This is a genomic window from Asaia bogorensis NBRC 16594, from assembly GCF_001547995.1.
Taxonomy (GTDB): Bacteria; Pseudomonadota; Alphaproteobacteria; order Acetobacterales; family Acetobacteraceae; genus Asaia; species Asaia bogorensis.
This window is the reverse complement of sequence record NZ_AP014690.1, coordinates 3,072,501-3,128,680: the sequence shown is the minus strand read 5'-3', so window position 1 is coordinate 3,128,680 and position 56,180 is coordinate 3,072,501. Positions and strand designations below refer to the sequence as shown.

Below are 56,180 nucleotides of genomic sequence, written 5' to 3'. Positions count from 1 at the left end.
CGCAGGGTTGTGTAACCGGCAGGCCATGAAGGCGCGATGGGGCAGCGTGCATCGCGTGAGGGTGAACGCCATAGCGTAAGGCGTTTTTGCGGGACGTTGAACTCGACATCCATCCCGCGCAGCAGATCGACGCCCATGAGACCGGCAATCGGGGGTGTCAGGACCGGAAGCTCCGGCAGGGCGCCGAGTGGTATCGAGCGCGAGCCCAGAGGAAGCAGCCCGATGGACAGGGCACGTATCATCATGTTGGGGGCGAGCTGACCACGCCCGTTTGGCCCCTGTATGACGGTCAGATGCGCCGGATCGGCTGCGAGCTTGAGAGCCGAGGCGGCCTCTGGCGTGATCAGGCTGCCTTCAGAACCCGTATCGACAATGAATCGCGCCTGACGTCCATCAAGCACGACAGGGGCATTCAGGAACAGCCCGTCATTATGGAGCGGAATGTCGGCAATACGTTCGGGCGTACAGGGGCCGGCATGGGCACGAGACAGGCCTGAGCCCGCCAGCATGATGGCGAGGAGAAAGGCAACAGGGCGCATCATTCTTGTTATTTCCTTGCGCGTGGATGGGCCTGCCAGACGGCAAGGAGGTGGCGTTCATCGGCCAGCGTATAGGCCTGCGTCGTAGAAAGGCTGGCATGACCCAGGAGTTCCTGGATGGCGCGCAGATCCGCACCGCCCTCCAGCAGATGGGTGGCGAAGGAGTGACGCAGTGCATGAGGGGTGGCGCTGTTGTCCAGTCCGCTCTGCTCGCGCCAGACCTGCATGACACGGCGCGCCACGGCGGGTTGCAGACGCTTGCCGCGTAACCCCACGAAGAGCGGCGCCTCCGGGGCCGGGCAGGGGTGCTGGCTGCGCCATAGGGTCAGTGCCTTGAGGACGTTTGGCAGAAGCGGCACAAGTCGCTCCCGCCCGCCCTTGCCGGTAACGCGCAACCCGGACTCCGCAGCACGGTCGCAGTCACGCAGATCGAGCGCCAATGCTTCGCCAATACGCAGGCCCGCGCCATAAAGCAGGGTGAACAGGGCTTCGTCGCGCGCGGCGCAAAGCGGGTGCTGCTCAAGGGCCGCAATATCGGAGGCCGCACTGCGTGCCATGTCGCGTGAGAGCGGGCGCGGCAGACGCTTGCGTGTCTTTGGTGCCTTGAGCTGGCGCAGGGCGCTGGCGCTGACCCCGTGCCTGATATGGAGATAGTGATAGAATGACCGTAATGCCGAGACCCTTCTGGCGCGCGAGCGGGCACGACCATCGGGCGTGCCTTTACCGCTTTCGGCTCGGTTCGTGTCATAGGCAAGCCACGCCCTGAAATCGCTTGTGCGCAAGGACGTAAAGGCGGAGAGATCGGGCTCCTGCCCCAGATGCTCGCCCAGAAATGCCAGGGCGGTCGCGACATCGTTGCGATAGGCCAGAACAGTGTTGGGGCGCGCCCGCTTTTCATGGGTCAGCCAGTCGAGCCATGAATCGAGACATTCATGCATCAGCATGACGGCGGACCTCGTCTCGGCTAAGAGGGCAGGGCAGAAGGGGGCGCTTGGGCAGCATGACAGAACCGAGCTTAGTGAAGCTGAAGGCAGATGGCGAGAGAGCTGTGCGCATCAGCGTTCTGCTGCCGCTGCCTTTTCCCACAGCCTTTGATTATCTCGCGCCTGAAGGCACAGTTGCGCCGGGTGACCTGGTCAGTGTGCCGCTCGGGCGACGTCAGGAGACCGGCTGCGTGTGGGACACGCAAAGCGACGTTCCCGCTGATTTTGCACCCGCCGCTGCACGCCCCATTGCGCTCACACGCCTCAAGCCGGTGCTGGGGCGCCTCGATATGCCTGCCATACCGGGTGATCTCAGGCGGTTTATCGACTGGCTGGCCGCTTATACCCTGACGCCGCCCGGCCTTGTGCTTGCCATGGCCATTCGCGCCCGTCACACCATGCCCACAAAGGTTCAACTCGGTTGGGTCAGGGGGCAGGCCGACCCGGCAGGGCTGCGCATGACGCAGGCGCGCCAGTCGGTGCTGGAGGCCGTCAGTGAGGTTCCCCTCTCTACCGCAAGCCTGACGGAAAAGACCGGCGTCTCGTCATCTGTCCTGCGGGGGCTGGCGGCAGCTGGATTGCTGCAGGAGGTCCCTCTGGTTTCGGCACCGCTATTTGCCACGCCGGACCCTGCTTTTCATCCTCCCCATCTTTCAGATGAACAGCAGGCGGCCGCGCATGTACTGGCCAGTGCGGTGCAGGGGCACAGCTTTGGCGTCACCCTGCTTGAGGGGGTGACCGGCTCGGGCAAGACCGAAGTCTATTTCGAGGCCATCGGCGCCTGTCTTGCGGCCAACCGGCAATGTCTCGTGCTGCTGCCCGAAATTGCGCTTTCCACGCAGTGGACAGATCGCTTTGCCAGACGCTTTGGTGTGCAGCCTGCGCTCTGGCATTCCGAACTGGGCGGCAAGAAACGTCGCGAGACATGGCATGCCATTGTCAAAGGTCAGGCCCCGGTTGTGGTGGGCGCACGATCGGCCCTGTTTCTGCCCTTCCCCGATCTCGGCCTGATCGTGGTGGATGAGGAACACGAGACAGCCTTCAAGCAGGAAGAGGGTGTAACCTATCACGGGCGCGATATGGCCATTGTCCGGGCGCGCCTGTCAGATGTGCCGGCCATTCTTGTTTCTGCCACGCCCAGCCTTGAGACGCTCACCAATGTGGAGCACGGGCGCTACCAGCACGTGGTGCTGCATAGCCGCCACGGCAACGCCACGTTGCCCGATGTGCGCCTTGTCGATATGCGCCGGGCGCCGCCCGAGCGCGGCCAGTTTCTGTCGCCTGCCCTGACAGACGCCATCAGCGCGACCTTTGCGCGTGAGGAACAGGCCATGCTGTTCCTCAACCGTCGTGGCTATGCGCCCCTCACCCTGTGCCGTGCCTGCGGTCATCGTATGGAGTGCCCCAATTGCTCGGCCTGGCTGGTCGAGCATCGGGCCCGGCAGATCCTGACCTGCCATCATTGCGGGCATCATGAGCCCTTGCCCGATACCTGCCCGTCCTGCGCTGCCGAATCCAGCCTCGTGGCCGTCGGGCCGGGTATCGAGCGCGTGCATGAGGAAGCGCGGCTGCATTTTCCCGATGCGCGTATTCTGGTCATGGCCTCCGATACGCTGGGCTCGCCCTCAGCGACGGCCGACGCAGTCAGGCGCATCAGCGATCGCGAGATCGACCTTGTGATCGGTACCCAGATTGTTGCCAAGGGCTGGCATTTCCCTGACCTCACTCTTGTGGGTGTGGTTGATGCCGATCTCGGTCTTGGCGGTGGCGACCTGCGTGCCGCCGAGCGCACGGTCCAGCTTCTTCATCAGGTGGCGGGTCGCGCTGGCCGTGCGGAAAAGCCCGGGACGGTTCTGCTTCAGAGCTATCTGGGGGATCATCCTGTCATGAAGGCGCTCGTCTCGAACGATTATCTGGCGTTCATGGAGCAGGAATCGGCGCAGCGAAAGCCCGGTTTCTGGCCGCCCTACGGGCGTCTGGCTGCGGTCATAGTCAGTGCGGATTCAGCCGAGGCCGCTGATAAGGTTGCCAATCTTCTGGGCGCACGTGCCCCGGAAGGCGCCGGTATCCAGGTGCTTGGCCCTGCACCGGCCCCTCTCGCTATTCTGCGGGGTCGCCATCGGCGTCGCCTCCTGCTGCGTACCCGACGCAATGTGGCGGTTCAGCCCATCCTGCGGGCATGGCTCGATGGCGTGAAACTGACGAGCCATGAGCGCATCGATATCGATATCGACCCGATTTCGTTTCTCTAGAAAGGAAGCGTTTCGACGGACTTATCGGCATTGGGGCGCTGCCCCAAACCCCGCCAAAGGACAATTGTCCTTTGGAAACCTGCTTACTTTGACGCGGGGGTTGAAGGGGTGTGCCCCTTCGCGGGCGCAGGGGAGCGCCCTGCTGAGGCCGGGCACCCCCGGCATCGCCCTCGCCCGGTGAGAAGACTTGTCACCCCCGGGCGAGGGCGAGGGAAGGAGTAAAAATCAGGCGGACTTGTCTTCGCGCTTGGGCTTGATGGCCTTGACGACAAAGGTCACGATGGCGATCACGGCGAGGAGGTGCTGCAGATGGGGACGCAGCTTCTTGGGGCCGAACATGCTGAGAAAGGTCAGGCCACCCAGGATGGCTTCCTTGGTCTGCGGCTTGGCCGAGCCGCACATCTTGCTGATGCAGCAGCCCTTTTTCTGGGCCTCGGGGGCCGTCAGTTCGGTAACCTGAGCCTTGTTCTTCTTGAACATGATGTTCTCCTTTGACTTCGACATCTCATCAAACTGCATAATCAAGGCAGAGTTGAGATCGTGACGCGCTTTAAATGGCGCGTCCATCCAGTTGGGCCTGCAGCGCCTTCACACGTTTGGCACCACCGCTGGCCAGCGGATCGACCACAAGAAGCTGTCGGGCCGCCTGCAGGGCCGCCTTGAGATCGTGGCGTTCCTCCTCGACCTGCGAGAGCAACTGCCACGAAAGCGGGTCGTCAGGGTCTTTCTGCAAGGCAACGCCCAGATCGCTGATCGCCCCTTCGAAATCGCCCGCCGCATAGCGCACCCGCGCCCGGCCGCGACGGATGAATGGCTTGTCAGGCTGAAGCACAAGGGCGTTGTCGAGTGCCGCCTCGGCCTTGCGATAATCATGGGCCTTGAGGCTCGAATCCGCATTTTCCAGCAACAGGCGCGTGCTTGCAGAGAGGTTCTTCTGGCGCAGCGTCTCGGCGCGTCGTTCCAGAGCGCGGGCTTCCGTGGGCGTATGCGCCATACGCAGGGCCTTGTTCGTCTCCTGAAGGGGGTCAGGCTTTGGCGCGCTGGGGGGCTTGGCACCGGGAGAGGCCTTGGCGGAATCCGACTTGTCGTTATCTCGCATCGCGGGCGGCGTGCCTACAGACGCGTTTGGCTCTTTGTCTGCGCCGCTCGTGCTCGTCTTGTCGGGGATTGCCGGAGAGGTGGCAGCACTGTGCAGGCCGGGTTTATGGCCGGGCGCCGGGTGGCCGTCAGGCGATCCCCTGGCCGGGGAGAGGGCCAGAACGACAAAAGCCGCGCTGCCCAAGAGCAGACACGGCCTGACGACGGCCCCGCGAAGGGCCGTGTAACGCGTCAAAACGGGGCGAAAGCTCCGTTTCGGCATCAGCGGGGAATTAGCCCTGGCGAGCCTTCATGCGCGGGTTCTTCTTGTTGATGACATAGACGCGGCCACGACGGCGAACGACGCGGCAGTCCTTGTCGCGGAGCTTGGCAGATTTGAGGCTGTTACGAATCTTCATGATAATTTGCTTCCCGGGCCATGCAAGACGAACGGGCGTCGCGCCCGCGAGAGGTGGTCGGAATACTCATGGCTCCGGTCAGAGTCAACTCCCGACTGAGCCTCCACCCCATGAAACCCTTTATTTTGGGCGTTTTCAAAGGATGAAAACCCAATTATCCTGATTCCATGAAGAAAGCTCTGCCTGTTCTAGCCGCCCTCATGGTGGGTCTGCCCCTCTCGGCGCAGGCTGCGCCCAAGCCCAAGAACGATCCTGCCTCCGTGCTCAACCGGATTCTGGCCGTTCTCCAGACCGACCCGGACTCGGCCAGCGACAGCTGTGTGGAGGCGCTCAAGGAGCTGCACAAGACGCAGAAGATCGTGGCGAACCAGGACTCGGACAGCAACAATCAGGATGCGGCTGTAGCGCGCGATGTGCTCGAATCCGATTTTGAGGAGACGATCGAGGTTTGTGGCACGGATGCCCGGACGTTGTGCCGCACCAAGGGTGAGGCCGATCCCAAGCTCCCGGCCATGTGTGCCGCCATAAGGCCACGCCCCCAGGCCGATAGCGACGACTGATTATCGTCCCGGCCCCGTATGAAAGGGGCCGGGTTCCGGATCAGGGAGTCTGATCCGGCAGCGGGCGACGCGCCATGGCCCAGAGTGCGAAGCCATAGACATAGGCCACTTCTTCCAGCCGCTTGAACCGGCCCGATGAGCCCCCGTGCCCGGCATCCATATTGATACGGCACAGGAAGGGCCCGCCCGTGGCAACTTCACGGAGTTTCGCGATCCATTTTGCCGGTTCCCAGTAGGTAACGCGCGGGTCTGACAAACCACCCATCGCCAGAACCGGGGGATAGGCCACAGGTCGGATATTGTCATAGGGCGAATAGCTGGCAATCAGATCATACGCGTCACGGTCTTCCAGCGGGTTCCCCCATTCGGGCCATTCCGGCGGGGTGAGCGGCAGGGTGTCATCTGACATCGTGTTCAGCACATCGACAAACGGTACCTGGGCGGCAATGCCGGCGAACAGCTCCGGGGCAAGATTGGCGACCGCCCCCATGAGCAACCCGCCTGCAGAACCGCCATGCGCCACGATACGCCCGGCCTGTCCGTAGCCCTGCCCGACCAGATGATGGGCGCAGGCCACGAAATCGGTAAAGCTGTTGGGTTTGTGTTTGCCGCGACCCTCAAGAAACCAGTTCCAGCCCTTTTCCGAGCCGCCACGGATATGCGCTACGGCATAGACCCAGCCGCGATCGACAAGGCTGAACACCGAAGTGCTGAACCCGGACTCCATCGAGATACCGTAAGACCCGTACCCGTAGAGCAGGAGGGGAGCTGTTCCATCGCATGGGGTGTCCCGGCGCTTGAGAACGGTGACGGGCACCTCTGCGCCGTCAGAGGCGATGGCGAACAGGCGATGGGTCTCGTAAAGGGACGGGTCATGACCCGAGGGGATTTCACGAATTTTCTTCAGGCTCTGCTCGCCTGTGCGCATATCGAGATCGTACCAGTGTGCGGGCGTGGTCGGTGATTCGTAGATATAGCGCAGGATGCTGTCGTCATATTCGAGAAAGCCCAGCAGGGTGAGGTCGAAAGCGGGTTCCTTCATGCCGATCGTGCGGACCTTCGTGCGGATATCGCCCTGATCGGTATCGTTCCCGGCACGGTCCCCCGCAGCGCTCTCTGACACGACATGAATCTCGATATTGCCGTTCACCCGTTCCGCCCAGGCGAGATAGCCCCGACACGCTGCGGCACCCAGCAGGAAGCGCCCTGGCTCATGCGCGAGGAAAGGCGTCCAGTTTTCTCTCGATGGCGACTGGTCCGGCGCCTGCATGAACTGGAAATCGACTGCCCCTTCCGCATTGGTGAGAATGATGAAACGGTCATTCCAGTGCGTGAGGGTATAACGCTCGCCCCGCTTGAGGGGCGAGGCGATGCGGGGGGGCTGTGTCGGGTCGCTGGCAGGGATCAGCAGCGTCTCGTTCGTGTCATGATCGCCACGTTCGATCAGGATCCATTGGCGTGACGCTGTGACCGACAGGCTCAGGAAAAAGCCTGAATCGGGCTCATCGAACACAAGAACATCCTCGCCGCCTGCAAGCGGACGACGATAGACGCGCGAGGGCCGTCCGTGGTCATCACGGTAGATCCAGAACAGCCAGGCACTGTCGGGCGAGATCACGAAGCTGCCCGCGGCACTCTCGACAGGAGGAGCAAAGGTATCACCGGTGGTCGTATCGATGCTGTGCAGGCGATAGACCTCTGACCCCTGCGTATCGGCGGCATAGACAAAGACCCGGTGGTCATCGGAATGACGGACACCAGCCAGGGCGAAATAGGCGTGGCTTTTGGCCAGCGCCTCGACATCGAGCAGGACCTGATCCTCACCGCCGGACCGGGGGCGGCGCAGATAGACCGGATGCTGTGCATCTTTGGCGAAGCGGGAAAAATAGAGCCATGTCCCATCGGGCCAGGGAACGGAATCTTCTGCTGGAGGGATACGGCCGATCAACTCCTGAAGCAGCGCGGCGCGCTCTGGCGCCACATTGGCCAGGCAGTGCTCGGTATAGCTGTTTTCCTCGCGCAGGGCTTCGGCGATATCCGTGCGGAGCAGGGACGGATCACGCAGGACTTTCTGCCAGTTCTCGTCCTTCATCCAGGCGTAGTCATCCTGCCTGACCCGTTCGAGCTGGGTAATGGTGTGCGGTACGCGCCGTGGCGAGGGAGGAATCATGGCAGGACCTCAGTCTGGAAAAACAAAACCTGTACCAGAGTGCGGCAGAATGGAGCGCACCTCAACGTCCCCATGATGAAGCGCCGAAGTTTCGATAGGGGAATAAACCACTTAGCGCCTCACATGTTAGGAAAGCACACGTCCTTCATCCCGATATACTTTCGGGAAAGCGCGTTTTAACAGGCTCCGCTTGCAAGAGACGGGTCTGAAAAAGAGCAGAAAAAAAGGATCGCTTTCATGTTGTCTCGTCTTTGTCTCGGTCTGACCGCCGTTGCTGGCCTTACTTTCGCTGGCGCCTCTGCGCATGCGCAGCAGGCTCCCGTGCCGTCCGTCGCACCAGGAACGCAGTCCACCGTGATGCCTGCCGGGTCCATTCCTGTTCATCGTGATGGCGCTCCGGATGCAGCCAGTCACGTCATGCAGGCCGTTGGTGGCAGCGGCGTGAGCAACACGGTAGCGACCGCCAGCACGCCGGGTGTTCTCGATAATTACGGTCTGCCCTCGCTCGATGCGGCCAAGGCCGGGAATCTCGCTGGCCTCGCCAGCTATTGTGTGCGTAACCACCTGGTGCACGGCAACACCCTGCGCGTTGTAGGCCGCAAGTTGGCTAAGCGCCCCGATGTGCAGAACGACCAGTACTACTCGCTGGGTGGTCAGGGCCTGCTGCAGAGCAACACCAACGTTCCCTTTGATGTCTCGACCCTCGATCTGAGCCATCGTACGCAGCTTTGCGCCCAGGTCCGTCAGCGCGGGCAGGATTTCAAGTAAGCGCCTGCTACGATCGAACGACAAAAGGGGTCAGCCGCAAGGCTGGCCTTTTTTTGTGGCCTGCCGTTATGGAGCGCTACCCGAGACCATGCCTGAAGGCAGGGATCTTTCGGGACTTTGGCAAATGTGGTGTGGGGATTGGAGGGGTTCATCCCTACATGGGTGCGGGGTAGAGCCCCGTGGGAATAACACCGGAACAGGCATTATTCCCATCAACCGTGTTCAGGCAGGAAGGCCGAGAATGAGGTCCAGGCCTTCTGCGCTGCACAGGACAGAGGCCTTTTCCTGCCGGGACAATGTAGCGAGAGCACTGTCCACGGAAGCTGCTTCGCGCAGTTTCAACAGGCCGACCAGCAGATTGGCGTCGATAGCGGCACCGGGCTGGCGGGCGACCGGCAGGGCGCGACGATGCTCGGCGGCGAGGGCCGGATTGCTGCGCAGGGCCGCGAAGGCCTCGGCCGGGGGACGATCAGGCATGGCTTCGGCCTGGGTGCGACGCAGATCGTTCTCGGCGGCGAGCTTCAGGATGGGCGGCAGGTTGGTCTCTTCGGGAATGAGCAGGAGTCCCCAGCTTCTGAGCCACAGACCGACATCACGGCTTGCGGTCATGGCGGCCAGAGGAATGGCCAGCGCCAGACCAAGCAGAACCGGCGTCATCCACAGGAAGAGCGAGAATGAGACCGACCAGGCCGCAGCGGCCATGACCAGACCATAGGCGGTATAGATCCAGTAGCCATGCGCCACTTCCTTGAGGGAAACGCGCCCGTCATCACGGTTCTGAGCATTCCAGCCGGAGTCGCGGCCGCGCAGGATCGAAATGACGCCTGAGGTGTGGATCAGCATCGCAATCGGCGCGATGAGACCGCCAATGAGCGTTTCCAGCAGGATGGAGGCTACCAGGCGGAGAACGCCACCACAGCTGCGCAGCATGGCGCGATCAAAGAGCGCTGCGATCAGGGCGAGCGCCTTGGGGGCGAGCAGAACGGCCATCGTGCCGATGAACACGTATTTGGCCTGTACCGGATCGACCTGCGGCCAGTGCGGATAGAGCGTCTTGGTATCACCGAAATATTCGGGCCGGTCGAAATGGGCCTGAAGCGAGATCAGGATACCGAACATGAGGAACAGCAGCCACAGCGGCGAGGTGATATAGGCACCGATGCCGACCATCATGTGCATGCGGCTCATCCAGTGCAGACCGCGTGACAGAACGATCTTGCCATGCTGGAGATTGCCCTGACACCAGCGGCGGTCACGGATGGCGACATCGGTGAGCGAGGGCGGGCTTTCCTCATAGGAACCGAACAGACCCGGCACCATGTGAATGGCCCAGCCGCCACGACGCATCAGGGCTGCTTCGACAAAGTCATGGCTGAGGATACCGCCACCGAAAGGCTTGCGGCCCGGCAGGTGAGGCAATCCGGCCTGTTCGGCAAAGGCACGGGTACGAATGACGGCGTTATGCCCCCAGTAATTGCCTTCCGAGCCATGCCACCAGGCAATGCCGTGAGCGATCAGCGGCCCGTAAACACGCCCGGCAAATTGCTGCATGCGGGCAAAGAGTGTCTTGCCACCGATGATGACCGGCAGGGTCTGGATGAGCGCCACATTCTCGTGACGCTCCATGGCCGAGACCGTACGCACGATCAGGCCGCCATCCATCACTGAATCGGCGTCGAGGGTGAGCATCTGCTGATAGGCACCGCCGAAGCGTTTGACCCATTCTTCCAGATTGCCGGATTTACGATCGATGTTCTTGGGGCGGCGACGATAGAAAATGCGCCCCTGCCCGTTCACCGCCTGCACAAAGGCAAGATAGGCGCGCTCCTCGCGAACCCAGACATCAGGGTCTGTCGTGTCGGAGAGGATGAAGAAATCGAAGGCGTCGATACGGCCTGTCGCCACCAGACTGTCATGGATCGCACGCAGGCCTACGAGGACACGGTCCGGGTCCTCGTTATAGGTGGGCATGAGCACTGCGGTCCGGGTCATCAGCGCGGGCAGAGGGGTATCACGCGAGATACCAAGACCCAGACCCCCGTGACGCAGCACCGAGACAAAGCCGGCAAGCGAGGAGGTGAAGGAAAGCGAGATCCAGGCGCCGAGCACCACGAACAGCGCCAGAACGATGATGCCCAGCGTCGAGACGCCCATGCTGTTGAGCACGCGGTTCATCTCGAACGCCCCCCAGCCTGTCAGGGCAATGGCACCGCCAATGACCAGCAGGCGGCGCAACCACAGCAGGGAGGGCGTGGTGGGGGGATGACGGTCACGCCCGAAAGTCTCGGGACGCTGACGCATGTTCTGCGTCGGCATCTCGAGGGGCGATTCCGCCGGAAGCACGTCGAAGGGGGTGAAAGAGGTGGGAAGGGTGCTCACGGCGTCCAACGATACATCCATTTTTCGGAAATCGGCCCCTGCTCATTGGCAAGCTGGCACGTCAGTTCGGCCAGCTTGGCGCTGCCCGGATAGAATTCGAACGTCGTACGCCATCCCTTGATGTTCGGATTGGGTTCGACCACCACGTTCTTGATGGTCCCGGTCGAGGCCTGCGGTACGAGGTGGAAGGCTGCATTGGCGGGCAGGTTCTCGAACGGCTTGCCGGTGAAATCGATCACGAACATGCGGCCATCGGCATGATCGGTCACGGCGCCGACGCGTGTTGCGCCAATGCGGGCCAGATCGGTTGGCCAGGGCGTGTCCCAGCCCCAGTACATGCGATAGGTGTAGCCGTATTCGTGTCCGGCCTGCATGGGCTGCTTGGGGCGCCAGAACGACACGATATTGTCGTTCACCTCGTTGGGTGTCGGAATCTCGACCAGATCGACAGCCCCTTCGCCCCAGTCACCGATGGGTTCGATCCAGAGCGAGGGGCGCTTTTCGTAGTTCAGCGCGAGATCTTCGAAATCATGGAATGCGCGGCGGCGCTGCATAAGGCCAAAGCCATGCGGGCTCGCATCCTGGAAGGCCGAGAACTGGAGATCGACGGGGTTGTTCAGCGGGCGATAGAGCTGCCCTCCCGTGCCGGTCCACATCTGGAGTGCTTCGCTGTCATGGGCGCCGGGGCGCCAGTCATCGACATGATTGCGGTTATTGGCATCGAAATAGAACATGCCGGTCAGGGCTGCCACGCCGCCTTCGGTGATGTCGGTGCGCGGATAGAAGCTCGACTGCACATCAAAGACCGTTGTGGCGCCCGGACGAATGGTGAAGCGAAACGCGCCAACAACTGAAGGGCTGTCCATCAGGGCATGGATGACGACCGAGTCGACGCCGGGCTTGGGCTTTTCGAGCCAGAATTCACGGAAGAGGGCGAATTCCTCGCCCTTCGGGTCGCCCGTGCCATTGGCAAAACCGCGGGCGGACAGGCCGTAATTTTGTCCCTTCGCCACAGCGCGGAAATAGGATGCGCCGAGAAACACGGCACATTCTTCCATCACGTTGGGGGTGTTGATGGCATTGCGCAGACGCAGGCCGGAAAAGCCGAGATCATCGGTCACGCGCAGCATCGGGTCGGGATAGCTGAACATGTCAGGGTCGTAGACGATCGGGCTCGACTGTCCGTCCACAACCTCATTCATGTTGATACGCGGGCGGTACAGGAAGCCACGCGGGAAGAACTCGACGTCAAAGGCAAGGTTCTGGCCGTGCCAGAGCGCACGCTCTTCCTTGTAGGTGATGCCGCGGAACTGATCGAAGTTCAGATTGTCGATGGCGCTGGGGAGAGTCTGCTGCGGCGCCTTGTAGGCGGATTTCGACAGGTTCTGCGCGATCTGCCGTACCGTGTTGTTGTCGAACGGGGTCGGCTTCGGAGCAGCAGCAGGCGCTGCCCGGGCAATTTTGCTGGCCCCCAGTATCGAGAGGCCAGCACCGATTTTAACAAGATCGCGACGCAGCACTATGACTATCTCCGGCAGACCCGGCTAAATGCCGGGTGATGTCTGATTTTCCTAACGCCCATAAGTTACTTTGGGACACAGGAAAACTCGCCTGCCTTAGAAATCTGTCATGAGTGCGGCTTTCGCGCATCCTTTTCAGATGGAGAGAGCGGCCTTTACGCCTTTTTCCCTGATAACCTTGCGTAGTTCGGTCACTTTTTCGTCAAGTGCGGCATGGTCAAGCTTGCGCCAGCCATCGAAGGCCGGGAGGGCAAACCCGGCTTCGTAATCGTCGCTCCTGGCGATTTTCCATGTGTCATCGGTGAAAGTCGGTTCGATCGGCTCGAATGTGCCGCCCTTCTCGTTCTTGCCGCGAAGCATTTCAAGATAGGCAGCCAGACCATAGGCAACACGATCGAGCTCGCGCTTGTCCTTCAGGAGGTTCTGGATGGTGGCGGTCCAGAACACCTGCACTTTCGATGCGCCATCACTGCCGATACGCAGGTTCTGGTCTGCCATGGCCGGGTTGGAGAAGCGCGAGATGACCGATTCCTTATACTTCTCAAGGTCTTCACCCGGTGCGGCCTTCAGGGTCGGGATGACATCCGTGTCGAGGTAGGTCTCGACCAGCTTGCGCAGATCGGGGTCATTGATCGACTCGTCGATATGATCATAGCCAAGGAGCAGGCCCGAGAAGGCCAGGAAGATATGCGATGCGTTGAGCATACGGATCTTCATGAACTCATAATCGGTCACGTCATCGACCATCTGCACGCCGACCTTTTCAAGGGCGGGACGTCCATCGGCAAATTCATCTTCGATCACCCACTGGGTGAAGTCTTCCGCCACCAGCGGCAGAAGATCATCCAGACCGCTCTCCTTGTTCAGGCGGGCAGCGATGTCTGCCGAGACCGTCGGTGTGATGCGATCGACCATGGCGTTGGGGAAGGTGGCGTTGGCCTCGATCCAGCTTGCGAGCTCCGGGTCACGGGCGCGGGCATAACCAAGGAATGCCTTGCGTGCAACGTTGCCGTTATGACGCAGGTTATCGCAGGACATGATGGTGAAGGCGCGATTGCCCGCGTCGCGGCGGCGGCGCAGACCCTCGACCACATAACCAAAGATCGTGGACGGTGTTTCCGGATTGGCCAGATCGCGCTGGACGGCCTCGTTGTCGAGCGCGAATTCACCCGAATGCTCATCGATGTTGTAGCCACCTTCTGTAATCGTCATCGACACGATCTTGATGGCCGGATCGGCGAGATATTCCAGAACGGCTTCCTGCTTTTCAGGAGCAAGGAGATAGTCGCGCAGGGCGCCAATAACGGTGCGCTTGCTCTCGCCCGAGGGGGCCGTTTCGGTCAGGGAGAACAGGCAGTCCTGCTGCTTGAAATCCTCGGCCTTCTTCTTGGAACGGTCGCCGGAGGTCAGGCCGACACCGATGATGCCCCAGCCCTGCTGACCGGGCAGAGCGAGCGCCTTGTCGACATAATAGGCCTCATGGGCACGGAAGAAATTGCCGACGCCAAAATGCAGGATTCCGGGCTTGATGTCCTTGAGATCGTAAGACGGAGAGGCCACGCCTGTCGGCAGGTGCTTCAGGGTCTCGCGGGTGATCATAAGCTTAAATCCCTTTTTGTTGCTTCAGGAGCGCCATTTCTGAACGACACAAAAAGACCAGATTCAGCCCTGCACGTCAAAAAGCGCAGGGTGCAACCCGGCCCAAATCACCCCAAGCAACGTTACAGGGGGAGCACAAGTTCAACCTGATCTGTGCAGGCGCTCCCTGTCTGGGGCTTACTTGCCGATCATGTCTCTCAGGTCTTTCGCCCGGCTTTCGGGCGTGCTCATCAGCACGTCTGTGGCGCGGCGCATGTCCTGGCGCAGCAGGGCAATGACGAAATGCATTTCGGGCAGCGCATCCTGCCCGAGCGTCGGCAGTGCGCTCAGAACGTCTTCCCGTCCCGGGCGATAGGGTTTCTCATGGGCCTTGCCCGCAGCATGGATTTCGCAGCGCCGGGCGAGAGAGCGATAGGCATGGCTCAGACCGGTATGCAGCCCGGCCACGCCAGAAAAGCCGCCCCTGTCCTTGCCCGCATTGATGGCACGGGCCACCAGCATGGTATCACTGAGCATACGGCGCATCAGGGCGGGCAGAACGGTCAGGATCGGGTGGCGTTTTTCGAGCAGCCCCCAGTTTTCGCGATAGGCTTCTGCCACACATTCATTGATCACCAGCAGGTTGCGGGCGCAATGATCGTTGCGGGCTTCGAGTTCGCTCCACATTTCCTGCCGTCGCAGGGCCGCCTGAAGCAGCTCGTCCATCTCGCGGAACATGCGCCCTGCGGTGAGGAAACCGCGCCGCCGCGCACTGGCATGAAGCACCACGAAACTCACAACCAGGGCGACGATCACACCAAGGAAAATGGCGGTTAGTCGCTCGGTCAGCGGCCAGTACGGGTTCGCGCCATGAGAGGGCAGAAGATAGACGATCATCAGTGTCACCCCAGCAAAGCGCAGCGAGGGGCGAACCGCCGCCATATAGGCCAGCGGTAGCAGGGCGACGCAGAAGATAGGCCAGTAGAAACCCAGAATAAGCCGCGCAGTGATGGCCAGTGTGCCAACGACGGCACCGACCAGCGTGCCGATAATCTGGTCGCGCGCCGTGGAAAAAGTCTGGTCGATACTCGACTGGGTGACGATCAGCGCCGTGATCAGGGCCCAGATCGTCTCGTCCAGCCCGGTGGCTTCACCGATGATCCAGCACAGGGCCACCGCAACGAGGGTTCTGACCATCTGCCGCCACGGGGCCTCACCATCCTCGCGCGCCCGGAGCAGTGAGGCAAAGGGCATAGATCAGTCTCCGGATAGCGGCAGCGGCACCCAGCGCAGCCCGTCCTGACCCTGAACGAGCAGGAGGACGGTATGTTTCTTCTGCTGGCGTGCGCGTGCCAGTTCCTTTGACAGGGCGTCCGGTGAATTCACGGCCACCTGCTGCACTTCCGTCACCACGTCGCCCGGCTGAAGGCCGCGCGTATCGGCAGCACCATCGCGCGTCACATCGGTTACCACCACGCCCCGCTGTGAATCCGAAAGGCTGTATTTGCTGCGTGTCTCGTCATCGATGGCAGAGAAGGTGACGCCCAGATCGGCCAGGGCGAGCTTGCTGGGGCCTTTGACCTTGGCATCGCTTGGCGGCATGTCCGGCGCCTCGGGTGAGGGTTTGACCACCAGGGTGACATCCATCGTCTTGCCCTTGCGCCAGATGCCGAACACCGTCTTGGTGCCGGGCGCGATTTCGGCCACGAGGCGTGGCAGGGCGTGGCCATCGATGGGTTTGCCATTGAGCGCGGTAATCACATCGCCTGTCTGCAGCTTCGCCGCAGAAGCCGGGCCCTTGGGGTCGATACCGGCAATCATTGCGCCCTTTTCGGGCTTGAGGCCGATGCTGTCGGCAATTTCATGTGTCACGTTCTGCACGCGTACGCCAATCCAGCCGCGCGACACATGGCCATCACGGCGCAACTGATCGATCACGCCACGGGCATCATTGGCCGGGATGGCAAAGCCGATACCGATGGAGCCGCCACTGGAGCTGTAGATGGCCGTGTTGATGCCGATCACCTGCCCATCGAGATTGAAGAGCGGACCGCCGGAATTGCCCCGGTTGATGGAGGCATCGGTCTGGATATAGTCGTCATACAGCCCGTGATTGATATCGCGACCACGCGATGAAACGATGCCGCTGGTGACCGTGCCGGAGAGGCCGAACGGATTGCCGATGGCCAGAACGCGGTCGCCCACGCGAGCCTTGTCGCTATCGCCGAAGGACACTGTCGGGAAGGGCGTCTTGCTCTCGATCTTGATCACGGCCAGATCGGTCCGGCTGTCGCGCCCCACGATCTTTGCAGGAAGCACCGTGCCATCCTGAAGGGTGACGGAAACCTTGTCCGCATCCTTGATGACATGGTTGTTCGTGACGATGAATCCGTCAGGCGAAATGATGAAGCCCGAGCCCAGCGCCTGCATCTTGCGTGGCGGATCGGAAGGCGAGGGGGAGCGATTCATGTAATCGTGAAAGAATTTCTCCATCGGCGAGCCGGGGGGAAATTGCGGCACCTGCGGTCCGTCATCGGGGCTGGCGTCCGGACCGTCATCGTCGTCATCATCCTCACCCGGCTTCAGCGTGGCTGAAATCGAGATGTTCACCACCGCTGGCAGCAGACTGGCTGCCAGATCGGCCAGGGAGTCCGGCGCCGCATGAACGCTGCGTGCAAGAGCCGCCGGCGCAGCTGCTGCGGGTGCGGCCGGTGCCGGCGCAGGGTCGGCAAAGGCGGAGGAGGCGGCGGAAACCCAGCCGCCCATCAGGGCGGCAAGAACGAGGCGATGTTTCATGGCGCTAGGCTAACGCAAATCAGGGGTTTGCGTCACCTATCTCCGCGCTGCGATCTTTCTTCTCTTCCGCCCGGGCTTCCTTGCGTGTTTCGCCCGCCATTAGAGCGGCCTGACGGCGATGGCGATCAAGCCAGACCGACAATCCATAGACCCCGAGGAAGCCAAGCACATTGACCAGAATCTGGATGACCCAGCCATCGCCAAAACTGTTCATCACCAGTCGGGCAAACAGGTCGAGAATGGTCCCAAAGCTGAACACCTCAAGCGAATGACGCCCCAGCAGCGCGAGACCCTGCCCGATGCGTGTTTCCGAAAGGCGCGTGGCCGTTACGGAGGACTGGACAAGCAGCAGAATGGCCAGAGCGTCGGTCCAGCGCCAGATGGCTAGATCGGACTTGTCGGCCTGCGGCACGACGGAAAGCGGCCTCAGGCTGGGCAGGTTCCAGCTTTCATAGGGAAAGCACTCAAGCGCGCCGAACAGCAGATAGGCTCCGGCAAGGCATTTGGCCCAGAGGGGGCCCGGTAGATTGCCCTCGCGTTTGCCCGCCATGATGGCAGCCAGCATGCCAAGGGTGAAAATGAACTGCCAGGCCAGCGGGTTGAAATACCAGCCATCGGGGTCAAGCCAGTTGGGCAGATTGAGCGTGGGGTCGCTGTTGATCAGCCCCCAGAGCGCAAGACTGACCCCGCCCAGCAGCCATGGCGAGATCTTCCACAGAAAGACCAGCAGCGGAAAGGCCAGAAGCAGCACGATATAGAGCGGCAGGATGTTCAGATTGTTCGGCAGGGCCTGGAGGCTGAGGACGCTCCAGATCCACTCATGGCCATGGGCCAGTTCGGGCTCCAGAAAATCCACGGGCACGGGGTAATAATGCCGCCACTGGCGTATGGTGAAAACCGACACCAGCAACATGACCATCTGGAACAGATAGAGGCGCCAGCATCGGCGCACGATGCGCTCGATACCCATGACCCATCCACCCGTCGGCGGCCCGCGCAGGATCAGGCGGCCATAGGCCAGCCACGAGGCATAGCCCGCCAGCAGCACAAAGATCTCGGCTGCGTCGGCGAAGCCGAAATTGCGCAATGTGAAGCGGTTGAGCACATCCTGTGGCGCATGATCGGCCAGCATCATCAGCAGCGCGATGCCGCGCAGGGCATCGATGCGATGGTCGCGCTTCTTGCGTTTAGGGGTGGCGTCGGTTGTGGCCTCGCTCATGCCTGTCATGCTCTCCTGCCCGGACGACCCGGGCGCATCTGCTCCGGTATTGACCTGCTCATACGCGCAGATGGTTGCGCGATCCACTTCCCGCCATGTTAAACGGGAGGGATAAGGCCCGGCCCCGTCGCCAGAAGCGCCCCGTCGCCAGAGGACAACCATGACCGATTTTGAAAAACCCGCCAACGAGGAAGACCAGCGCAGGATTCTCGAGACCCTGCGTCTGGTTCAGGATGAAGCCGGCACATCCAATGTCCTGAGCTTTGCCTCGCTTGAAGGTGTGGCGGTGCGTGATGGACACGCCCATGTTTCTCTCGCCACGTCGCGCGAGGATGCGGCGCGTATCGAACCCCTGCGTCCCCGTGCTGAAGCTGCTCTTGCGCGTCTCCCTGGTATCTCGCGCGCAACGATTATCCTGACGGCTCATCGTGCACCGGGCAAGGCTGCGCCCCAGCCTCAGGGGCACCGCCCCTTCCAGCTCGAGCAGCCCGCCAACAGCCCCGGCCATCCTCAGCCCATGCGTCCCGATGGCAAGGCCCTGCCCCAGGTGCGCGCCATTATTGCCGTTGCCTCCGGCAAAGGCGGCGTGGGCAAATCAACCACTGCCGTCAACCTTGCGGCCGGTCTGGCCAAGCTCGGGCTGCGTACCGGCATGCTGGACGCCGATATCTATGGCCCCTCCCTGCCACGCATGCTTGGTCATTCCGCCAAGCCTGCGCTGGAAAATGGCAAGATCATTCCAGTTGAAGCCTGGGGCATGCACGCCATGTCCATCGGGTTTCTGGTGGATGAACAGCAGGCCATGATCTGGCGCGGCCCGATGGTCATGGGGGCCATCGGCCAGTTTCTGGGCGACGTGGCGTGGCCCGCCCTCGATGTGCTAGTGATCGACATGCCGCCGGGTACAGGTGACGCCCAGCTGACCATCGCCCAGAAGCTCAGCCTGCGCGGTGCCGTGATCGTTTCTACCCCTCAGGACATTGCCTTGCTGGATGCCCGCCGCGGGCTGACCATGTTCGAGCGCATGAATGTGCCGCTGCTCGGTGTGGTCGAGAACATGTCCTATTTCTGCTGCCCCAACTGTAACCATCGCACCGAGCTGTTCGGTCATGGGGGTGCGCGGGCCGAAGCCGAAAAGGCCAATGTGCCGTTCCTTGGCGAAATTCCGCTGCTGGCCGATATTCGCATGAGCGCCGACGCCGGCACGCCGATCATCCTCTCCTCGCCCGACAGCGAGGCCGCACAGGCCTATACCCGGCTGGCCCGTGCCGTGGCGGATAGTCTGCGTCTGGAGCCAGGCGCTTGAGGCGTCTGTCTCTCGCCCTGCTAGTCGGTGGTCTGGTGCTTGTGGGGTGCGGCCCCCGCAAGGTGGCCCATCATGGCTACGCCGCCGATGGCTATGGGGTGATTGATAATTCCCCTCATCTGCCGCCGCCAGATACGCTCTGGCAGCCGGCCAGGCCTGCACAGTAAGCGGATGTATGGGGCGCTGCCCCATGCCCCGCCAAAGGACGATCGTCCTTCGGGAACCCACCTGATTCAAGACGGGGATTGAAGGGGCTTGGCCCTTTGCGGGTGCAGGGCAAAGCCCTGCACACTGCCCGGATAGTCAGTGAGCCGGTGTTACTGCCGGGGTCTGTTCGCCGGTTTTTTCGGTAACCGAGACATCGCCATTGACGGTCCGGTTGAGTACGGAAAATGACACGGCATCCATTGTCGTCACATCAACGTCATCGCCGGTCTTGAGGCTGTTCAGCAGGGGCTGAAGCGCCTTCTGACGCACAGTGATAGTGCGTGTGATATCAGCATGATCGATGATCGTTACCTTATGGGCAGCCGCATCGACGGTCACGACCTTCACGCGCTGACGCTGGAACGAGACGAGCGTGCCATGCGGGTGGCGACGGGCATAACCCTTGGCGGAGGACACGGTCGATTCCGGCAGGGGCGTGCCGGGTGCGGCGATATCGGCTGCCATCGTCTGGAAGAAACGGACCGAAATCTGGTCTCCAGCTTCAAGATGGGGAAGGTTTTTCGCATCCTTGGGGATGGTGAGGTTGAGCAATCCGCCCTTCTTGTCACGCAGCAGAACGGTACGTGTTTCCGGATCGATCGTCTCGACCGTTGCGGTCATGCTCTGGTTGCCCGTGATCACGGCCTGTGCAGCCGCTCGGGAGATAGGGAGCGTCGAAGCCGGTGCAGCGAAAAGAAGGGCAGTCAATGCAGGGCGCAGCAAACGACGGGTCATGCGCGTTGTCCTCGAAACCATGGGAGCGTTCTTGTCCTTCTTGGGTGTCAGTCAGAGCGAAATGGTCGACTGTTCCATCTCATCGGCAAGAGAGACGGACTGGCTCAGGCTGCCCCATGTTGCGCTTCATGAAAAGGGGGCGTGAGGCATGGGTGGTCAGCCTTTTGTGCAATTCACCGATAGGTTGCACAGTCCCGATCGGGTAGCTGCTGCCCCGGCCAGAAGCGGGCGCTTCTGACAACGATCGTTGTCATGTCGCGCAAGGATCGGGCGCGAAAACCTTCGAGGCAGTGCAAGGCAGTCTGGCAAGAGAGCGTTCGTTTCGGCATGAATACGGGTTATGTCCAATCACTCAACCCACTCTGCCCTGCGTTATGGCCTGTTGCTCCTGCTGACTTGGGGGAGCACCGCTATCGTCACAGGCTCGGGCAAGGCAGCGCCGCTGCAAGGCGCCGATAAACCCTCACCGCAGACCGGGCAACGAGACGAGCATGTAATTGTGCATGGTCGTCAGGCGTCCGGTATGGGGGCTGATTATGGCCGTCATGATGCGTCTCTTGGGCCGTTGGGCACGCGCTCGCTGCTGGGCACGCCTTTTTCCATCATGGCGGTTCCACGGGATGTGATTGTGAACCAGCAGGCGCGCAATGCGAATGATCTGGTGCAGTACCTGCCTTCGGTACAGCTTGAAATGCGGGGAGACCCCAATACCAGCCGCCCGCAATCGCGGGGCTTCGAAGCGGATGTGATCGCCAATTCCCGTATGGACGGGCTCAATATGGTGATCACGACGCCTTATGCTGCCGAAATGTTCGATTCCCTTCAGGTGCTCAACGGGTTGTCGGGCGCGCTGTACGGACCGCAGAATCCGGCGGGGACATTCGACTATACGCTGAACCGCCCCACAGATCACGCTCGCGAGCATCTGGTGTTCGGAGTGGATTCGGCGGGTGCGCCCCTGGAGTCACTCGATGCATCAGGGCGGGTGGGACATGGGCGATGGTTTGGCTATCGTGTGACGATGCTCAACCAGTCTGGCACGACCTATGCCCCCGGTACGCATCTGCGACGCGGGCTGATTGCCGGAACCTTCGATTTCAGGCTCGACAACCGGACGACGATCCAGATTGACGCCAGCCAGTACAGCTATGCCCAGCGTGGTTATGCCGGAGGGTTCACCTTTGCCACGGGGCTTTCCTTGCCCAAGGCACCCGATCTTTCGCAGCAGGGATATGGCCAGGATTTTGCGGGTTATAACGCGTCAACCAATACGGCGCTGGCCAAGGTCACTCACACATTCAACGAGAACTGGTCGCTTACGCTGCGCGGCCTGTATCAGGATGCCTGGCGCAACGTCTTCGGTGTCACCAATGCCTTGCTTGACGATACGGGGCGATATCGCACCACCATAACGGCAGCAACGACCGCCAATGATTTCCGGGTCTGGTCGAACCTCGCCTATGTCAATGGCCGGTTCCACACCGGGCGTTTTGCGCACCAGCTGGTGCTGGGCTCGAACGGTTACAGCATGGGCAATTTCAATCCGACCGCGGGGGCGAGCACGATACTGGGAACGGCCCGTATCGGGGCCCCGATCGTATTCACAGGGACGCAGCCTTATTTCTCGGGGCGTTATCAATCCGCGTCGATCCTGACACAATCCCTCCTTCTGGGAGATACGATGGCGCTGAACCACCATTTTTCCATCATGGCGACACTTGGCTGGAGCTGGCTCGACACGACGAGCCGCAACCGCAATGGCGTCACGACCGCCGCCTATAACGCCTCTGGTGTTTTTACCCCCATGACGAGCCTGATCTATCGGCTTGACGAGCACACGAGCTTTTACGGCACCTGGGGGCGGTCTGTTCAGGCGGGACCGGTTGCCCCGGCGTCGAGCCGGAATGCCAATGACGTGCTCGCACCGCTGCGCTCAGAAGAATATGAGGTGGGCGCAAAATACCGCCCTTCGTCGGGGGTGATGCTGAGTGCCGCGGCTTTTCGTATGACGCGTGGTTTTGCCTTCACCGATCCGGTGAGCAGCCTGTATCGCGAGGCGGGAACACAACGCAATTACGGCGTCGAGGGGCAGGTTGCAGGGCGGGTCAGCGATGGGCTGAGTGTCATAGGGGGTGTCACCTGGCTTGATGCGCAGGTTGGCAACACAGGCTCTGCACTGACATCGCACAAGCAGGTTGTGGGGGTGGCTCCGGTGCAGGCCAATATCCTGTTCGATTATCACCCCGGCTGGGCGCGGGGTGGCGCGGTCAATGCGAGCGTGCACGTTGTTGGCAGACGCGCAGCCGATAACGAGAACCGCAGTTTCGTGGCCTCGTTCACAACCCTCGATCTGGGTGCGCGCTATGGCTTTCACGTATATCGCGTGCCGATGGTCATTCGCTTCGGGGTCAGTAATGTAACCAATGCGCGATACTGGGCTTCGGTCTATCCGAGTTCTGTCGATGGCGGCACCAATGCCACGAATTCGGCAGTTGCCGGCTTGCCCCGGAGCTATCACGCAACGACAGAAATCGATTTCTGATGGTTGTGTTGCGATCGTTGTGTTCTGGCCGTCGCGCGTGTCAGCGCGATAGATTATGCTGCCAACCCGTCATGGTATCCCGGTTCTGGCGCAATTCTGCTGCGCCGCGCGCGACGGCAGACCATGCGGCATTGGCCAGTGCCTTGCGGCTGGGGAAGTCTTCTGGTGCCAGCGGCGCGTGAAGCAGGACAGTCGCCCGCTTGTTGCGTGTTTTCAAAAATTGCCAGACGTGAGGCCCCAGATCCATATCGCCATACCAGGCAAAGATGGCGCGTCGGGTGCGTGTGACGGGTAAACCCTCCAGCCGGTCATAAACCAGAGAGATAGGTTGTATGAGTGGCGTCAGTCCGGGCGGGTAGGAGGGCATATCTACGGGCGGTGCGTTTTTGGGCAGGCGGGGCAACTTCGCGATCGCGAAGAATGTGGACATGAAGGGCAGCACGCGTGACCCGTCCGAGGATGTGCCTTCAGGGAACAGGATCAGATTATCTCCCGTCGCAAGACGCGTGATCATTTCGTCTCGCTCACGCCCGGTTGTGCTCCGATTGCGGCTCACGAAAATGGTGCGCCCGATCTTGGAGACCAGCCCCATGATGGGCCAGCGTTCGATGTCGCCTTTGGCGACGAACACGGAATAGATCTTGGTTCCCAATACCGGGATGTCGAGCCAGGACGAATGGTTGGCGACATAGATAACGGGGCGCTCGCCCCGATCGCGTCCTTTTTGTCCGCCGACTGTGCCGACGGGGCTGCCAACGACCTGGATATCCAGATCAAGCAACTTGCACAGAACGCCCCAGATGACCCGCGTCCAGCGTATCTTGAGGACGCCGGGGATGGGGAGCAGTAAAGCCTCAAATCCCACTGAAAGCGGCACCCAGATGATGACCCCGGCCAGGCGGATGCCAGCACGAAGGGCCTCAACACGGCGGGTCAGCACGCTGGGCGCACGCGCGGGCGTAGGCTCCATCAAGATCGGGCGGGGCTGATGACGTGCGTGATTCTTGTTCGGTGCTTTGCTGCCCCGTCCTGATAGCAGTTTGGCGAGCCGGGCTCGGAAGTCTTTCGCACTCATGCAGTGTTCAATACTGTCAGGAGGCAAATGTGACAATCTCCTGACCTGCGATCCTCAGGATGATGACTGGTCAATACGTATTGATGGCAGCAGGACGCGCCGATCACGTTTTGTGCAGCGAAGCCTGGGAATGTTCCACGTGAAACATCGCCTTGTCCCATGGGTGCAGGTGGCGCTGGTGGTCACGTATTCTTTAGGGCGTCGCCTTGCGGTCTGCAGCCTGCCTCGTGCGTAGTGATGAGAAAGAAAGGTAAAAAGTAATGTCTGGTTTTGGCAATACCCCAGAAAACAAACCCTCCGGTGACAATGATCCGGGCGACATCTCGCGCAGCGATGAATTACCTGGCGGGATCTTCACAGGCGGGAGCTTTCCCGGAGGCGGTATTCCGGGCTTGCCACCCTTTACGCCCAAGCTGAAACCAAACTGGTTCATCGGCATCGGGGCCGCCCTCATCCTGCTTGGTGTGTTTGCCTTTCTCGATACTGTTGTGACCACGCTGGCGAGCATCGTCGTTATCGGCATGTTGATCATTTTCTCGGGGGTCGCCTATCTGGCGCAGAGTTTTGCCCATCGTGACGTGCCGGGGTCGCGGTTCTGGATTACTGCCCTGACGGGGTTTCTCTACGTTCTCGGTGGGATTCTTCTTATTCAGGAACCCGAGACGGGATCGCTGTTTCTGACAGCTTTCCTGGCCGGGTGCTTCATGGCCTCAGGCGTAATGAGGGGGCTCTGGGCGCTGGGACATCGTCACGTAGCCAATTGGTGGACGATGATTCTCAGTGCGGCAGTTGCCTTGTTTACCGGGGTGTTCATTTTCGTTACCCTGCCGTGGTCCGGGCTCTGGCTTATCGGCACATTCATTGCCATCGAGCTGATCTTCGGCGGTATCTCCGCAATGGCGTTCGGCATGTCGCTCAAGCGCGACGGGCAGTGATATCCCGCTATGACGGCGCATGAAAAAGGCCGCCCCGACACAGTGTCGGGGCGGCCTTTTTTTTCTTCAGTTCAGCTGTGCAAGAGCCGCTCAGTTCTGGCGAACGGCCTTGGCGATGTCTGCCAGCTGACCCAGCACGGACGGAACGCTTTCTGCGGTTGCCTTCCCATCCTTCAGCGTGCCGGCAAGTGTCGCGATCAAGGCTGAGGCAACAACTGCAGCATCACCCACCGAAGCCGCCTGCGCGGCCTGTTCCGGGGTGCGAATGCCAAAGCCAATAGCAACCGGCAGGGGGCTGACGGCACGAAGGCGCGGGAGCGCGGCTGCGAGTTCATCGGTGCTCGCGGTGCGCGTGCCTGTAATGCCGGTGATGCTCACGTAATAGATAAAGCCCGATGCGGTATCGAGCAGATAGGGCAAGCGGCTGTCGGGCGTGTTAGGCGCCACCAGCTGGATGATATCCAGCCCGCAGCGTTGCGCGTCTCCTGACAGAAGATCGCTCTCTTCCTTGGGAAGGTCGACAATGATCAGACCATCAACACCCGCCTTGGCGGCATCGGTGCAGAAGCGTGCAGGGCCGTAACTGTCGATGGGGTTGAGATAGCCCATCAGGATGATCGGCGTTTCATTGTCCGTCTCTCGGAAGGCGCGTACCATATCGAGCACCCCGGCCAGCGTGGCGCCTGCCTTGAGGCCACGCAGCGCGGCGGCCTGAATGGTCGGGCCGTCGGCGGATGGATCGGAAAAGGGCACACCGATCTCGATCAGATCGGCCCCTGCCGCGGGCATGCCCTTGAGCAGGGCGAGAGAGGTTTCCAGATCCGGGTCATAGGCCTGAAGGTAGGGAATGAGCGCGCCGCGCCCTGCTGCCTTGAGCGATTCAAAACGGGCCTTGATACGACTCACAGCGCAACTCCCAGATGCTCGGCGACGGTAAAGATATCCTTGTCGCCACGGCCCGACAGGTTGAGGACGATGATCTGGTCCGGGGACATTGAGGGGGCGATCTTCATGACATGAGCCAGACCATGCGCACATTCGAGCGCCGGGATGATGCCTTCGGTACGCGTCAGAAGCTGGAAGGCCTCCAGCGCCTCCTTGTCAGTCACACCCACATACTCGGCGCGTCCGATATCGTTCAGCCAGGAGTGCTCCGGCCCGATGCCGGGATAATCCAGCCCGGCGCTGATCGAATGGGCTTCGGCAATCTGGCCGAACTCGTCCTGCAGGAGATAGGTGCGATTGCCATGCAGCACGCCCGAGCGACCGCGGGAGATGGACGCTGCGGTAAAGCCGCTATCCAGCCCATGACCTGCTGCCTCGACCCCGATCAGGCGCACGGATTCATCGTCGAGGAAGGGATGGAACAGGCCCATGGCGTTGGAGCCACCACCAATGGCGGCCACCAGCACATCGGGCAGGCGTCCCTCGACGGCCATCATCTGCTCGCGCGTTTCGATGCCGATGATCGACTGGAAGTCGCGCACCATCTCCGGATAGGGATGCGGCCCGGCCACCGTGCCGACCAGGAAATATGTGTCATGCACATTGGCAACCCAGTCGCGCATGGCCTCGTTCATGGCATCCTTGAGCGTGCCTGATCCTGCCGTTACCGGATGCACCTCGGCACCGAGCAGATGCATGCGAAACACGTTGGGCTTTTGCCGCTCGACATCGACGGCGCCCATATAGATCGTGCATTTCAGACCGAACAACGCGCAGACCGTGGCGGTGGCCACGCCATGCTGCCCAGCGCCGGTCTCCGCCACGATGCGCGTCTTGCCCATGCGGCGCGCCAGAAGGATCTGGCCCATCACATTGTTGAGCTTGTGTGAGCCGGTATGGTTGAGCTCTTCACGCTTGAGATAGATTTTCGCGCCACCGAGTTCGTCACTCAGGCGCTTTGCATGCCAGAGCGGACTGGGGCGGCCAACGTAATCGCGGAAATAGTAATCCAGCTCGCGTCGGAATTCCGGGTCTGCCTTGGCTGTCTGGTAGGCATCCGACAGATCCTGCACCAGAGGCATGAGTGTTTCTGCAACGAACTGGCCACCAAAACTACCGAAGCGACCCCGTTGATCGGGGCCGTTGCGCAGGCTGTTGGGGCGGGGCGGGGCTTCAGAGCTCATGAAAATTATCCTGTCCGGGGCATGGATCGACATGGCGAGCGGGTTTCTGCGATACCAGAGGGGCGGCGTTGCGTCCATTCCCGACCCGCTGGGTGAAAGCGCCTGAACCAGAGAGGAAAACCAGATGTTTCTAGCGCACCCGGTCGGGCAGCCGGTCCACGAAATTCTGGCAGCCGATGATGCGAAAGGCGTGTCCTGGCTCGATCTGGTGGAGCCGAATGAGGATGAGATACGCCTTGCGGAAGCCGTGACCGGGCTGACCCTGCCGCGCAGGGCCGCACTGGAAGAGATCGAAAGTTCGTCACGCCACTACCGGCGTGGGGATGTGATCTATCTTTCCATGCCCCTGGTGCGGGTGATCGATGGGCGGCTGACGGCATGGCCCGTGGGTATGATCGTCTCGCCGGACCGGCTGATCACCCTGCGCTATTCCAGCTACACCGCCTTCGAGACCATGAGCCGTGACCTTGCGTCCAACGACGCCGATTTTGCGCTTTCTGATGTGCCGGAGCTGACCATTCACCTGCTTGAGACGATCGTGAACCGTCTGGCCGATATTCTGGAAAATGACGGCCATACGCTCGATACGATCTCACGGACGGTCTTTGCGCCCAAACGACCGAACCGCCATGTCCGTAACGCCAATATATTGCGACAGACCCTGCGTGAGCTTGGCGAGAGCGGTGACCTTACCTCCTCCATCAGGGAGAGCCTGCTGGGGGTGGACCGCATTGGCATGTATCTGGGTGATGCGCGGTATTTCGAGTTTCGTGAGGCCCTTCAGACCCGCCTGCGTATTCTCGGGCGCGACGTGGCCTCACTGAACGATTACGTGGCGCAGATGACCGTCAAGGTGCAGTTCCTGCTGGATGCAACGCTCGGCTTCATCAGTATCGACCAGAATGACGGAATGAAGCTGCTTACGGTTGTCAGCTTTGTGGGCATCACCCCAACCCTGCTGGCAGGTATTTTCGGGATGAATTTCAAGGTCATGCCGGAACTCGAATGGCATTACGGCTATTATTATGCGTTATGCCTTATGCTTGCCTCGGTGCTGCTGCCTCTCTTCGTTTTCTGGCGCCGTGGATGGTTTGGAGATCGCTCAACGTGAAGCGCCTTGCCCTTTCCCTTCCGATCATGTGCATCACCCTCGCTGCCCAGCCTGTCATGGCGGGTGAGGCGGGACGCGCCTTGCAGCCCACCACCCAGCAGGCGCAACAGATGCTTGATCGGCTTGCCCAGGAGCCTCTGAAGTATGAGGGCGACAGCGCCACGGCCCCCGGCTTTCGTCAGGCCCCCGGCTATACTGGCCGTCAGCCGACGCGAATCCTGGTAGGGTATCACATCGAGGGTAACCGTCTGCAGGGCGAGTTCGTCGCGCTTGATGCGGATAACCGCCCCCTGCAGGCAGCGCCTCTCACTGGCGCATTGACCGCGCAGGACGTCACGCAAGCGCATTACCAGCCCGCTTCCGGCTCCAGCGGGCCGGTTCCCTGTACGATCGATATTGCCCTGCCCAAGCCCCTGCATCTTGACGGCCAATGCGCGCCAGCCATGATTTCCGGTGCCTATGCCGAGAAGGTGAATCCCTCTCCTCTGGTCTTCATTCTTCCAGGGCTGGGCGCATCGGAGGCGAGGTCGGGTCAATACATGATGCGGCCATGGCGCGGTTGATCGGAACTATTGACAGAAAGCGTTATTTCTCACTAGATTGAGACGCAAGCGCCGCCTGTCTTGATTCATGCGGCCTTTTTCAAGACCCTTTCGTCTTCGCTCATCGTCGGGCCCGGTTCTGCGGCCCATCTGACGGGGCATTCTTTCACGATCGATCATCTGTCACGGTCACGATGCCAAATCGTCCGGGCAGTGGACTATAGCCCATCTAAGGCGCTTTTCATGCATCTTGCTGAACTCAAGAAAAAAACACCTGCCGATCTGCTGGCCTATGCTGAAGAGCTGCAAATCGAGAATGCTTCCTCGATGCGCAAGCAGGACATCATGTTCGCCATTCTTAAGACCCTGGCGGATAATGATCAGGCCATCTACGGCGAAGGCACGCTGGAAATTCTGCCCGATGGGTTCGGCTTCCTGCGCTCGCCTGAAGCCAATTACCTGCCCGGCCCTGACGACATCTATATCTCGCCTGCCCAGGTCCGTCGCTTCAGCCTGCGTCCTGGTGATACGGTTGAGGGGCAGATCCGCGCCCCGCGTGATGGCGAGCGTTACTTCTCGCTGCTCAAGGTCAACACCATCAATTTCGAAGAGCCTGACGCGGTTCGTCAGCGCATCAACTTCGACAATCTGACGCCGCTCTATCCCGAGCGTCGCCTGCGTATGGAAGTCGAGCAGGCCGGTGCACCCGAGCCTCAGCCCACCGGCAAGGGCAAGAAAGACCAGCGCGACTATACGCCGCGCGTGATCGACCTTGTGGCCCCGATCGGTATGGGCCAGCGCGCCCTGATTGTGGCCCCGCCTCGCACCGGCAAGACCGTGATGCTGCAGAGCATCGCCTCGTCGATTTCCGCCAACCACCCCGATGTGTTCCTGATCGTTCTGCTGATCGACGAGCGCCCCGAGGAAGTGACCGACATGGCCCGCTCGGTGCGCGGCGAAGTCGTGTCCTCGACCTTTGATGAGCCCGCGACCCGCCACGTGCAGGTGACTGAAATGGTGCTCGAAAAGGCCAAGCGCCTAGTTGAGCATAAGCGCGATGTCGTGATTCTTCTCGACTCGATCACCCGCCTGGCACGCGCCTACAACACCGTTGTCCCCTCATCGGGCAAGGTGCTGACCGGTGGTGTGGACGCCAACGCCCTGCAGCGCCCCAAGCGCTTCTTTGGCGCAGCGCGTAACATCGAAGAGGGCGGTTCGCTCACCATCATCGCCACCGCGCTGATCGATACGGGCAGCCGTATGGACGAGGTGATCTTCGAGGAGTTCAAGGGTACGGGTAACTCCGAACTCATCCTCGATCGCAAACTTGCCGACAAGCGCACCTTCCCGGCAATCGACATTACCAAGTCGGGCACGCGTAAGGAAGAGCTCCTTGTCGATCGTGCGTCGCTCTCGAAGATGTGGGTCCTGCGTCGTATCCTGTCGCCCATGGGGACGATGGATGCCATGGACTTCCTGCTCGACAAGCTGAAATACAGCAAGACGAACCAGGATTTCTTCGACGCCATGAACAACTGATCTGGTCTGCAGGTCATGAAAAACCGCCGGAGGCTCACGCTTCCGGCGGTTTTTTTTTATGGGCGGTATCAAGGGGCATTTCGCCGTGGGCTTAGCCCGGCTTGGTCGCGTTTTCCTTGCCTCATGCAGAGGGATAATCGTGCCGTAGAACGCGGCGTGCATGAAGCACGTTGGGGCAAGGTCCCCAATCGATGGCGCTATAGGCTTTATCCGGCAGGGGAGGATTTGCCTGCCAGCGGAGTGTCTTTACAGGGCTGGCGGGTCAGACCGGAACGCCTTCAAGGCGCAGCAGATAGCGCTTGTCGTCCAGACCATTTTCGCCGGAATAACCACCTAGATGACTGCGCCCCAGAACACGGTGGCAGGGGATCAGGATAGGGATGGGGTTATGCGCCATAGCGCCGCCAACCGACCGGGCCGAGCCTCCTGCCTTGAGGGCAAGTTCAGCATAGCTGATGGTCGCACCATAAGGCACGTCGCGCAAAGCCTGCCAGACGGCCTTGCGATAGGCGGTACCCCAGGGGGCAAGAGGCAGATCGAAACTTTCGGGCTCGCCGTCGAAATAGCGTTCCAGCATGGTCTGGGCGCGGGTAAGAAGAGGCGTCTTTTCCTGATCGCGCCCCCAACCCCAGTCGAGGGCAACGATTGCGCCATCATCCTCACTGAGGGTGAGGGGGCCGATAGGAGAGTGAAGCGAAAGCTGGGGCATAGAAGGGATTCACATGGTTGACGCGATGGAACGCCCGGCAGCGCGCAAGGGCGAGGTCATCTTCGCTCTGGCGACAGGAACCGGGCGGGCAGCAATCGCTATCATGCGCGCAAGTGGTGCCGGGGCTCAAGAGGTGCTTGCGTCGCTATGTGGCGGAAGGCTGCCCAAGCCGCGTCATGCAAGCCTGCGGGCGCTGCATCATGAGGGCGACCATCTGGACGATGCGATGGTGCTCTGGCTGCCGGGGCCGCGCTCCTATACGGGTGAGGACGGCTTTGAGCTGCACCTCCATGCCGGTCCGGCCGTCATTAATCGTGTGGCAATGGCCCTGACAACGCTTGGCGCCCGACCGGCCGAACCGGGCGAATTTACCCGGCGCGCCGTACAGGCAGGCAGGCTCGATCTGCTTCAGGCCGAGGCGATAGCTGATCTGGTTGAGGCCGAAAGCCAGAGTCAGCGTCAGCAGGCGCTTGCCCAGGCGGACGGCGCTTTGAGTCGCCTCTATGAAGGCTGGAGCGAGCGTCTGAAAACATTGCTGGCGCATCAGGAAGCGTTGATTGATTTCCCTGACGAGGATCTGCCCGAGGCGGTCGAGCTTGCCCTGTCGCGCACCCTCAACGACCTTCGCTCTGCCCTGAAGGCGCATCTTTCCGACAAGCGTGGCGAGATCGTTCGCCGTGGCCTGACTGTGGTGATTGCAGGGGCTCCTAATGTCGGCAAGTCGAGCCTGCTGAACCATCTTGCCGGATATGATGCGGCGATCGTCACGCACCGCGCAGGGACGACGCGTGATGTGATCGCGATTGACTGGCTGTTTCAGGGGGTGAGGCTGCGTCTGGTCGATACTGCGGGGCTGCGTGAGACCGAGGATGAGATCGAGGCGGAAGGCATACGCCGGGCAATGTTTCACGTGGAACATGCCGATCTGGTGCTACACGTCGTGGCAGGTATGGCCGAAATGCCGTTGCGTCCCGATGCCATGATGGTCAGCAACAAGGTGGATCTGTATCCGGCGCTGGATAACACGCTGGGTCTGAGCGTCCAGACAGGTGAGGGGATGGAGGGCTTCGAACAGGCCCTCGGGGCGCGTATCAAGGCCCTGACCGCTGGCGTGGGCGCTCCGCTGACACGGGCGCGTCACAGGGCTGGAATCGAGGAAGCCCTGCTCTATCTTGATCAGGCTCATGAGGCGCTTTGGCCGGAAGTGAGGGGTGAGGCGCTGCGTCTGGCCATGCGCGCCTTGGGGCGACTGACGGGACAAGTTGATGTCGACTCCCTTCTGGATGTGATATTTGGACAATTCTGCATTGGTAAATGAGGCGTGTGTGAGCGAGTTTGATGTTGTCGTCATAGGCGGGGGTCATGCGGGAAGTGAGGCCGCAGCGGCTTCAGCGCGTTTCGGTGCGCGGACGCTTTTGCTGACCCAGAAGCCCGAGATGATTGGCGCCATGTCGTGCAACCCGGCCATTGGGGGTATCGGCAAGGGGCATCTCGTGCGTGAAATTGACGCGCTTGATGGTCTTATGGGCCGGGCAGCCGATCAGGCAGGGATCCATTTCAAGCTGCTCAATCGCTCCAAGGGGCCAGCCGTTCACGGCCCGCGTGCGCAGGCCGATCGTTTCCTGTATCGCAATGCCATTCAGGCGCTACTGAATGTTACGCCTAATCTGACCATCATGGCGGGCGAGGCAGCCGATCTCGAGGTGCATGACGGGCGCGTCTCAGGTGTCATTTGCGAAGACGGGCGCGTGGTCCGTTGCGGCGCTGTTGTGGTGACCAGTGGCACGTTTCTGCGCGGGGTCATTCATATCGGGCATACGCAGGAGCAGGCAGGGCGCATCGGCGAGCGTCCGGCAGCGCGTCTTGGCGAAAGGCTTGAAGCCCTCGGGCTGCGTATGGGGCGGCTCAAGACCGGCACTCCGGCGCGGCTTGCACGCGACAGTATCGACTGGGACTCTCTGGCTGAGGACAAGGGTGATGAGGTGCCTGAGCCCTTCAGTCGGCTGACCGAGCGTATCACCACAGACCAGCTTTCATGCCGTATCACCAGCACGACGCCACAGACCCATCAGATCATTCGCGATAATCTGGCGAAATCCGCGCTCTATGGTGGGGCGATTGCAGGCAAGGGGCCGCGCTATTGCCCGTCGATCGAGGACAAGATCGTCCGGTTTGGCGAAAAGGATGGGCACCAGATCTTTCTCGAGCCCGAGGGGCTCCCAGGCAATCCGGGTGGCGATCTGGTTTACCCTAATGGTATATCGACGAGCCTGCCTGCCGATATTCAGGCGCTGATGATGGCCTCCATTCCGGGGCTCGAGAAGGCGCTTATCGTCACCCCCGGCTACGCCGTTGAATATGATTATGTCGACCCGCGTGAGCTCGCCCCCAGTCTTGCCCTGAGGGCCATGACCGGCCTTTATCTGGCAGGGCAGATCAATGGAACGACGGGCTACGAGGAGGCGGGTGCCCAGGGCCTGCTCGCAGGGCTCAATGCTGCACGCTTTGTGGCAGGCAACGATCCGCTCGTGCTGGGGCGTGATCAGGCTTATCTGGGTGTGATGCTGGACGATCTCACTTTGCAGGGCGTCTCAGAGCCTTATCGCATGTTCACCTCACGCGCCGAATATCGCCTCAGCCTGCGCGCAGACAATGCCGATCTCCGCCTGACCGCGATTGGGGAGGAAATGGGTTGCGTCGGGACAGAACGAGCCAAGCGGCTGAAGCAGGATCGCGAGGCGATCGACGGGGCAATGGAGCAGGCCAGGGCACTGATCCATGCCCCGCAGGATCTGGCCGCACAGGGTATTGCTGTTTCGCAGGACGGACGCAGGCGCTCCCTGCTCGATGTGTTGTCAGGGCAGGCTGACGAGGAAGCGGCGACCCGTCTGGCCCCGTGGTTTGGTGCGTTGCCTCTGCGCATACGGCGCCATGTCGAGACCGAGGCGCGTTACGGGGGGTACCTGCAACGACAGGAGCGTGAGATACGTCAGTTGGCCAATGAAGCCCAGATCGCGCTGCCTGATGATCTCGATTACGGACGTATCGGTGGACTGAGCAGCGAGATGAAGGAACGCCTTTCCATCGCGCGCCCGGCCAATTTCGCCGCTGCCCAGCGTGTGCCGGGTGTCACACCCGCCGCCATGATTGCGCTCCTCGCCCATGTGAGGGCCGTGGCATGATCGAGGTTTCACGTGAAACACGCGAACGCCTCGAGGTGTTCGCGGCACTTCTCGAGAAGTGGAATGCGCGGATCAATCTGGTGAGCCCACGTGACATGCCCCATTTATGGGAGCGCCATATCGAGGATTCCCTCAGATTGGTGCCGTTCATCACCAAAGGCGCACGCGTGATCGATCTGGGCTCGGGGGGCGGATTCCCGGCGCTGATGATCGGCATCGCCTGCGACGCCGAGATGGTGATGGTGGAGTCCGATCAGCGTAAATGCGCCTTCCTGCGCGAGGCGGCGCGCGCCTGCGGCGTCAAGGCTCAGGTCGTGCCCAAACGCATCGAGCAGGCTGAACTTCCCCCTGCTCCTTATGTGACAGCGCGCGCCCTGGCGTCGTTGAGCCAGTTGCTCGAATGGAGCGCACCATTTCTTCTGCCGGAAGGGAAAGCCCTGTTTCTGAAGGGTAAAAATCTCCCGGACGAGTTGACCGAAGCCGAGCGGTGCTGGCACATGCAGCACAGAATTCTGGACAATCGCGCCGCCTCAGGTGGCGCCATCATCGAGATAAGCGATATCAAACGTGTCGAATAACGACACGGGCAAGAAGGCCCGTATTCTCGCCGTCACCAACCAGAAGGGTGGTGTGGGCAAGACCACAACAGCAATCAATCTGGCCGCGGCACTCGCCAGCACGCAACGCGTGCTGCTGGTCGATATCGATCCGCAGGGCAATGCCTCGACCGGACTGGGTGTCGATTATAATGCGCGTCAGATCGGCAGCTATGCGGCGCTCATGCAGGAAGCGCCCCCCGAAAAGCTTCCCCGCCCGACAGAGACACCCAACCTCGACATCATCGTTGCCAATACCGATCTGGCGGGTGCGGAGCTTGAACTGATTGGCAGTGATCGCCGTGAGTTCCGCATACGCGAGGCTCTGGAGGCCCTGTCAGGGCGTTATGATGTCATCCTGATCGATTGCCCGCCTAGTCTCGGTCTGCTGACCTTGAACGCGCTTGTTGCGTCCGATGCCGTGCTGATCCCCCTTCAATGTGAGTTCTTCGCTCTGGAAGGGATCAGCCAGATCGTGCGGACAGTTGACCGTGTGCGCCGGGCCTTCAATGCAGACCTGCATGTGGCGGGCATCATTCTCACGATGTATGACCGGCGCAACAACCTCTCGGAGCTTGTGGCGGCAGATGCGCGCAACTTCTTTGGCGAGCAGGTTCTGGAAACACTGATTCCCCGGAACATCAAGATTTCCGAAGCCCAGAGCCATGGCTGCTCAGTGCTCGAATATGACCGTCGCAGCAGCGGGGCGCAGGCCTATCTCGCTCTGGCACAGGAAATCGGCCAGCGTCTGGGCCTCACCCAAAAGCAAGGGGCTCCCTCATGAGCAAAAAACCGGCTCCCCGTCTCGGCCGCGGCCTTGCTGCCCTGCTTGGCGACCAGGCGATCGAGTTGCCCCGTACGCAGGGGGCAGCGCATGAAGCTGTGCCGAATCCCTCCATGTTGGGGGTAGACCTTCTCGCACCGGGTCCTTTCCAGCCACGTGTGGACATGGATGAGGGCAGGCTGAACGAACTTGCAGACTCCATACGAAGCCGTGGTGTGCTGCAACCTATTCTCGTACGGCCAGACCCGGATCAGGAGGGTCATTACCAGATCATCGCCGGTGAGCGCCGCTGGCGGGCCTCGCAGCGTGCAGGACTGCATGAGGTGCCGGTGCATGTGCGTCTGCTCGATGATGCCGATGCCATGGCTGCCGCGCTGGTCGAGAATCTGCAACGCGCCGATCTCAACGCGATTGAAGAGGCAGAAGGCCTGCAACGCCTGCTGACCGATTACGCCCTGACGCAGGAGGAACTGGCCGGTGCTGTGGGCAAATCCCGCCCGCATATTGGCAATATCCTGCGCCTGCTGAACCTGCCCGAGGCCGTACGCCAGAAGGTGCGTGACGGCTTGCTGAGTGCAGGCCATGCCCGTGCCCTGCTGGCGCATCCTGACCCCTGCGCAGCGGCTGATATCGTGATTGCCCGTGGGCTGAACGTGCGTCAGACCGAGGCCTTGGCGCGGTTGACCCCCAAAGCCGAGCAGGAAGCGATCAAGGCGCCGCGCGATAACGAACTGGTTCGTCTGGAGCGGGATCTTGCGACGCGTCTTGGCCTCAAGGTTAAGATCGAATTCAACGGCAAAGGCGGATCGCTTCGTCTGGACTATCGTAGCCTCGATCAGTTCGACACGCTTATGCGTCTGCTTTCTCCGGAGAAATAGAGATTTTAGTTTCGTATGCGGAATAGTGTATTTTTTCTCTTGATGCCTGTTCCGCCCTTTGTTAGAAGCCCTCTCACCGGAGCGGGGCTATGGGCACATAGCTCAGTTGGTAGAGCAGCTGACTCTTAATCAGCGGGTCCAAGGTTCGAGCCCTTGTGTGCCCACCATCGCCCCGCCGGTACCTCCCTATGCAAAAATCGATCTTCCCAGACCTGTTCTGGGATTGGCACCTGCCGTTGCTTCGACGTACGGACACTGCCGTTCAAGAGAAGCATCGATCATCTGGCGGGTGTCATCGCGATAAGCCATGTTCGTGTCACGCCTCGCGCAGCGCTCGTCTGCGGATACCGTAGCGCCGTAGGACCGCGCGGCTCAGCGCCGTCCCGTATTAGGCACAGAGCCGGGTATTGGGCGAGCCTCTGGGTTAGACGGGTATCGCGAGTTTCAGCACGATGAATCCGCAAGACGTCCGAAAACCGGCAGGCTCGTTCTGTAGATCAGTTTTTCAGAGGAAAATGGCGCTGGCTGGGATGGGAGGGATCGAACCTCCGAATGGCGGAATCAAAATCCGCTGCCTTACCGCTTGGCTACATCCCATCGCGTTGAAGGGCTTTTAATCTGCCTCATGGCAGACGTAAAGCCATTATGTTTCGAGTTCGAGCGGATGATCGGCAATGCCGCTGCGCTGGCTGGCCTGATCCATCAGGCGGTCCGGGGAGGGCTTGAGCACGCCAAAACGTTCTGCCTTGTCGAGCCCCTGATCAAGCGCTGCCATGGTCTGCGAGAGGTCGGCGCTTTCATCCTTCTCCCAGGCACGCAGAGCAAAGCCCCAGACACCAGCAAGCCCGTTGAGACGCATCACCCCGCCAAGTCCGCTGCACTCCACACCAGCGACCTCGGCCATCCAGCGCATCGTGTCGAGGGTGGCAGCACCAAGCAGGAGTGTCAGACCGGGTTCTGTCGGCAGGGCCTGCAGAACAGCCCGGATGCCCTCGCGGTATTGCTGGAATACATCGAAGCGTCGCATGAACAGATCGAAGATGCGTTCACGGACGGACCCGCTCAGACCGTCATCGCGAAAGGCCGATTCGTCAGCCAGGCGGCCCAGACGGAACAGCAGGCTGTGCCGGAAAGGAAAGCGGGCACGGACTTCATCGATCGGTAATCCGGCGCGCTGGGCAGCCTCGACCAGCGTGAAGCGTGGCCAGCCTTTTTCAGCGGCAATGGTGAAGCCCGCCTCCAGAAGCGCCAGATCAAATTCTTCGCGATCGATTTCCGTCATGAACCCGTCCCTGTCATTCGGCATCAATAATACAAGATGGTCAGGCTGTGACAATCGAATGACAGGGAAATGAACGGTTTTGCCCGTACGCCTCCCTGTGATGGCTCAGAAGGCGTACCGCAATGCTTGGCTCAGGAGGCCATTTCGCGTGCTCGCGCCATGGCCGCATCAATCGCCTTGGTCATGGTGGCGGGCCAGGCTTCCGGTGCCATCATCGCCTCGAGCGCCTTGGCTGTTACACCGTTGGGGCTGGTGACGTTCTTGCGCAATGTCTCGCTTTCCTCCGGAGAGGCTTCGAGCAGCGCCCCAGCGCCTGAAACGGTCCCTCGTGCAATAAGCCGTGCCGTGTCAGGTGGCAGGCCCACGCGCAGAGCTTCCTTTTCCAGCAATTCCGCCAGCAGGAACACATAGGCCGGGCCGCAACCCGATATGGGGGTGAGTGCCTCCAACAGGGCTTCGCTCTCTACCCAGGCGACGTCACCCACGGCAGAAAGGAGGGTCGTGCAGAGCTTGCGCTCATCCTCGTTCAGATCGGTGCTGCAAACGCCCGTTACGCCCTTGCCGATCGAGGCGGGTGTATTGGGCATGGCGCGCACGATTTTGGTGCGGGCGCCATCAGAGGCAGCGCGCAGGCTCTCGATGGTTCGGGCGGCCAGCATCGAGATGACAATGGTATCGTCCAGAACAGGCCTGAGCGATGCCATGGTTTCTTCCATGCCGGCCGGTTTGACGGCCAGGATGATGATATCGGGTTTAAAGCCCCGGGGAATTTCCGAAGGGCTACGCACGACACGATGGGGGGCAGGAGGCGCTTCACAGCGCCGGTCCAGAATGACGGAGGGTGCCAGACCCTCCTCAAGCCAGCCCTGCCAGAGCGCCCCACCCATCTTGCCGCAGCCAACCAAAAGGAGTGACGGCAGGCTCACGCTTCACCTGCGCAATCGAGCATGGCCGCCTCAAGGGCTTCGGCGGGGGATTTGCCGCTCCAGAGTGTGAACTGGAAAGCGGGGTAAAAGCGCTCACATTCCGTGATGGCGATATCGATCATGTCTTCCATGCTTTCTGCGGCAAGGCTCGTGGCACCGCGCAGCAGAACCGAATGGCGGAAAACCGGCGTGCCGGTTTCGAGGTCGAGGCTGAAATGCCCGATCCAGAGGCGCTCATTGGCCAGTGCAATCAGTTCGTAAAGCGCCTTGCGGCGGTTGGCGGGAGCCCGCAGGTCGAACGTGCAGGTAAAGTTCATGGCTGCGATCTCGCGTGACCATGAAAAATACAGCCCGTAATCGCACCATTTTCCCGGTGCTTCGGCGGCCATCTCGCAATCTGTGCGGCGGTCGAACGCCCAGTCATGGCCGCAGACGATCTGCTCCATGACGTCGAGGGGATTCGTATCCTGATGCGAGGAGGAGGAGAAGGAAAGAGCAGGCATTCGGGACTCCCTGGGCCGGTGATGCGCATGGCATGGCGATGCGCATCAGGATGTCTGCAACGATATGAAGATCCGGGGCTGTGCAAGCTGCGAATCGTCATATCAGGCCACGTTACGTATGCCTGCGTCCTGTTGCAAGATCGCAGGTACGCAGGGCCTTCAGCCGTGTGACGGTGGGGCGGTGACGGCCTTTTCCAGATCGGACAACCGCTCTTCCAGCTTGGCGATGCGGGCATCGGCATCTTCCTGCGCCATGCGCGCCCGTGTGGCCAGTTCGCGGGCCACATCCAGCTCGTCGCGTCGTACGAGATCGAGCGAGGACAGGACCTCGTCAATCCGTGCGCGCGCCATGGCATGGACTTCTTCCCGCAGACCGGTCAGGGCCGAAAAGGCGCCTCCGGCAACACCTGCGAGATCATCGAAAAAACGGGGCCGGTCTGCCATGGCGATATCCTTGCTGTCGTGTCGCCCGGCCTTGTCACCGGGCGGTGGAAATGCCCCCGTGTAGCCAACACAGGGCGTTATGCCGCCCAGACTGGCTCCCACATCGTTCGGCTGCAACGCGGCATGGAGGATCAGGATGCCAGGGCCGCGCTTTTCTCCGGCTGGTGTGGCTTGGAGGTTGCGTTGCGGCGTCTTATACAGGTTCCATGATGATCGTCACCGGCGGCGCCGGATTTATTGGCTCGTGCCTGGTCGCAGCGCTCAAGGCGCGGGGTGAGGCTGTCGCGGTCGTGGACCGCCTTCGTGATCAGGGGAAGTGGCGCAATCTTGCCAAACATGCCCCGGACCTGCTGATCAGCCCGGAGGAGCTCGATGCCTTCCTGATCAACACGACTGGCATAAAGGCCGTGTTTCATATGGGCGCCATCAGCAGCACTACGGCACGCGATGGCGATCTGGTCTGGCAGACCAATATCACCCTGTCCGAAACGCTGCTCGACTGGTGCGCCTCGCGCGATGTGCCGTTCTTCTATGCGTCATCTGCTGCCACCTATGGCGCAGCCGACCGGCCGGAACTTTTTTCCGATGCGCCCGAATTGCTCGGGACGCTGCGGCCCATGAATTTGTATGGCTGGTCCAAGCATGTGTTTGACCAGCATCTTCTGGCCCGGCAGGCCTCGGGTGGCGTGATGCCGCGCCAGTGGGCCGGTCTGAAATTCTTCAACGTCTATGGACCCAATGAATATCACAAGGGATCCATGATCTCGGTGGTGAAGGTGAAGTATGACGAGGTGATGCGCGGTGCGCCGGCCCGGCTGTTCCGCTCCGACCGTCCCGATCTGGCTGACGGCGCGCAATCGCGCGACTTCATCTGGGTGGGCGATCTGATCGATGTGATGCTGTGGCTGTATGATCACCCCGATGTCAGCGGCCTGTTCAACTGTGGCACCGGCACGGCGCGCAGCTATGTCGACCTTGCCAATGCAGTGTGCGATGCGGCTGGTGTGCCGCGGCGCATCGAGTTCATTGATATGCCCGAGGCCCTGCAGGGGCAGTATCAATCCTATACCTGCGCCGACATGTCGCGCCTGCGTGCTGCCGGGTATGACCGCCCATTCACGACGCTTGAGGCGGGAATTACCCACTACGTGCGCGACTATCTCGCGACGCCCGACCCCTATCTGTAAAGAACCCCATGTCCGCCCATCCGATCATCCTGCCGCAATTCGACCCGATTGCCTTCCGTCTTGGGCCGCTGGCCGTGCACTGGTATGCGCTGGCCTATATCCTGTCGATCCTGATTGGCTGGAAGATCGCTATCCGGCTCTGCGGGCTGGCGCCACGCGCTGCCACCCGTGAGCAGGTTGATGATTTTGCCTTCTGGGCCATGCTTGGCGTCGTGCTGGGCGGGCGTCTGGGTTACATCCTGTTCTACAAACCCGGTTTCTATCTGACGCATCCCCTGTCGATCCTTCAGGTCTGGCAGGGCGGCATGTCGTTTCATGGGGGTGCGCTGGGAGTCATTCTGGCGCTGGCGTGGTTCACGTGGCGCAACGGGCTGAGCTTCCTGTCCTTTTCCGACCGTATCACGGTGATCGTACCGCTTGGGCTTGGGCTGGGGCGCTGCGCCAATTTCGTCAATGGTGAACTCTGGGGCCGTGCGGCGCCGGACTGGCTGCCCTGGGCAATGGTATTTCCGACAGGTGGCCCCATCGCACGGCATCCTTCGCAGCTTTACGAGGCCCTTATGGAAGGTCTTGTCCTGCTTTGCGTCATGCTTGCCGCGGTAAGCCGTCCCTGGACGCGCGTGCGCTATGGTTTCCTCTCGGGTCTGTTCCTGTTTGGCTACGCGCTGGCCCGCAGCTTCTGCGAACTGTTTCGCGAACCCGACTCCTTCATCGGGTTTCTGCCTTTTGGTGTGACCATGGGGCAGGTGCTCTGCATCCCCATGGCGCTCGCCGGGCTCTGGCTGATGGCATTCGGTATGCGCCATCCCCATACCCTTGAGGGAGAGAAGGCTTATGGCTGATCAGGCACCGCGCGGCTGGGTCTTGCCAGCGCCATCGCTGTCGCATGTCCGCCACGGCTTTTTCACGCGCCGTGGGGGTGTGTCACCAGCGCCCTATGACACACTCAACTGTTCGCTCGCTTCTGCCGATCTCGCGGCGAATGTCGCGGTCAATCGCGGGCGTGTGGCAGGATATCTGGGGGTTGAGGCGTCGTCCCTGCTCGGTCTGACCCAGACCCATTCCCCCGATGTCGTGGTTCTTACGCACGATACGCCGGTCTGGCCCACAGGAAAGGGCCCCAAAGCCGATGCCCTGGTGAGCAATCGTCACGATCTCGCACTGGGTGTCATCACGGCCGATTGCGGACCGGTACTGTTTGCCAGTGCTGATGGCAGCGTTGTGGGAGCCGCCCATGCAGGCTGGCGCGGTGCAGTAGGCGGCGTGCTGGAGGCCACATTGGACGCAATGCAGGCTCTTGGCGCAGGGGATGTCATTGCCTGTGTCGGGCCCTGTATCCGCCAGGCGGGATACGAGGTTGGGGCCGACATGCGTACGGAGGTGCTGGATGGCTCTTCGCTTGTCGCACCCTGTGCCGAGCGCTTTTTCGTCGAGGCACCCCGCGCAGGGCACTACCTGTTCGACCTGCCGGGATACTGTCTGTATCGCCTCAGGCGGGCGGGGCTGCGCCATATTTCCATGATCGGGCTCGACACCCGGCACGATGCGCTGCGCTTTTTCAGCCACCGCCGCCGCACGCTGGCGGGGGGCGGTGCAATCGGACATCAGATTTCGGCCATCAGGGCAGGGGCAGTCGCATGATGGGTCGGATTATACGTTTCTCCGGGCTGTGTGGAGCACTGGCCCTGCTTGCCGGGTGCGTCGATATGCCGCATCCCTTCGGTGATCCGGGGCCGGAAGGGCGCCGTCTGGCCCTAACTACCCCACCGCCGAGACTGGCTGTACCCACCCCTGCCGCGTCACTGCTGGACAATAATGCCTCGGCCCTCTGGGCGAAGGACGTCGCGGCGCAACTGGTTGACCAGTCGCTTCCGGCTGTGGCGCAGCCTGCTAAGCCGGGTGACTGGTGGCTCAGGCTGTCGGCAACCATGCAGGGTGATCAGGTCACGCCGCACTACGAAATCATGATGCCCAATGGCGAGGCTCAGGGGCATTGGGACGCGGCTCCGGTCGCGGCCTCGGTCTGGGCCCAGGGACAGGCTGATCAACTCTCAGCCCTTGCTGCCGGTTCTGCGCCACAAATTGCCAATGTGCTGACGGGCATTCAGGCCTCGATGATGCAGGCTGACCCGCATAGCCTCAAGCGCCGCCCGGCCAAGGTGTTCTTCAAGGGCGTGCATGGTGCTCCGGGCGATGGCAATGTGGCACTCGCCCGCGCCTTCGTTGCCAGCTTTCCCGACCAGCATGACAAGCTGGAGCGTGATGCCAAGGCCGCTGATTACAGTGTGGAGTGCATCGTGACCCTGAGCGACGGCCCTGCCGGTAATACTGGGCACCCGCTCCAGCATATCGAGATCGTCTGGCGCACCGTGGCGGCAGATGGCAAGGAAGCCGGCGCAGCCACGCAGCTTCACGATATCGACGCCCATTCCCTTGATGGCGCATGGGGTGATGTCGCAATGGTCGTAGCCGCAGAGGCGTCAGGTGCCGTGCATCAGATCATCACAAATTACTCAGGCCGCAATCACCAGCCGCTCTCGCCTGACCAGAGTGGGGCTGACAAGACCCCTGTGGCGCCAAGAGGGCCAGCCGGCGCCAGCCCGCCGTCAGAAAAGTCGTGAGATTTCCCGGAGACTGACAACGCGCGCCGTCTGTGTTCAGACGGCTCGGCGGCAGGCTTGTACAATCTCGACAGCAAGCCGTGCGGGTTCGCGGATGAGATAATGGTGGTGCTCATTGTCAGTGACACTCAGGAAGGCACTGACATCGAGATAGACAGCATGATGGCCACCTATTGTATCGATCATGCGCTGTGTGCCGAAAATATAGCCATCGTGGTTCAGGATGATGACTGTCTTTCCCTGAAAGAACGCGGCATTCATGAACGCCGATCCGGAAAATCCGACAAAGATGCTGTGAGACGCCCATAGATCAAGCTGCTCTGCAAAAGGCAGTTCCTGCGGATGGACAATCTCGATGCCAAGGCTGGCGAGGAACACGCTCAGCTCGTGCTCGCCATCATAACGTCTTGTCGTGGCCGATGCCTTGCTGCGTGCAAGAAAGACGGGGCGTGATGCGGAATGCCTCTGGTGCCGATTGAGAAACGATTGGCCGATTGCTTGCATGAAGCGACCCCACTCACGGTAGCAATGCGCATTCTCCACGAAGGCCGGTTCGGCAATCCTGACCCCACGAATCAAGGTGTTTTCCGGAGGTGCGATGATGCGTGAATGATCGATGCCCAGGCTATTCAGTATAGGCAGGATGAAGCCCTCATGGTCGCGAGAGTGCGTGTAGGTCGGGGCGATATACCATTGTGCACGTGAGCCATGAGCATCGAGAGCCCATAGACGCGCGAGGGTGCTGGTGAGAAAGTGGCCGAAATGGTCGTGGAAATAGCCAATCCAGAAGCAATCGTGGAATGCCTCGCCGCGCTCGTAACTATCCCGTTCTGTTTCAATCGCGATGATTTGGGGGGCGTGGATCTGGAGTTCGAAACTGCCCTGAACATTGACGCCCGAACAATAAGTCGAGTCAGTAATCAGGACGCCTGCCGGGGTGTAGAGTGAATTGTGGCGCAGAAGAGCAGCGTCATGATGCGCCAGCAATGGCCTGGTCTGAATGATATGCGTCCTGCCAAAAGTGTTGGGGCAGGCTTTCGGGATGTCGATCCGGCTCATTGGTGAGAGTGATCAGCGTTTGGTCGCGAGTTCACATGCGGTCCGAAAATTTTCCTGGAATTGGATTTGAAGATGAAATCGCGATCAAGTTTCATGAGTATTGATATGTTATTATTCACAAAAATCAATATTTATTGGGTAAATCATCGGAATTAATCAAAATATATTCGCATGTTTTCTATAAATGTAGCGAATGTGTTTGGGAGCCGGGATGGCCTTAGATCGTATCACGGCGGCAAGGAACGAAACCCGCATAGCGGGTTGATACCCAGAACATGAGTGGCGTCGGTCACAGCTCTGTAAAAAACGCTCTATCGACCGGAGCGGGCACCCATGAGTTAATGACAGCATGGCCCGGCGTTGTTAGAAGGCCGCGTTTGCTGCCGCCCCGGACCGGAGTCGTTTCCCGATGAAGATCGTCGCCTGTAACAGTAACCTGCCACTGGCGCGTGCCGTTGCTCAGGAATTGCGTCTCCCGCTGTGCAAGGTGTCTGTACGACGCTTTGCCGATGCTGAGGTCTTTGTCGAAATCCAGGAAAACGTGCGCGGTGAAGACGTGTTCGTGATCCAGAGCACCTGCTCACCCACCAATGACAATCTGATGGAATTGCTGATCATGCTCGACGCCCTGCGTCGCGGGTCGGCCCGTCGTGTCACGGCTGTCATGCCCTATTTCGGCTATGCAAGGCAGGATCGAAAATCGGGGCCGCGCACCCCTATCAGCGCCAAACTGGTTGCCAATCTGCTGGTCGAGGCTGGCGCCAACCGTATCCTGACCATGGATCTGCACGCCATGCAGATACAGGGTTTCTTCGATATCCCGGTCGATAACCTCTACGCGGCCCCGCTCTTCAAGCGCGACATCAATGCGCGCCATCCCAATGAAGACCTGATGATTGTCTCCCCCGATGTGGGCGGTGTGGTGCGTGCGCGTCAGCTGGCGCAGCGCCTGAACACGGATCTCGCCATTATCGACAAGCGGCGTGAGCGCGCGGGTGTTTCGGAAGTCATGAACGTGATCGGTGATGTCAGCGGTCGCTACTGTATTCTGGTTGATGACATCGTCGATAGCGGCGGTTCGCTGTGCAATGCAGCCCAGGCCCTCATCAATCACGGTGCTGCCGGGGTAGAGGCTTATGTCACCCACGGCGTCCTGACCGGTCAGGCCGTGGAGCGCATCACGGCATCACCCATCCGGATGCTCACCCTGACCGACAGTATTCCGGCGACCGAGGCCATGGAAGCCTCACCCAATATCAGGCAGATCAGCACCGCCAATCTGCTGGCGCGTGCCATGAGTGCTGTGGCAGATGAAAGCTCTGTCTCCTCGCTCTTCGATTAAGGACTGGTTTTCATGCTGCTTCGTCGCCCCTTCTGGTATCTGCGTCACGGTCAGACCGACTGGAACGCCCAAAACCTCTCCCAGGGCCGCACGGACATCCCACTGAATGCCACGGGTCGCGAACAGGCCGTCAAGGCTGGCGCGTCTCTCTCGCAGTATTGGCGCGATGGTGCAGCGCCTATCAGCCAGATCGTGTCTTCTCCGCTCACGCGCGCCCATGACACGGCGATGGCCGCCCAGCAGGCCATCACAGCATCAAGTGGCGTCACCCTACCGCTCAGCACGGATCGTGACCTTGAAGAGGTCTGCTTCGGTGTGATGGAGGGTGAGCCTATGGGCGACTGGTACGATCCGTGGATTGCCGGCGAGTTTACGCCAGAAGGCTGCGAGACATTCGAGGGCCTCAAGACCCGTGCTGCGGGGGCAGTCAATCATGCGCTCGAACAGGGCGGTATCCCTTTGATTGTCGCGCATGGGGCCCTGTTCCGCGCCCTGCGCGCCGCCATGAGCCTGCCTATCAATGTCCGCCTCGCCAATGCCGTGCCGCTCTACTGCGACCCGACAGATAATGGCTGGGTGCTCACCGCCTACGAGTGAGCGATGCGGGGCGCTGCCCCGCAGCCCGGAAAGGGACAAGTCCCTTTCATCCCGGCTTTGAATGCTTGGGATCGCAGGGGCTCTGCTCCTTCGCGGGTTTCAGAGCGGAGGCCTGAGGCGGCGCAACCAGTATGGGAAGCGGGGCGCTGCTCCGTGCCCCGGCAAGGGACAAGACCCTTTCATCCCCGCCTTTTTGAATCGGGATCAAAAGGGGCTGCGCTCCTTTGCGGGTTTCAGGGCAGAGCCCTGAGAAGCCCCCATCATCCGGGTAAATCGCCCGCCGAATCCCGAAGAACATTGCTTTACCCCCCCAATTCCGGTAAGGCGCCCCATCACTCAGGCACCCCTGGAGGCCATGAGTGCAATGAATTTGGGAGAATACCGTGACAAATATGACGTCCCTCGAAGTCTCTACGCGCGCGAAGGCTGGTAAGGGGGCAGCGCGCGCAACGAGACGTGCCGGTCTGGTGCCGGGTGTTGTGTATGGTGGCAAGCAGGAAGCCTCGCTGATCCAGATCGATCCGCGCATCATCCACAAGGAAATGGTCCGTGGTGGCTGGCGCTCGCGCCTGTATGAACTGCCGCTCGAAGGTGGCACCGTGCGCGCCCTTCTGCGTGAAGTTCAGCTGCACCCCGTGACCGATGCGCCGATCCATGTCGATTTCCAGCGTCTGGCTGCTGGCGAGAAGGTCCACGTGACCGTCGCCATCCACGTGACCGGTGAAGACAAGGCTCCTGGCATCAAGCGCGGTGGCGTGCTGAACCTGGTCCGTCACACGGTGGACGTCATGGCTGATGTGGACAACATCCCGTCCAGCTTCACGGTTGATCTGAGCGCGCTCGACATCCACGACAACGTGCGTTGGGACGACCTGACCGGCACCGAGAACGTGACGCCGGTTCTGCAGCTGCCGAACTTCGTTATCGCCACCATCGCGCCGCCGACGGTCGATGCCGAGATGGAAGCTGAAGCCGCTGCGAAGGCCGCTGCTGAAGCCGCCGCTCCTGCGAAGAAGAAGTAAGACCGCTCAGGGTGGCCGCAATGCTACTCTGGACCGGGCTCGGTAACCCCGAGCCCGGCATGCGCAGACAGCGCCACAATATTGGCTTCATGGCTGTCGAGCGTATTGCCGAATACTACCGGTTTTCTCCCTGGCGCTCGCGCTTCAAGGGAGAGACGGCCGAGGGCAGCATCGAGGGACAGAAGGTTCTTCTGCTCAAGCCCATGACTTACATGAATCTGTCCGGCGAGAGCGTGCAGCAGGCTGCGCGGTTCTTCAAGATTCCGGTTTCCGATATCACGGCGTTACATGACGAGCTCGATCTTGCGTTCTGCAAGGTGAGGGTCAAGCGCGGTGGCGGTGCGGCAGGCCATAATGGCCTGCGCTCCATGGATCGTATGCTGGGTGACCAGAATTATCAGCGCGTGCGTCTCGGCATCGGGCATCCCGGTCACAAGGACCGTGTGACAGGCCATGTGCTGGGCGATTTCGCCAAGGCCGAACAGACAGAACTCGAAACGCTTCTCGACGCCGTGGCTGCGGCGTCGCCCCTGCTGGCCAAGGGAGAACCGGAAGCGACAATGACAAAAATCGCCATGCTGTGCGGGGAGAAACGCTGATGGGCTTCAATTGTGGCATCGTGGGGCTTCCCAATGTGGGCAAATCCACCCTGTTCAACGCGCTGACCGAAACGGCGGCAGCTCAGGCAGCAAATTATCCCTTCTGCACCATTGAGCCGAATGTGGGCCGCGTCGCCGTGCCTGATTCGCGCCTCGACAACCTTGCGCGTATCGGCAAGTCGCAGAAGATCCTGCCGACCAGCCTCGAATTCGTCGATATCGCCGGACTCGTGCGCGGCGCGTCTCGTGGTGAGGGTCTGGGCAACCAGTTCCTTGCCAATATCCGTGAGGTGGATGCCATCATCCACGTCCTGCGCTGCTTCGAGGATGACGACATCACCCATGTCGAAGGCGGCGTGGACCCGGTGCGCGATGCCGAGATCATCGAGACCGAGCTGATGCTGGCCGATCTGGACTCGCTCGAAAAGCGTCAGACGGCCTTGCAGAAGCGCGCCCGCGGCAATGATCGTGAGGCGCAGCAGCAGCTCGCCATCATGGATCCCATCATGGCCGCTCTGCGCGAGGGCAAGCCCGCCCGTACGGCCGTACCCAAGGGTGAGGAAGAAACCGCTCGCCGTCTGCAGCTCATGACCACCAAGCCGGTGCTCTATGTCTGCAACGTGGAGGAAGGCTCTGCTTCGACCGGCAACAGCCATTCCGAAGCCGTGCGCAAGCGCGCAGAGGCCGAAGGCGCTGCCGTGGTGGTGGTGTCTGCGGCGATCGAAGCGGAAGTCAGCCAGCTGCCGCAGGAAGAGCGCGCCGAGTTCCTCGAAGGGCTGGGGCTGAGCAATTCCGGTCTCGATCGTGTGATTGCCGCCGGCTACGGCCTGCTGGGTCTGAGCACCTATTTCACGGTCGGTCCGAAAGAGACGCGCGCCTGGACCATCACCAAGGGCACAAAGGCCCCTCAGGCGGCTGCGGTTATTCATAACGACTTCGAGCGTGGCTTCATTGCCTGCGAGACAGTGGCCTATGACGATTACATTGCGTGTGGCGGCGAGTCCGGTGCCAAGGAAGCGGGCAAGCTGCGTATCGAAGGCAAGGAATATGTCGTGCAGGATGGTGACGTTCTGCTGTTCCGCTTCAACGTCTGACAGTATCCGGGTTTGACAGGATCAGGGCTTGACCGGCCTGATCCTGAGGCAATGATAGGGCGTCTTACCGGAGGCGCTGATGGACATTCTCGTTGCCTGTGACTCCTTCAAGGAGAGCCTGACGGCAGAGGCCGTGGTTCAGGCGATTATCGGCGGTTTCAGGGAAATCTACCCGGATGCCCGCTATCACGCCTTTCCTATGGCGGATGGCGGCGAGGGAACTGCCGCCATCATGGCCCGCACACTGGGCGGCCGACTTGAAACCCGCGATGTGTGCGGCCCGCTCGGTGTGCCTGTATCGGCGCGTTTCGCTGTTCTCGATCATGGCCGGACAGCACTGATCGAACTGGCCGAGGCCGCCGGTCTGGCCCAAACCCCGCTCGAATCGCGCTCACCCCTTTTCACCACCACCTATGGCGTGGGGGAACTCATAAGCGCAGCCCTTGATATGGGGTGCAGGCATCTGGTCCTCGCGCTTGGCGGCAGTGCAACCTGCGACGGTGGGGCGGGTCTTTTGCAGGCGCTTGGTGTTTCGCTGCGCGATCTGCACGGCCAGGAAATTCCTCACGGAGGAGGGCCGCTTGGGGCGGTGTTCTCTCTGGATGACGACCGGCTCGATCCCCGGCTGGCAGAGTGTCGTATCGAGATTTTGTGCGATGTGACGGCTCCTTTGTTGGGAGAGACCGGCGCGGTTGCCGTATTCGGGCCTCAGAAGGGGGCAACACCCGCCATGATCCCGCTTCTGGAGGCCTCACTGGCGCGCCTTGCCAGTCTGGTGGAACTGCGCTGCAGGCGTGATCTGACGGCGGTGGAAGGTATGGGCGCCGCGGGTGGTGCGGCTCTGGGGCTGGTCGGGCTGTGCGGGGCGACCCTCGTTCCGGGTGCTGAGTCGGTGGCGGGGCTTCTGGGTCTGGAGGCGCTCGTGAGCCAGATGGATCTGGTCATCACCGGTGAGGGGCGGCTGGATCGCCAGACCGCGCAGGGCAAGGCACCTCAGGCAATCGCCACGCTGGCGAAAAAGGCAGGCAAACCGTTGATAGCCTTCGCGGGTACACTGGGTGCCGGGCATGAAGATCTGCTTGCAACAGGCTTCGACGCCGTTTTCAGCTGTCTTGAGCGCCCCTGCACGCTGGAAGAGGCATTCGGCGAGGCAGAGCATGCGTTGAGGCGCTGCGCGCGCAACGTTGCCGCGACCCTTGCCCTGGGCCGATCTTTTCAAGCAGCGCAGGCATGATACATAGCTGATCGCCCTTTGGGCCGTTTTCGGGTTCGGCCGGGCCAGATGCCACAAGGCAGACAGGAGAATGAATGATGGAAGCTGCTACGACCGTGTCCGATTTCAAGGCCCTGACCGGACCAGCGCGCGCAGCGGCCCGCCTTCTCGCCATTGCCCCGGAAAGCCAGCGCAACGAGGCCTTGCGTGCCGCCGCAGCGTCACTGCGTGAGCATGCGCCTGATATTCTTGTGGCCAATGCACGCGATGTCGCCTCCTCCAAGGCGAGTGCTGCCTTCATCGACCGGCTGACGCTGACGCCTGCACGGATCGAGTCCATGGCAAAGGGCCTCGAATCGATTGCGCTTTTGCCGGATCCGGTGGGCAGGGTGCTGTGTGACTGGACACGTCCCAACGGCTTGAACATCCGCCGTGTGGCGACTCCGCTTGGTGTCATTGGCATGATCTATGAAAGCCGCCCCAATGTGGGGGCTGACGCTGCGGGCCTGTGCATCAAATCCGGCAATGCCGTCATCTTGCGTGGCGGCTCCGAGAGCCTTCATTCGGCGCGATGCATCCAGTCCTGCATCCAGGAAGGACTGGAAAAGGCGGGTCTGCCGCGTGACTGCGTGCAGATCGTCCCCGATGCTGATCGGGCACATGTCGCCGCCATGCTGACAGCCGCCGGTGAAATCGACATGATCATTCCACGCGGTGGCAAATCGCTTGTCGAGCGGGTGCAGCGCGAGGCCCGCGTACCGGTTCTCGCTCATGCCGATGGGCTGTGTCACACCTATATCCACAAGGATGCCGACTTCGCGATGGCGCGAGAGATTCTCGCCAATGCCAAGATGCGGCGTACCGGTATTTGCGGTGCGACCGAAACCCTGCTGATCGACCACGCAATTGCCGAGGCCCTGTTGCCTGCGCTGGTGCAGGATCTGCATGCGCTGGGCTGCGCCATTCTGGGTGACGAGAGAGCGCGTCATATCGTGCATGATCTTGAACCCGCCACGTCGGATGACTTTGCGACGGAATGGCTCGATGCGCGTCTCTCCGTGGCGGTCGTCGAGAATGTCGATTCGGCACTCGCCCATATCGCGCGTTATGGCAGCGGTCATACGGAAGCGATCATCACTGAAAATGCAGAGGTCGCCGAACGCTTCCTGAATGGGACGGATAGCGCTGTGGTGATGTGGAACGCCTCGACCCAGTTCTGCGATGGCGGAGAATTCGGATTCGGGGCCGAGATCGGTATTGCCACAGGCAAGATCCATGCCCGTGGCCCCGTCGGCCTCGAACAGCTTACGACCTTCCGTTATGAGGTCCGAGGCACCGGGCAGACCCGCCCCTGACGTGGTGGAAATTCCAAAATATGGCGATAATCGTGCGGTGTCGATTGGGCTGCTGGGTGGGTCGTTCAATCCGGCCCATGCGGGTCATCTTCAACTCGCACGCTATGCCCTGACGCATCTGCGGCTTGATCAGGTCTGGCTCATGGTTTCGCCGGGCAATCCGCTCAAGCCAAGGCGGGGCATGGCGCCGTTTGAAAATCGCCTCGATTCGGCCCGTGCCCTGGCTGACGGGCGGCATATCATCGCCACCGATATCGAGGCGCGGCTGAACAAGCGTTATACTGTTGAGACGATTGCGCTGCTGCGGCTGCGTTTTCCAAGGGCGCGCTTCGTCTGGTTGATGGGAGCGGACAGTCTGGCGACGCTCACACGATGGCGTCGCTGGCGCGATCTTGCCCTGCATGTACCCATGGCGGTTGTGCCAAGACCGGGCAGCAATCGCACGGCGCTGTCAGGCCAGGCCACCCATGCGTTAAGCCATATGCGCGTGCCTCCGCGGCGCGGGCCGATCATGTCGCGCTCTAAAGGTGGTGTCTGGGCTTTTCTTCCGGCGCCGCAAAACGGTATATCAGCGACAGCGTTGAGGGATTCCGGCAATTATCCCGCCTCGCTCTCTCTCTAATGTATTGACCGGAGTGTCGAGCCATCGCCAGAAAACCGTCCGACGAGACGCCCACCCCAGCCCGTCGCACCCGCGCGTCCGCTGGTGAGACCAAGACCCAGCCCGCCACGGGCGAGGCCACTGCCACCATGAAGACCGCCGGCACGCCGCGCAAGAAGGCCGCCGCTGCAGGCCCGCGCAAGACCCGCGGCGCTGCACCGCGCACCGGTGCTGAGCCGGAACTGGTTGAAAAGGCGCTGGCACTCATCACGGCAAGCCTTGACGAAGACAAGGCCGAGGATATCGTGACGCTCGACCTGCGGGGGCGTGCCAGCTTTGCTGACCATATGGTGGTTGCTACAGGTATTGCCGACAGGCAGATCGCCGCCATGGCCACGCATATTGAAGACAAGCTGAACGAGATCGGCATCAAGCGCATCACCATCGAAGGTGCGAACGGTACCGATTGGGTTCTACTCGATACCGGAGACATCGTTGTGCATCTGTTCAAGCCTGAGAGCCGCGCGCTCTATGCGCTCGAGCGTATGTGGGGCAAGGACCTCGACGATACTGCCAGTGACGAAGCCGACACGACGGATCTCTGATTACGCATGATCAGGATTGTGGCGGTCGGTCGCCTCAAGAGAGGGCCGGAGCGGGAATTGTTCGACCGTTATGTCGAGCGTACCCGCCCCAGGGTCGATCTGATCGAGATTGGCGAATCGCGTGGCAGTGCCCTGGAAATCCGTCGCAAGGACGCGGCGGCGATTCTGGCGGCTTGTCCCGAAGGTACGATCGTGATTGCGCTGGATGAGGGGGGAAGTTCACCTGATTCCCAGCAATTCTCCACCATGCTCGATTCGTGGCTTGCAACCGGCAAGCAGGTTTCCTTCGTCATCGGCGGGGCTGAAGGGCTTGAGGCCAGCGTTATTGAGCGGGCCGATGCCCGTATCTCCTTCGGGCGTATGACCTGGCCCCACATGATTGTGCGATTGCTTCTGGCAGAGCAGATCTACCGCGCGCGCGCGATCAGCGCGGGCCATCCTTATCACCGTTCAGCGCGCCCCTGAATCCCGTCTGCCAATAGGCTCAGGCGCTTCGTCCCGAGTGACGATTGCAAGGCGGGCGACAGGCCATAAAAAAAGGCGACCCGTTTCCGGGCCGCCCTGGCGGAAATCAGATGATCAGGCTTGATCAGCGCAGATTGCGGCTGGGGCCTTCCACGCTGAAAGCATCTTCCGGGGCCTCTGCCACTTCGGTCGAGTTCATCGGATGTTGCAGAGCCGCGAAGCTTGCCGTCGTCACGTTATGCGAACGTGTGGAACGATGAGCAGGCGCAGGCGTATTATTAGCCATCATCACCCCGTCATCCGGGCGACCATAGATGAACCCGTAGGTCGGGTAGATGCTGCCGTAGGTACCGGAGTTGCTGTTGAGCGCTACGCGCACAGCAGACCAGTCGTTATTGGGAGAAACATCGATGACGCGCACATTCTTGGCAACACCGTTCTGCGCCCAGTGAGACTGGTCGATCACAATCGTGCGGTTGTCTTCTACAGCACGGACGACCGCCACGTGGCCATAGGGCATACGGCGGATAGCACGGAAATTCAGCACCGAGCCGGGTTCGGGGGCAGAGCCACGGGCATAAACGCCGCGAGAGTTATCCCACCAGTCACGGGCATTACCGCTCAACACAACATCGGAAGCGGCTTTGGCATAGGCAACACACTGGATAACGTGACCACCGGAATGGTGGCGCCGCGTCGTGAAGCGTGTCTGGCGAAGTGCGACGTGACGCGCTGAGGTGTGTCGGGCGCTATGCGCGGACTGCATAACAGCCTTGTGACCAGCCTTCTGGCGCGCTTCAGCTTTTGGGGCCAGAACCGCCGACCCAACCAGAAGGGATAGAGCGGTCAGGGACGAAAAAAACGGCCTGCGGAGAAGTCTGAGGCAACTTTTCTGTCCCACGTTCATTGATTCGATATCCGCCCGTTGTGTGTTGCATCTAGGTAACTGTGTTCACCTTGGATTGGCAACCCATGTAAGGGGGAGTCATGGCGATTTTATGAACTTTCCCCGAGATAAAATGTGTCGACCCGGGGAAAATTCAATAAGCCTTACTTTGTTGTGATCAGCATGATTTCCACGAGCATACGCGGATCGGCCAGAATCGCCTGAACGCAGGCCCGCGCCGGGGCTGAATCCTTAGGCAGCCAGGCCGTCCACTGCTTGTTGAGTGCATCGCGATCGCTGATGTCCTTCAGCCAGATCTGTGCCTGCAGAATGCGGGTGTTGTCCGTGCCATGCTGCTCCAGCAAGACATCCAGCTGTTCGAGCACATCGGCAGTCTGGGCATCGAAATCGGCATCGAGATTACGGGCCACGACGCCCTGCGTGAAAACGAAGCCGTGATATTCGACGGCTTTGGACATGACGGGATTAGGCTCTGTGCGAATGATTCGGCTCATGATCGTCTCCTGATAACCTCGTAATTCCGGGCAGGTTACGCTGCGCCGGACTGGGCGGACTCTGATGCGGCCAGAGGGTCCGGTCAATCCTGCCCCGCGCTATGCACGTTATATGATTGCTTGAACGAATGGTCCCTGCGCGGTATCGCGGCCATGAAGCCTTTGCGCATCATGGTCTGCACAGCAACGCTTCCGGGATGTTCCTGCCTCTCAGGCTGCCTATTCTTCCGGAATGCGTCACGATCAAGAAGAGGAAGAGCCGGATTTGCGTGCCCGCACCGTCAAGGTAACGCCACTGCGTCAGAACTGTACCGTGCTCGAAGATCCCGATACGGGCCGCGCAGTTGTTATCGATCCGGGAGGTGACGCGCCTGAGCTTCTGCAGCTGCTTGAAGGCATGACTGTCGATGCCATTCTGCTGACGCACGGGCATTTCGACCATGTTGGTGGGGCTGATGCGCTGCGTGCGGGCCTTGAAAAACGTCAATCAGCCCCGGTTGCAATGATCGGTCCTGACCGGCGCGATGCCTTTCTGCTCGAAACGGTGGAGGATCAGGCCCGGGCCTTCGGGTTGTATGACCTGCAAAACGCTCATCCCGACCGGTTTGTCGAGGAGGGCGAGGTAATCGACCTTCCGGCGGGCAGGTTTGCAGTCGCACATTGTCCGGGCCATACGCCCGGTCATGTCATCTATATAAGTCGCGCCGACAAATTGGCCATTGTGGGCGATACGTTGTTCCGTGGTGTTGTTGGTCGGTCGGATTTCGCTTATGGCGACCATGAGAGTCTGATTGCAGGGATCAAGCGCACATTGCTCTCCCTGCCTGACGATTTCATTGTTCTGCCAGGGCATGGGTTGCCAACGATGATTGGCGAAGAGCGGCAGAATAATCCTTACCTCGCCTGAACAACCGGGAGCGCAGACATGAACAGGAATTTGCGGGGCCGTGCGCTTCTGACCGGTCTGGTCCTTGCTGCCACGGCACTGGCTGGCGCACCGACCTTGTCCGATGCATTCGCGGGGGACAATCAGCATGAAGCACAGGCTGGTGCTGAAAAGCCTCTGGATAAGGAGCTTCTGACAATCATCGACCGCCATAGCGGCCGCCATGATTTCACTGTTGAGGTCGCCCGAACAGAAAAGCAGAAGGAAGCCGGGGAATCATCGCGTCAGAGTATCGCGGAAAATACAGGAATGCTCTTCCTGTTCAGCCCCCCCGAGGCAGCTGCCATGTGGATGCGCGATACGGCACCGTCGCTCGATATCGTCTTTATCGGGACGGACGGCCGTATCCAGGCTATAGCCGAAAAGACCGTTCCCTTCAGCGAACGTC

Annotated in this window: 55 protein-coding genes and 2 tRNA genes (2 of these 57 cut by a window edge); 32 read left to right on the top strand and 25 right to left on the bottom strand. The window is 61.0% G+C overall.

Annotation, left to right across the window (positions count from 1 at the left end):
- Both Asbog_RS13760 and Asbog_RS13755 read right to left on the bottom strand, forming a co-directional pair.
- Nucleotides 1-542 carry the 5' portion of a retroviral-like aspartic protease family protein gene (locus Asbog_RS13760; protein WP_083510897.1) on the bottom strand. 385 nt of this gene lie to the left of the window's left edge, so 542 of the gene's 927 nt are visible here — the first part of the coding sequence; the start codon lies at nt 540-542; its stop codon lies beyond the left edge, outside the window.
- A 5-nt stretch (nt 543-547) separates the two neighbouring features.
- Nucleotides 548-1,483, bottom strand: a complete 936-nt coding sequence (locus Asbog_RS13755) for a tyrosine recombinase XerC (RefSeq protein WP_062165542.1) — start codon at nt 1,481-1,483, stop codon at nt 548-550.
- 56 nt (nt 1,484-1,539) lie between these two features.
- Here Asbog_RS13755 and Asbog_RS13750 point away from each other — a divergent pair, with 56 nt between their 5' ends.
- Nucleotides 1,540-3,774 (top strand): primosomal protein N', encoded by a 2,235-nt coding sequence (locus Asbog_RS13750; protein ID WP_062165541.1) that lies wholly within the window; start codon nt 1,540-1,542, stop codon nt 3,772-3,774.
- A gap of 225 nt (nt 3,775-3,999) precedes the next feature.
- Here Asbog_RS13750 and Asbog_RS13745 read toward each other — a convergent pair whose 3' ends face one another.
- From Asbog_RS13745 to ykgO, 3 genes are all read right to left on the bottom strand, one after another.
- Nucleotides 4,000-4,254 carry a hypothetical protein gene (locus Asbog_RS13745; RefSeq protein WP_146926680.1) on the bottom strand — a complete coding sequence of 85 codons (255 nt, stop codon included), beginning with the start codon at nt 4,252-4,254 and terminating at the stop codon, nt 4,000-4,002.
- 70 nt (nt 4,255-4,324) lie between these two features.
- Nucleotides 4,325-5,107, bottom strand: coding sequence for a tetratricopeptide repeat protein (locus tag Asbog_RS13740; RefSeq protein WP_171840710.1), 783 nt, complete (start codon nt 5,105-5,107; stop codon nt 4,325-4,327).
- Nucleotides 5,108-5,144: 37 nt separating this feature from the next.
- Nucleotides 5,145-5,270, bottom strand: coding sequence for a type B 50S ribosomal protein L36 (ykgO, locus tag Asbog_RS13735; RefSeq protein ID WP_023978233.1), 126 nt, complete (start codon nt 5,268-5,270; stop codon nt 5,145-5,147).
- Between the two features lie 167 nt (nt 5,271-5,437).
- On the opposite strand from ykgO, the gene Asbog_RS13730 reads away from it, so the two are divergent.
- Nucleotides 5,438-5,830, top strand: a complete 393-nt coding sequence (locus Asbog_RS13730; RefSeq protein ID WP_062165539.1) for a hypothetical protein — start codon at nt 5,438-5,440, stop codon at nt 5,828-5,830.
- 40 nt (nt 5,831-5,870) lie between these two features.
- Here Asbog_RS13730 and Asbog_RS13725 read toward each other — a convergent pair whose 3' ends face one another.
- Complete coding sequence (locus Asbog_RS13725) at nt 5,871-8,000, bottom strand: S9 family peptidase (protein ID WP_062165538.1); 2,130 nt, start codon at nt 7,998-8,000, stop codon at nt 5,871-5,873.
- Between the two features lie 237 nt (nt 8,001-8,237).
- Between Asbog_RS13725 and Asbog_RS13720 the strand changes: the two genes are divergently transcribed.
- Entirely contained in the window at nt 8,238-8,768 is a 531-nt protein-coding gene (locus Asbog_RS13720; RefSeq protein ID WP_023978230.1) for a hypothetical protein, read from the top strand.
- Nucleotides 8,769-8,990: 222 nt separating this feature from the next.
- On the opposite strand, the gene mdoH is transcribed toward Asbog_RS13720, so the two are convergent.
- The 6 genes from mdoH to Asbog_RS13690 all read right to left on the bottom strand — a co-directional run bounded on the left by mdoH (nt 8,991) and on the right by Asbog_RS13690 (nt 18,260).
- On the bottom strand, nt 8,991-11,168 hold the full coding sequence (mdoH, locus tag Asbog_RS13715) for a glucans biosynthesis glucosyltransferase MdoH (protein ID WP_062165537.1): 2,178 nt from the start codon (nt 11,166-11,168) through the stop codon (nt 8,991-8,993).
- Complete coding sequence (locus Asbog_RS13710; RefSeq protein ID WP_035444360.1) at nt 11,144-12,667, bottom strand: glucan biosynthesis protein; 1,524 nt, start codon at nt 12,665-12,667, stop codon at nt 11,144-11,146. The genes mdoH and Asbog_RS13710 overlap by 25 nt, the downstream gene beginning before the upstream one ends.
- 135 nt (nt 12,668-12,802) lie before the next feature.
- Nucleotides 12,803-14,266 (bottom strand): mannitol dehydrogenase family protein, encoded by a 1,464-nt coding sequence (locus Asbog_RS13705; protein WP_062165536.1) that lies wholly within the window; start codon nt 14,264-14,266, stop codon nt 12,803-12,805.
- Nucleotides 14,267-14,443: 177 nt separating this feature from the next.
- Entirely contained in the window at nt 14,444-15,499 is a 1,056-nt protein-coding gene (locus tag Asbog_RS13700) for an FUSC family protein (RefSeq protein ID WP_051757754.1), read from the bottom strand.
- 3 nt (nt 15,500-15,502) lie between these two features.
- Nucleotides 15,503-17,041 (bottom strand): Do family serine endopeptidase, encoded by a 1,539-nt coding sequence (locus tag Asbog_RS13695; protein WP_062165535.1) that lies wholly within the window; start codon nt 17,039-17,041, stop codon nt 15,503-15,505.
- Nucleotides 17,042-17,060: 19 nt separating this feature from the next.
- The gene (locus Asbog_RS13690; protein ID WP_231944595.1) at nt 17,061-18,260 is read right to left on the bottom strand and encodes an OpgC family protein; all 1,200 of its coding nucleotides are present in this window, start codon (nt 18,258-18,260) and stop codon (nt 17,061-17,063) included.
- A 160-nt stretch (nt 18,261-18,420) separates the two neighbouring features.
- Between Asbog_RS13690 and Asbog_RS13685 the strand changes: the two genes are divergently transcribed.
- The gene (locus Asbog_RS13685) at nt 18,421-19,566 is read left to right on the top strand and encodes an Mrp/NBP35 family ATP-binding protein (protein ID WP_062165534.1); all 1,146 of its coding nucleotides are present in this window, start codon (nt 18,421-18,423) and stop codon (nt 19,564-19,566) included.
- Nucleotides 19,563-19,733: a hypothetical protein gene (locus Asbog_RS14600; protein WP_171840709.1), complete on the top strand. Its 171-nt coding sequence runs from the start codon at nt 19,563-19,565 to the stop codon at nt 19,731-19,733. Before Asbog_RS13685 ends, Asbog_RS14600 begins: the two co-directional genes overlap by 4 nt.
- Before the next feature lie 136 nt (nt 19,734-19,869).
- On the opposite strand, the gene Asbog_RS13680 is transcribed toward Asbog_RS14600, so the two are convergent.
- Nucleotides 19,870-20,508, bottom strand: coding sequence for a preprotein translocase subunit YajC (locus tag Asbog_RS13680; RefSeq protein ID WP_083510896.1), 639 nt, complete (start codon nt 20,506-20,508; stop codon nt 19,870-19,872).
- 340 nt (nt 20,509-20,848) lie between these two features.
- On the opposite strand from Asbog_RS13680, the gene Asbog_RS13675 reads away from it, so the two are divergent.
- The gene (locus tag Asbog_RS13675) at nt 20,849-23,050 is read left to right on the top strand and encodes a TonB-dependent receptor (RefSeq protein ID WP_062165532.1); all 2,202 of its coding nucleotides are present in this window, start codon (nt 20,849-20,851) and stop codon (nt 23,048-23,050) included.
- Between the two features lie 40 nt (nt 23,051-23,090).
- Here Asbog_RS13675 and Asbog_RS13670 read toward each other — a convergent pair whose 3' ends face one another.
- Complete coding sequence (locus Asbog_RS13670) at nt 23,091-24,125, bottom strand: lysophospholipid acyltransferase family protein (RefSeq protein WP_083510895.1); 1,035 nt, start codon at nt 24,123-24,125, stop codon at nt 23,091-23,093.
- Nucleotides 24,126-24,385: 260 nt separating this feature from the next.
- Between Asbog_RS13670 and Asbog_RS13665 the strand changes: the two genes are divergently transcribed.
- On the top strand, nt 24,386-25,060 hold the full coding sequence (locus tag Asbog_RS13665; protein ID WP_083510894.1) for an HdeD family acid-resistance protein: 675 nt from the start codon (nt 24,386-24,388) through the stop codon (nt 25,058-25,060).
- 90 nt (nt 25,061-25,150) lie between these two features.
- On the opposite strand, the gene trpA is transcribed toward Asbog_RS13665, so the two are convergent.
- Together trpA and trpB are read right to left on the bottom strand one after the other, a co-directional pair.
- Entirely contained in the window at nt 25,151-25,966 is an 816-nt protein-coding gene (gene trpA, locus Asbog_RS13660; RefSeq protein WP_023978882.1) for a tryptophan synthase subunit alpha, read from the bottom strand.
- Nucleotides 25,963-27,189, bottom strand: coding sequence for a tryptophan synthase subunit beta (trpB, locus tag Asbog_RS13655; protein WP_062165531.1), 1,227 nt, complete (start codon nt 27,187-27,189; stop codon nt 25,963-25,965). The genes trpA and trpB overlap by 4 nt, the downstream gene beginning before the upstream one ends.
- A 124-nt stretch (nt 27,190-27,313) precedes the next feature.
- Here trpB and Asbog_RS13650 point away from each other — a divergent pair, with 124 nt between their 5' ends.
- From Asbog_RS13650 to rho, 3 genes are all read left to right on the top strand, one after another.
- Nucleotides 27,314-28,300 (top strand): magnesium transporter CorA family protein, encoded by a 987-nt coding sequence (locus tag Asbog_RS13650; protein WP_062165530.1) that lies wholly within the window; start codon nt 27,314-27,316, stop codon nt 28,298-28,300.
- A complete protein-coding gene (locus Asbog_RS13645; protein ID WP_062165529.1) occupies nt 28,297-28,863 on the top strand; it encodes a hypothetical protein in 567 nt (188 codons plus the stop codon). Before Asbog_RS13650 ends, Asbog_RS13645 begins: the two co-directional genes overlap by 4 nt.
- 222 nt (nt 28,864-29,085) lie before the next feature.
- On the top strand, nt 29,086-30,381 hold the full coding sequence (gene rho / locus Asbog_RS13640) for a transcription termination factor Rho (RefSeq protein ID WP_023978877.1): 1,296 nt from the start codon (nt 29,086-29,088) through the stop codon (nt 30,379-30,381).
- A 262-nt stretch (nt 30,382-30,643) separates the two neighbouring features.
- Here rho and Asbog_RS13635 read toward each other — a convergent pair whose 3' ends face one another.
- Entirely contained in the window at nt 30,644-31,090 is a 447-nt protein-coding gene (locus Asbog_RS13635) for a methylated-DNA--[protein]-cysteine S-methyltransferase (RefSeq protein ID WP_062165528.1), read from the bottom strand.
- 13 nt (nt 31,091-31,103) lie between these two features.
- Between Asbog_RS13635 and mnmE the strand changes: the two genes are divergently transcribed.
- The 6 genes from mnmE (at nt 31,104) to Asbog_RS13605 (ending at nt 36,697) form a co-directional block, all read left to right on the top strand.
- Nucleotides 31,104-32,408 (top strand): tRNA uridine-5-carboxymethylaminomethyl(34) synthesis GTPase MnmE, encoded by a 1,305-nt coding sequence (gene mnmE, locus Asbog_RS13630; RefSeq protein WP_146926675.1) that lies wholly within the window; start codon nt 31,104-31,106, stop codon nt 32,406-32,408.
- A 7-nt stretch (nt 32,409-32,415) separates the two neighbouring features.
- The gene (mnmG, locus tag Asbog_RS13625; RefSeq protein ID WP_062165526.1) at nt 32,416-34,272 is read left to right on the top strand and encodes a tRNA uridine-5-carboxymethylaminomethyl(34) synthesis enzyme MnmG; all 1,857 of its coding nucleotides are present in this window, start codon (nt 32,416-32,418) and stop codon (nt 34,270-34,272) included.
- Nucleotides 34,269-34,850: a 16S rRNA (guanine(527)-N(7))-methyltransferase RsmG gene (gene rsmG, locus Asbog_RS13620; RefSeq protein WP_062165525.1), complete on the top strand. Its 582-nt coding sequence runs from the start codon at nt 34,269-34,271 to the stop codon at nt 34,848-34,850. The genes mnmG and rsmG overlap by 4 nt, the downstream gene beginning before the upstream one ends.
- Nucleotides 34,840-35,652, top strand: a complete 813-nt coding sequence (locus tag Asbog_RS13615; RefSeq protein WP_023978871.1) for a ParA family protein — start codon at nt 34,840-34,842, stop codon at nt 35,650-35,652. Before rsmG ends, Asbog_RS13615 begins: the two co-directional genes overlap by 11 nt.
- On the top strand, nt 35,649-36,530 hold the full coding sequence (locus Asbog_RS13610) for a ParB/RepB/Spo0J family partition protein (protein ID WP_062165524.1): 882 nt from the start codon (nt 35,649-35,651) through the stop codon (nt 36,528-36,530). Before Asbog_RS13615 ends, Asbog_RS13610 begins: the two co-directional genes overlap by 4 nt.
- A gap of 91 nt (nt 36,531-36,621) precedes the next feature.
- Nucleotides 36,622-36,697 (top strand) — tRNA-Lys (locus tag Asbog_RS13605).
- Nucleotides 36,698-37,052: 355 nt separating this feature from the next.
- Here Asbog_RS13605 and Asbog_RS13600 read toward each other — a convergent pair.
- The 5 genes from Asbog_RS13600 to Asbog_RS13580 form a co-directional block, all read right to left on the bottom strand.
- Nucleotides 37,053-37,127: transfer RNA gene (locus Asbog_RS13600), tRNA-Gln, on the bottom strand.
- A gap of 46 nt (nt 37,128-37,173) precedes the next feature.
- Entirely contained in the window at nt 37,174-37,803 is a 630-nt protein-coding gene (locus tag Asbog_RS13595) for a TetR family transcriptional regulator (RefSeq protein ID WP_371861687.1), read from the bottom strand.
- Between the two features lie 140 nt (nt 37,804-37,943).
- On the bottom strand, nt 37,944-38,738 hold the full coding sequence (gene proC / locus Asbog_RS13590) for a pyrroline-5-carboxylate reductase (RefSeq protein WP_261763200.1): 795 nt from the start codon (nt 38,736-38,738) through the stop codon (nt 37,944-37,946).
- Entirely contained in the window at nt 38,735-39,241 is a 507-nt protein-coding gene (locus Asbog_RS13585; RefSeq protein ID WP_023978867.1) for a type III secretion system chaperone family protein, read from the bottom strand. The genes proC and Asbog_RS13585 overlap by 4 nt, the downstream gene beginning before the upstream one ends.
- A gap of 159 nt (nt 39,242-39,400) precedes the next feature.
- Nucleotides 39,401-39,685, bottom strand: coding sequence for an accessory factor UbiK family protein (locus Asbog_RS13580; RefSeq protein WP_062166052.1), 285 nt, complete (start codon nt 39,683-39,685; stop codon nt 39,401-39,403).
- 206 nt (nt 39,686-39,891) lie between these two features.
- Between Asbog_RS13580 and rfaD the strand changes: the two genes are divergently transcribed.
- From rfaD to Asbog_RS13560, 4 genes are read left to right on the top strand one after another with little or no spacing between them, the layout of a single operon-like run.
- Complete coding sequence (rfaD, locus tag Asbog_RS13575) at nt 39,892-40,872, top strand: ADP-glyceromanno-heptose 6-epimerase (protein ID WP_062166050.1); 981 nt, start codon at nt 39,892-39,894, stop codon at nt 40,870-40,872.
- Nucleotides 40,873-40,880: 8 nt separating this feature from the next.
- Nucleotides 40,881-41,714, top strand: a complete 834-nt coding sequence (gene lgt / locus Asbog_RS13570; protein WP_083510893.1) for a prolipoprotein diacylglyceryl transferase — start codon at nt 40,881-40,883, stop codon at nt 41,712-41,714.
- Nucleotides 41,707-42,513, top strand: coding sequence for a peptidoglycan editing factor PgeF (gene pgeF, locus Asbog_RS13565; RefSeq protein ID WP_062165522.1), 807 nt, complete (start codon nt 41,707-41,709; stop codon nt 42,511-42,513). The genes lgt and pgeF overlap by 8 nt, the downstream gene beginning before the upstream one ends.
- A complete protein-coding gene (locus Asbog_RS13560; RefSeq protein WP_231944721.1) occupies nt 42,513-43,493 on the top strand; it encodes a hypothetical protein in 981 nt (326 codons plus the stop codon). The genes pgeF and Asbog_RS13560 overlap by 1 nt, the downstream gene beginning before the upstream one ends.
- A 36-nt stretch (nt 43,494-43,529) precedes the next feature.
- Here the strand turns inward: Asbog_RS13560 and Asbog_RS13555 are convergent, their stop codons facing one another.
- A complete protein-coding gene (locus Asbog_RS13555; protein ID WP_083510892.1) occupies nt 43,530-44,552 on the bottom strand; it encodes a glycosyltransferase family 61 protein in 1,023 nt (340 codons plus the stop codon).
- Nucleotides 44,553-44,961: 409 nt separating this feature from the next.
- Between Asbog_RS13555 and Asbog_RS13550 the strand changes: the two genes are divergently transcribed.
- The 10 genes from Asbog_RS13550 to Asbog_RS13500 all read left to right on the top strand — a co-directional run bounded on the left by Asbog_RS13550 (nt 44,962) and on the right by Asbog_RS13500 (nt 53,445).
- Nucleotides 44,962-45,894: a ribose-phosphate pyrophosphokinase gene (locus Asbog_RS13550; protein ID WP_023978857.1), complete on the top strand. Its 933-nt coding sequence runs from the start codon at nt 44,962-44,964 to the stop codon at nt 45,892-45,894.
- Nucleotides 45,895-45,906: 12 nt separating this feature from the next.
- Nucleotides 45,907-46,491: a histidine phosphatase family protein gene (locus Asbog_RS13545; protein ID WP_062165520.1), complete on the top strand. Its 585-nt coding sequence runs from the start codon at nt 45,907-45,909 to the stop codon at nt 46,489-46,491.
- Between the two features lie 383 nt (nt 46,492-46,874).
- On the top strand, nt 46,875-47,513 hold the full coding sequence (locus tag Asbog_RS13535) for a 50S ribosomal protein L25/general stress protein Ctc (RefSeq protein WP_023978855.1): 639 nt from the start codon (nt 46,875-46,877) through the stop codon (nt 47,511-47,513).
- 20 nt (nt 47,514-47,533) lie between these two features.
- The gene (gene pth / locus Asbog_RS13530) at nt 47,534-48,112 is read left to right on the top strand and encodes an aminoacyl-tRNA hydrolase (RefSeq protein WP_062165518.1); all 579 of its coding nucleotides are present in this window, start codon (nt 47,534-47,536) and stop codon (nt 48,110-48,112) included.
- The gene (gene ychF, locus Asbog_RS13525) at nt 48,112-49,206 is read left to right on the top strand and encodes a redox-regulated ATPase YchF (RefSeq protein ID WP_062165517.1); all 1,095 of its coding nucleotides are present in this window, start codon (nt 48,112-48,114) and stop codon (nt 49,204-49,206) included. Before pth ends, ychF begins: the two co-directional genes overlap by 1 nt.
- Before the next feature lie 79 nt (nt 49,207-49,285).
- Nucleotides 49,286-50,440: a glycerate kinase gene (locus Asbog_RS13520; protein ID WP_062165516.1), complete on the top strand. Its 1,155-nt coding sequence runs from the start codon at nt 49,286-49,288 to the stop codon at nt 50,438-50,440.
- Nucleotides 50,441-50,517: 77 nt separating this feature from the next.
- Nucleotides 50,518-51,774, top strand: a complete 1,257-nt coding sequence (locus tag Asbog_RS13515) for a glutamate-5-semialdehyde dehydrogenase (RefSeq protein WP_062165515.1) — start codon at nt 50,518-50,520, stop codon at nt 51,772-51,774.
- A complete protein-coding gene (locus Asbog_RS13510; RefSeq protein ID WP_062165514.1) occupies nt 51,740-52,396 on the top strand; it encodes a nicotinate-nucleotide adenylyltransferase in 657 nt (218 codons plus the stop codon). The genes Asbog_RS13515 and Asbog_RS13510 overlap by 35 nt, the downstream gene beginning before the upstream one ends.
- Before the next feature lie 128 nt (nt 52,397-52,524).
- Complete coding sequence (rsfS, locus tag Asbog_RS13505) at nt 52,525-52,980, top strand: ribosome silencing factor (RefSeq protein ID WP_062165513.1); 456 nt, start codon at nt 52,525-52,527, stop codon at nt 52,978-52,980.
- Between the two features lie 9 nt (nt 52,981-52,989).
- Nucleotides 52,990-53,445 carry a 23S rRNA (pseudouridine(1915)-N(3))-methyltransferase RlmH gene (locus Asbog_RS13500; RefSeq protein ID WP_171840743.1) on the top strand — a complete coding sequence of 152 codons (456 nt, stop codon included), beginning with the start codon at nt 52,990-52,992 and terminating at the stop codon, nt 53,443-53,445.
- Between the two features lie 124 nt (nt 53,446-53,569).
- Here the strand turns inward: Asbog_RS13500 and Asbog_RS13495 are convergent, their stop codons facing one another.
- Both Asbog_RS13495 and Asbog_RS13490 read right to left on the bottom strand, forming a co-directional pair.
- Nucleotides 53,570-54,346: a CHAP domain-containing protein gene (locus Asbog_RS13495; protein ID WP_371861686.1), complete on the bottom strand. Its 777-nt coding sequence runs from the start codon at nt 54,344-54,346 to the stop codon at nt 53,570-53,572.
- Between the two features lie 149 nt (nt 54,347-54,495).
- The gene (locus Asbog_RS13490; protein WP_023978846.1) at nt 54,496-54,846 is read right to left on the bottom strand and encodes a RidA family protein; all 351 of its coding nucleotides are present in this window, start codon (nt 54,844-54,846) and stop codon (nt 54,496-54,498) included.
- A gap of 232 nt (nt 54,847-55,078) precedes the next feature.
- Here Asbog_RS13490 and Asbog_RS13485 point away from each other — a divergent pair, with 232 nt between their 5' ends.
- Nucleotides 55,079-55,753: an MBL fold metallo-hydrolase gene (locus Asbog_RS13485; RefSeq protein WP_062165510.1), complete on the top strand. Its 675-nt coding sequence runs from the start codon at nt 55,079-55,081 to the stop codon at nt 55,751-55,753.
- Nucleotides 55,754-55,771: 18 nt separating this feature from the next.
- Nucleotides 55,772-56,180: the 5' portion of a DUF192 domain-containing protein gene (locus Asbog_RS13480; protein WP_083510891.1), read on the top strand. 119 nt of this gene lie beyond the right edge of the window; only the first 409 of its 528 coding nucleotides appear in the window; the start codon lies at nt 55,772-55,774; its stop codon lies beyond the right edge, outside the window.

Bases quoted from the DNA above. Each gene is read 5' to 3' on its own strand.
- Asbog_RS13755 (WP_062165542.1), bottom strand. From the start codon at position 1,483: ATGCTGATGCATGAATGTCTCGATTCATGGCTCGACTGGCTGACCCAT.
- Asbog_RS13750 (WP_062165541.1), top strand. From the start codon at position 1,540: ATGACAGAACCGAGCTTAGTGAAGCTGAAGGCAGATGGCGAGAGAGCT.
- Asbog_RS13745 (WP_146926680.1), bottom strand. From the start codon at position 4,254: ATGTTCAAGAAGAACAAGGCTCAGGTTACCGAACTGACGGCCCCCGAG.
- ykgO (WP_023978233.1), bottom strand. From the start codon at position 5,270: ATGAAGATTCGTAACAGCCTCAAATCTGCCAAGCTCCGCGACAAGGAC.
- Asbog_RS13730 (WP_062165539.1), top strand. From the start codon at position 5,438: ATGAAGAAAGCTCTGCCTGTTCTAGCCGCCCTCATGGTGGGTCTGCCC.
- Asbog_RS13725 (WP_062165538.1), bottom strand. From the start codon at position 8,000: ATGATTCCTCCCTCGCCACGGCGCGTACCGCACACCATTACCCAGCTC.
- Asbog_RS13720 (WP_023978230.1), top strand. From the start codon at position 8,238: ATGTTGTCTCGTCTTTGTCTCGGTCTGACCGCCGTTGCTGGCCTTACT.
- mdoH (WP_062165537.1), bottom strand. From the start codon at position 11,168: ATGGATGTATCGTTGGACGCCGTGAGCACCCTTCCCACCTCTTTCACC.
- Asbog_RS13705 (WP_062165536.1), bottom strand. From the start codon at position 14,266: ATGATCACCCGCGAGACCCTGAAGCACCTGCCGACAGGCGTGGCCTCT.
- Asbog_RS13700 (WP_051757754.1), bottom strand. From the start codon at position 15,499: ATGCCCTTTGCCTCACTGCTCCGGGCGCGCGAGGATGGTGAGGCCCCG.
- Asbog_RS13695 (WP_062165535.1), bottom strand. From the start codon at position 17,041: ATGAAACATCGCCTCGTTCTTGCCGCCCTGATGGGCGGCTGGGTTTCC.
- Asbog_RS13690 (WP_231944595.1), bottom strand. From the start codon at position 18,260: ATGAGCGAGGCCACAACCGACGCCACCCCTAAACGCAAGAAGCGCGAC.
- Asbog_RS13685 (WP_062165534.1), top strand. From the start codon at position 18,421: ATGACCGATTTTGAAAAACCCGCCAACGAGGAAGACCAGCGCAGGATT.
- Asbog_RS13680 (WP_083510896.1), bottom strand. From the start codon at position 20,508: ATGACCCGTCGTTTGCTGCGCCCTGCATTGACTGCCCTTCTTTTCGCT.
- Asbog_RS13675 (WP_062165532.1), top strand. From the start codon at position 20,849: ATGTCCAATCACTCAACCCACTCTGCCCTGCGTTATGGCCTGTTGCTC.
- Asbog_RS13670 (WP_083510895.1), bottom strand. From the start codon at position 24,125: ATGAGTGCGAAAGACTTCCGAGCCCGGCTCGCCAAACTGCTATCAGGA.
- Asbog_RS13665 (WP_083510894.1), top strand. From the start codon at position 24,386: ATGTCTGGTTTTGGCAATACCCCAGAAAACAAACCCTCCGGTGACAAT.
- trpB (WP_062165531.1), bottom strand. From the start codon at position 27,189: ATGAGCTCTGAAGCCCCGCCCCGCCCCAACAGCCTGCGCAACGGCCCC.
- Asbog_RS13650 (WP_062165530.1), top strand. From the start codon at position 27,314: ATGTTTCTAGCGCACCCGGTCGGGCAGCCGGTCCACGAAATTCTGGCA.
- rho (WP_023978877.1), top strand. From the start codon at position 29,086: ATGCATCTTGCTGAACTCAAGAAAAAAACACCTGCCGATCTGCTGGCC.
- Asbog_RS13635 (WP_062165528.1), bottom strand. From the start codon at position 31,090: ATGCCCCAGCTTTCGCTTCACTCTCCTATCGGCCCCCTCACCCTCAGT.
- mnmE (WP_146926675.1), top strand. From the start codon at position 31,104: ATGGTTGACGCGATGGAACGCCCGGCAGCGCGCAAGGGCGAGGTCATC.
- rsmG (WP_062165525.1), top strand. From the start codon at position 34,269: ATGATCGAGGTTTCACGTGAAACACGCGAACGCCTCGAGGTGTTCGCG.
- Asbog_RS13610 (WP_062165524.1), top strand. From the start codon at position 35,649: ATGAGCAAAAAACCGGCTCCCCGTCTCGGCCGCGGCCTTGCTGCCCTG.
- Asbog_RS13585 (WP_023978867.1), bottom strand. From the start codon at position 39,241: ATGCCTGCTCTTTCCTTCTCCTCCTCCTCGCATCAGGATACGAATCCC.
- Asbog_RS13580 (WP_062166052.1), bottom strand. From the start codon at position 39,685: ATGGCAGACCGGCCCCGTTTTTTCGATGATCTCGCAGGTGTTGCCGGA.
- rfaD (WP_062166050.1), top strand. From the start codon at position 39,892: ATGATGATCGTCACCGGCGGCGCCGGATTTATTGGCTCGTGCCTGGTC.
- lgt (WP_083510893.1), top strand. From the start codon at position 40,881: ATGTCCGCCCATCCGATCATCCTGCCGCAATTCGACCCGATTGCCTTC.
- pgeF (WP_062165522.1), top strand. From the start codon at position 41,707: ATGGCTGATCAGGCACCGCGCGGCTGGGTCTTGCCAGCGCCATCGCTG.
- Asbog_RS13560 (WP_231944721.1), top strand. From the start codon at position 42,513: ATGGGTCGGATTATACGTTTCTCCGGGCTGTGTGGAGCACTGGCCCTG.
- Asbog_RS13555 (WP_083510892.1), bottom strand. From the start codon at position 44,552: ATGAGCCGGATCGACATCCCGAAAGCCTGCCCCAACACTTTTGGCAGG.
- Asbog_RS13550 (WP_023978857.1), top strand. From the start codon at position 44,962: ATGAAGATCGTCGCCTGTAACAGTAACCTGCCACTGGCGCGTGCCGTT.
- Asbog_RS13545 (WP_062165520.1), top strand. From the start codon at position 45,907: ATGCTGCTTCGTCGCCCCTTCTGGTATCTGCGTCACGGTCAGACCGAC.
- pth (WP_062165518.1), top strand. From the start codon at position 47,534: ATGCTACTCTGGACCGGGCTCGGTAACCCCGAGCCCGGCATGCGCAGA.
- ychF (WP_062165517.1), top strand. From the start codon at position 48,112: ATGGGCTTCAATTGTGGCATCGTGGGGCTTCCCAATGTGGGCAAATCC.
- Asbog_RS13520 (WP_062165516.1), top strand. From the start codon at position 49,286: ATGGACATTCTCGTTGCCTGTGACTCCTTCAAGGAGAGCCTGACGGCA.
- Asbog_RS13515 (WP_062165515.1), top strand. From the start codon at position 50,518: ATGGAAGCTGCTACGACCGTGTCCGATTTCAAGGCCCTGACCGGACCA.
- Asbog_RS13510 (WP_062165514.1), top strand. From the start codon at position 51,740: ATGAGGTCCGAGGCACCGGGCAGACCCGCCCCTGACGTGGTGGAAATT.
- rsfS (WP_062165513.1), top strand. From the start codon at position 52,525: ATGAAGACCGCCGGCACGCCGCGCAAGAAGGCCGCCGCTGCAGGCCCG.
- Asbog_RS13490 (WP_023978846.1), bottom strand. From the start codon at position 54,846: ATGAGCCGAATCATTCGCACAGAGCCTAATCCCGTCATGTCCAAAGCC.
- Asbog_RS13485 (WP_062165510.1), top strand. From the start codon at position 55,079: ATGCGTCACGATCAAGAAGAGGAAGAGCCGGATTTGCGTGCCCGCACC.